General features: G+C 71.5%; 34 protein-coding genes (2 of these 34 cut by a window edge). 16 read left to right on the top strand and 18 right to left on the bottom strand.

All coding sequences use genetic code 11. The features are described from left to right. The 5 genes in view from AB0M08_RS27845 to AB0M08_RS27825 are tightly spaced (at most 50 nt apart) and all read right to left on the bottom strand, a layout consistent with a single transcriptional unit that may run on beyond the window. A protein-coding gene (locus AB0M08_RS27845) for a lysylphosphatidylglycerol synthase transmembrane domain-containing protein (RefSeq protein WP_364499177.1) crosses the window boundary here: on the bottom strand, positions 1-923 show its 5' portion. The gene continues 49 nt to the left of window position 1, outside the view; the window shows 923 of its 972 coding nt (coding positions 1-923); its start codon is at positions 921-923; its stop codon lies beyond the left edge, outside the window. Further along, positions 916-1,479, bottom strand: coding sequence for a hypothetical protein (locus AB0M08_RS27840; protein WP_364499175.1), 564 nt, complete (start codon positions 1,477-1,479; stop codon positions 916-918). Before AB0M08_RS27840 ends, AB0M08_RS27845 begins: the two co-directional genes overlap by 8 nt. After that, a complete protein-coding gene (locus AB0M08_RS27835; protein WP_364499172.1) occupies positions 1,476-2,444 on the bottom strand; it encodes a lysylphosphatidylglycerol synthase domain-containing protein in 969 nt (322 codons plus the stop codon). The genes AB0M08_RS27840 and AB0M08_RS27835 overlap by 4 nt, the downstream gene beginning before the upstream one ends. Positions 2,445-2,494: 50 nt before the next feature. Then, positions 2,495-5,020, bottom strand: a complete 2,526-nt coding sequence (locus tag AB0M08_RS27830; protein ID WP_364499170.1) for a PEP/pyruvate-binding domain-containing protein — start codon at positions 5,018-5,020, stop codon at positions 2,495-2,497. Further along, on the bottom strand, positions 5,013-6,062 hold the full coding sequence (locus tag AB0M08_RS27825) for a Rieske 2Fe-2S domain-containing protein (RefSeq protein WP_364499168.1): 1,050 nt from the start codon (positions 6,060-6,062) through the stop codon (positions 5,013-5,015). Before AB0M08_RS27825 ends, AB0M08_RS27830 begins: the two co-directional genes overlap by 8 nt. Before the next feature lie 131 nt (positions 6,063-6,193). Here AB0M08_RS27825 and AB0M08_RS27820 point away from each other — a divergent pair, with 131 nt between their 5' ends. Further along, on the top strand, positions 6,194-6,628 hold the full coding sequence (locus AB0M08_RS27820; protein WP_364499165.1) for a protein-tyrosine phosphatase family protein: 435 nt from the start codon (positions 6,194-6,196) through the stop codon (positions 6,626-6,628). Positions 6,629-6,644: 16 nt separating this feature from the next. Here AB0M08_RS27820 and AB0M08_RS27815 read toward each other — a convergent pair whose 3' ends face one another. The 3 genes from AB0M08_RS27815 to AB0M08_RS27805 are packed head-to-tail and all read right to left on the bottom strand — an operon-like array spanning position 6,645 to position 9,660. Further along, the gene (locus tag AB0M08_RS27815) at positions 6,645-7,661 is read right to left on the bottom strand and encodes a Rieske 2Fe-2S domain-containing protein (RefSeq protein ID WP_364499162.1); all 1,017 of its coding nucleotides are present in this window, start codon (positions 7,659-7,661) and stop codon (positions 6,645-6,647) included. Then, positions 7,658-8,755, bottom strand: coding sequence for a Rieske 2Fe-2S domain-containing protein (locus tag AB0M08_RS27810; RefSeq protein ID WP_364499159.1), 1,098 nt, complete (start codon positions 8,753-8,755; stop codon positions 7,658-7,660). Before AB0M08_RS27810 ends, AB0M08_RS27815 begins: the two co-directional genes overlap by 4 nt. A 14-nt stretch (positions 8,756-8,769) precedes the next feature. Beyond that, complete coding sequence (locus AB0M08_RS27805) at positions 8,770-9,660, bottom strand: polyprenyl synthetase family protein (protein ID WP_364499156.1); 891 nt, start codon at positions 9,658-9,660, stop codon at positions 8,770-8,772. A 221-nt stretch (positions 9,661-9,881) separates the two neighbouring features. Here AB0M08_RS27805 and ispG point away from each other — a divergent pair, with 221 nt between their 5' ends. From ispG to AB0M08_RS27780, 5 genes are read left to right on the top strand one after another with little or no spacing between them, the layout of a single operon-like run. Beyond that, positions 9,882-10,994 carry a flavodoxin-dependent (E)-4-hydroxy-3-methylbut-2-enyl-diphosphate synthase gene (ispG, locus tag AB0M08_RS27800; RefSeq protein ID WP_364499153.1) on the top strand — a complete coding sequence of 371 codons (1,113 nt, stop codon included), beginning with the start codon at positions 9,882-9,884 and terminating at the stop codon, positions 10,992-10,994. 14 nt (positions 10,995-11,008) lie between these two features. Next, positions 11,009-12,757, top strand: coding sequence for a 1-deoxy-D-xylulose-5-phosphate synthase (locus AB0M08_RS27795; protein WP_364499150.1), 1,749 nt, complete (start codon positions 11,009-11,011; stop codon positions 12,755-12,757). A 22-nt stretch (positions 12,758-12,779) separates the two neighbouring features. Then, positions 12,780-13,760, top strand: a complete 981-nt coding sequence (locus tag AB0M08_RS27790; RefSeq protein ID WP_364499148.1) for a 4-hydroxy-3-methylbut-2-enyl diphosphate reductase — start codon at positions 12,780-12,782, stop codon at positions 13,758-13,760. 56 nt (positions 13,761-13,816) lie between these two features. Continuing rightward, on the top strand, positions 13,817-14,137 hold the full coding sequence (locus tag AB0M08_RS27785; RefSeq protein ID WP_364499145.1) for a multidrug efflux SMR transporter: 321 nt from the start codon (positions 13,817-13,819) through the stop codon (positions 14,135-14,137). Then, positions 14,134-14,817, top strand: coding sequence for a phosphatase PAP2 family protein (locus AB0M08_RS27780; protein WP_364499142.1), 684 nt, complete (start codon positions 14,134-14,136; stop codon positions 14,815-14,817). The genes AB0M08_RS27785 and AB0M08_RS27780 overlap by 4 nt, the downstream gene beginning before the upstream one ends. 52 nt (positions 14,818-14,869) lie before the next feature. Here AB0M08_RS27780 and AB0M08_RS27775 read toward each other — a convergent pair whose 3' ends face one another. The 4 genes from AB0M08_RS27775 to AB0M08_RS27760 all read right to left on the bottom strand — a co-directional run bounded on the left by AB0M08_RS27775 (position 14,870) and on the right by AB0M08_RS27760 (position 19,648). Then, complete coding sequence (locus tag AB0M08_RS27775) at positions 14,870-15,136, bottom strand: LuxR C-terminal-related transcriptional regulator (RefSeq protein ID WP_364499140.1); 267 nt, start codon at positions 15,134-15,136, stop codon at positions 14,870-14,872. A 139-nt stretch (positions 15,137-15,275) separates the two neighbouring features. Continuing rightward, a complete protein-coding gene (locus AB0M08_RS27770; RefSeq protein ID WP_364499137.1) occupies positions 15,276-16,382 on the bottom strand; it encodes a Rieske 2Fe-2S domain-containing protein in 1,107 nt (368 codons plus the stop codon). A gap of 5 nt (positions 16,383-16,387) precedes the next feature. Next, positions 16,388-17,320, bottom strand: a complete 933-nt coding sequence (locus AB0M08_RS27765; protein WP_364499134.1) for a hypothetical protein — start codon at positions 17,318-17,320, stop codon at positions 16,388-16,390. 1,143 nt (positions 17,321-18,463) lie between these two features. Next, positions 18,464-19,648 carry a PEP/pyruvate-binding domain-containing protein gene (locus tag AB0M08_RS27760; protein ID WP_364499132.1) on the bottom strand — a complete coding sequence of 395 codons (1,185 nt, stop codon included), beginning with the start codon at positions 19,646-19,648 and terminating at the stop codon, positions 18,464-18,466. A 108-nt stretch (positions 19,649-19,756) separates the two neighbouring features. On the opposite strand from AB0M08_RS27760, the gene AB0M08_RS27755 reads away from it, so the two are divergent. The 5 genes from AB0M08_RS27755 to AB0M08_RS27735 all read left to right on the top strand — a co-directional run bounded on the left by AB0M08_RS27755 (position 19,757) and on the right by AB0M08_RS27735 (position 23,881). Further along, positions 19,757-20,401 (top strand): transcriptional regulator, encoded by a 645-nt coding sequence (locus AB0M08_RS27755; RefSeq protein WP_364499129.1) that lies wholly within the window; start codon positions 19,757-19,759, stop codon positions 20,399-20,401. A 9-nt stretch (positions 20,402-20,410) separates the two neighbouring features. Then, the gene (locus AB0M08_RS27750) at positions 20,411-21,013 is read left to right on the top strand and encodes a histidine phosphatase family protein (RefSeq protein WP_364499127.1); all 603 of its coding nucleotides are present in this window, start codon (positions 20,411-20,413) and stop codon (positions 21,011-21,013) included. A gap of 136 nt (positions 21,014-21,149) precedes the next feature. Next, positions 21,150-22,343 carry a cytochrome P450 gene (locus tag AB0M08_RS27745; protein WP_364499124.1) on the top strand — a complete coding sequence of 398 codons (1,194 nt, stop codon included), beginning with the start codon at positions 21,150-21,152 and terminating at the stop codon, positions 22,341-22,343. A 15-nt stretch (positions 22,344-22,358) separates the two neighbouring features. After that, positions 22,359-23,141 carry an FkbM family methyltransferase gene (locus AB0M08_RS27740; RefSeq protein WP_364499122.1) on the top strand — a complete coding sequence of 261 codons (783 nt, stop codon included), beginning with the start codon at positions 22,359-22,361 and terminating at the stop codon, positions 23,139-23,141. Further along, a complete protein-coding gene (locus AB0M08_RS27735) occupies positions 23,138-23,881 on the top strand; it encodes an alpha/beta fold hydrolase (RefSeq protein ID WP_364499119.1) in 744 nt (247 codons plus the stop codon). Before AB0M08_RS27740 ends, AB0M08_RS27735 begins: the two co-directional genes overlap by 4 nt. Before the next feature lie 18 nt (positions 23,882-23,899). Here AB0M08_RS27735 and AB0M08_RS27730 read toward each other — a convergent pair whose 3' ends face one another. After that, on the bottom strand, positions 23,900-24,979 hold the full coding sequence (locus tag AB0M08_RS27730; protein WP_364499116.1) for a cytochrome P450: 1,080 nt from the start codon (positions 24,977-24,979) through the stop codon (positions 23,900-23,902). A gap of 393 nt (positions 24,980-25,372) precedes the next feature. Between AB0M08_RS27730 and AB0M08_RS27725 the strand changes: the two genes are divergently transcribed. From AB0M08_RS27725 to AB0M08_RS27705, 5 genes are all read left to right on the top strand, one after another. Beyond that, positions 25,373-27,931: an AAA family ATPase gene (locus AB0M08_RS27725; protein ID WP_364499113.1), complete on the top strand. Its 2,559-nt coding sequence runs from the start codon at positions 25,373-25,375 to the stop codon at positions 27,929-27,931. Positions 27,932-28,185: 254 nt separating this feature from the next. Then, on the top strand, positions 28,186-28,980 hold the full coding sequence (locus tag AB0M08_RS27720; RefSeq protein ID WP_364499110.1) for a phytanoyl-CoA dioxygenase family protein: 795 nt from the start codon (positions 28,186-28,188) through the stop codon (positions 28,978-28,980). Between the two features lie 39 nt (positions 28,981-29,019). Beyond that, on the top strand, positions 29,020-52,527 hold the full coding sequence (locus AB0M08_RS27715) for a non-ribosomal peptide synthase/polyketide synthase (protein ID WP_364499108.1): 23,508 nt from the start codon (positions 29,020-29,022) through the stop codon (positions 52,525-52,527). Next, positions 52,524-52,727 (top strand): MbtH family protein, encoded by a 204-nt coding sequence (locus AB0M08_RS27710; protein WP_364499105.1) that lies wholly within the window; start codon positions 52,524-52,526, stop codon positions 52,725-52,727. Before AB0M08_RS27715 ends, AB0M08_RS27710 begins: the two co-directional genes overlap by 4 nt. A 121-nt stretch (positions 52,728-52,848) precedes the next feature. Next, positions 52,849-53,961: a tryptophan dimethylallyltransferase family protein gene (locus AB0M08_RS27705; RefSeq protein WP_364499102.1), complete on the top strand. Its 1,113-nt coding sequence runs from the start codon at positions 52,849-52,851 to the stop codon at positions 53,959-53,961. 167 nt (positions 53,962-54,128) lie between these two features. On the opposite strand, the gene AB0M08_RS27700 is transcribed toward AB0M08_RS27705, so the two are convergent. The 5 genes in view from AB0M08_RS27700 to AB0M08_RS27680 are tightly spaced (at most 8 nt apart) and all read right to left on the bottom strand, a layout consistent with a single transcriptional unit that may run on beyond the window. After that, the gene (locus AB0M08_RS27700) at positions 54,129-55,070 is read right to left on the bottom strand and encodes an LnmK family bifunctional acyltransferase/decarboxylase (RefSeq protein WP_364499100.1); all 942 of its coding nucleotides are present in this window, start codon (positions 55,068-55,070) and stop codon (positions 54,129-54,131) included. Between the two features lie 8 nt (positions 55,071-55,078). Further along, positions 55,079-56,146 (bottom strand): histidinol-phosphate transaminase, encoded by a 1,068-nt coding sequence (locus AB0M08_RS27695; protein WP_364499097.1) that lies wholly within the window; start codon positions 56,144-56,146, stop codon positions 55,079-55,081. After that, complete coding sequence (locus AB0M08_RS27690; RefSeq protein ID WP_364499094.1) at positions 56,143-56,373, bottom strand: acyl carrier protein; 231 nt, start codon at positions 56,371-56,373, stop codon at positions 56,143-56,145. Before AB0M08_RS27690 ends, AB0M08_RS27695 begins: the two co-directional genes overlap by 4 nt. Before the next feature lie 7 nt (positions 56,374-56,380). Then, on the bottom strand, positions 56,381-57,406 hold the full coding sequence (gene dmpG / locus AB0M08_RS27685; protein WP_364499091.1) for a 4-hydroxy-2-oxovalerate aldolase: 1,026 nt from the start codon (positions 57,404-57,406) through the stop codon (positions 56,381-56,383). Beyond that, a protein-coding gene (locus tag AB0M08_RS27680) for an acetaldehyde dehydrogenase (acetylating) (protein ID WP_364499088.1) crosses the window boundary here: on the bottom strand, positions 57,403-57,671 show its final stretch. The gene runs 661 nt beyond the window's last position; only the last 269 of its 930 coding nucleotides appear in the window; its start codon lies off the right edge, out of view; it ends in the stop codon at positions 57,403-57,405. Before AB0M08_RS27680 ends, dmpG begins: the two co-directional genes overlap by 4 nt.

Genomic DNA, 57,671 nt, shown 5'->3' with positions numbered 1-57,671 from the left:
TTTCGTCGGACGGCCAGATAGTGCAGCTGGAACGGCAGGCCGGCGACGATCTGCGGCATGGCCTGCTGAGCGTGGAAGACCAGGGTGAACGCCAAGGCGAGGTCGGGGGCGACACCGAGCAGGTTCAGCGAGTACAGCGCCCCGGCCTCGAAGGTGCCCAGCTGAGCGGGTGCGGAGGGCAGGGCGTTGGCGAAGTCGATGAAAAACAGAACCAGGATCGCCGCGGCGAACGACAGGTTCACGTGCAACGCGCGCAGCACCAGGAACGCGGCGGCCGCGTCGGCGACCTCACCCAGCAGGATCCATGCGAAGGCGGCCGTGAAGCCGCGGCGGTCGCGCAGGAAGTACATGCCGTCGACCAGTCCGCGCAGGAATTTTGGGAGCCGCTTGCCGGGCCTGCGATGTGCTACCCATACGAGCAGCAGCAGGTGAAGAATCATGACGGCGTTGATCGCCAGCACGACGCCCAGCACCCAGTCCGTGGTGCCCAGCAGCAGGGGGGTGGGCAGGGCCAGCAGCGCCACCCCCACCGCGCCGATCGACTTCTTCAGCACGATGAGGGCCGTGGTGACGGTCACTGGGACGTTCTCGCGCTTGAGCAGCCACAGCCGCATCACCTCACCGGCGCGGGCGGGGGTGAGCGACGACGCAGCCTGGGCGGCCAACTCGTAGCAGAGCAGCGTGCCGAACCGGATCGGGTGCCGGGCGCCCAGCATCGCCGTCCAGCCGGCCGCCCGGACGAACTGGGCACCGATGTTGAGCAGCACGGCCGCCGTCAGCAGCCGATAGTCGGCGTCGCGCAGGGCCGCGGTGAACCTGCCGACCTCGATCTCACGCAGAAAGCGCCAGACGACGAAGACGGTGGCCAGCACGAAGAGCAGCCGGACGGTGAAACCCAACCGGCTCCTGGTCCGTTCATTCATGCGGGTACGCCGCTGTGGGCAAGCGGCTCGACGCGACGCTGTCGGGCCACATCAGCCGTTCGGTCTCGTAGAACGTGAGCAGTGCCGACTCCCGGATGCCCAGGGACGACCGAATCTTCTGCAGCGGCTCGTCCCACAGCTCGTCCCACCGTACGGTGTTGAGCGGCTGGATTCCCTGGTGCTGGGAGAATTCGACGGCCATGTCGAACAGCAGCACGTCGCTGTCGGTCAGTCGCCACGGTCCGCGGTACACGTGCCGGGCCGCCAGCGTGAACAAATCCCGCTGCCAGCCGCCCGCCCGGCCGGTCGAGCCCATGGTGACACCGAGGACGAACGCCTCGTCGGCCGACGTGGTGCCCCGCCCGAGTGTGATGTGGACACAGTCGTGTCCTCGCAGGTCGATGGCCCCGGGCAGAGCGACGGGACTGGCCGGGTTCTCCAGCAGGCGGACGTACCAGGGCACCACCGAGGCGTCGTCACCGGGCATGGCCGCGTACGCCTCACCCAGCGTCTGCTCTCCGTTGAAGGCAGGCACCCACTCCGACAGTGTTGTCACGATCTTCTCCTTCGGTTGGCCACGGCAATCCGCAGCGGCAGGCCAGCGACCAGCTGAGGCAGGTTCTGCTGCGCGTGGAAGACCAGGGCGAACGCCGCTCCGGCCTCCAGGGGGACGTGCGCGAACTCCAGGGCGAGGAGGGCGCCGGCCTCGAAGGTGCCCAGGTTGACCGGCGACACCGGCAGACTGACCGACATGTCGACGAAGAACAGTACGAGCGCGGCGGCCCCCACCGACACGCGTACGTGCAGGGCGGACAGGACCACCGCCGCGGCGACGGCGTCGATCAGCACCTCCAGCATGCCCAGGACCAGCAGCAGCAGGAGCGCCCGGGCGTCACGGAGGCAGAACAGGCCGGCGGTGACCCGGCGGAGGATGCGTGGTACCCGGGTGGCGCCGTAGCGGCGGTGAGCCAGTAGCACCAGCCAGCCGACGACGGCGATCGTCACCACCGTCGACAGCCACAGGTAGGCGGTCACCCGGATCGGCAGTCCGGTCAGCACCAGGGGTGCGGCGACGGCGAGCACCCCGATCCCGGCGGCGCGCACGATCCGGCGCAGGCTCGTCAGGGCGGCGGTGACCTCGGGCGGGACGTCCGCCCGGGCGAGAAGCCGCGCCCGTAGTGGCGCCGTGCCACTCGCCACGTCGACGAAGGCGGTGGACTGGGCCGCGAACTCGTAGCGCAGCAGCAGGCGGAACGGCAACCGGCGCAGTGGGTGCAGCAGTGCCGACCAGCACCCGGCCTGCACGACGTGCACGGCGAGGTTCAGCGCGGCCGCGAGCAGCAGCAGTGGGATCACTACACCGCCGAACCGGTGACTCAACTCCCCCGGGTCGAGGTGGGGCATCAGGAAGAGCAGCGGTGTCGTGGTCACCACGAACCAGAGGAGCCGGAACAGGCGGCGCCACACCTGCCGTCTCGGGGTCACCGCGGGGCGGGGATACGTGGCTGCCATCTCGCTCATGCCTGTTCACCCGGGTACGACGTCGAGGCGGGCACGGTGGCGGGCGGACATCAGTACACCAGCCCACGGTCGCCGTCGACGGTGACGACCTGCCCGTCCCGGATCACTCTGGTGGCGTGGTTGGTGCCCATGACGGCGGGGATGCCGTACTCGCGTGCCACGATCGACCCGTGCGAGAGCGTGCCGCCGGTGTCGGTCACCACCGCTCCGGCGATGCTCAGCAACGGTGACCAGGCCGGCGTGATGAAGGAGGCCAGCAGCACCTCGCCGGCCTGCAGCTTGGGGAAGTCCTCGACCGACGTGATGTGCCGGGCGGGGGCCGTGACGCGTCCCGGGCTGACCGGGGAGCCCTTGATGCCGGACGTCTGGTCCGCCGGATCGCCGGACTTCCCCTCCTGGCCGAGGAAGGCGAGGGGGATCAGGTCGACACCGGCGAAGACCAGTTGCAGGTCCGGCGGGACGATCGGCGGTGGGATGAGCCTGCGCCGCTGCGCCCGCAGGTTCCGGCGCTCGGCGATCCGGCCGTCCCTGTCGGCGGGCGGTCCGTCGCCGCGCAGTTGCGCCGCCAGCTCGTCGCCGGTGAGGTAGAAGACGTCGTCCGGCTGGCTGAGGCGATCGTCGGCGACCAGACGCCGGCCCAGCTCGAGGTAACCGCGGCGCATGAGTGGCCAGCCCTGGGTGAAGTGGAACAGGGCCTCGTCGCGGACGGCCGCATAGCGCCGGTTCAGCCGAAGCAGCAGGTGCAGCAACCGCCGGCGTACGGGATGGGTGCGCAGCCGGGCGTCGATCCGGGCCAGCTCGGTGTCCCGCCGATCGGCCAGCGACTGCAGCCGCGCCGCCGGGTCCGGGGTGTCACCGGTGCGATAGCCGTCCAGGGCGGTACGGAGCGCGGTGCTCTCCTCGGCCGGCGTCGGCTCGACGAGGTCGAGCTGGTACACCTGATGCCCGTACTCGGCGAGCAGTGCCTCGAAGGCGTGGTCGTCGCCGGAGCGTGCGAGCCGCCACAGCGCCGCGTCCATGTCCGAGGTTCGGGTCCGATGCCCTTGCAACAGCTGTGCGAGGTCAGGGGGCGAAGGTACGGGCCGGACCAGAGTCGGGTACAGCTTTTCCAGCAGCAGTTCGCTGACGTTCCAGTACCACGCGAGGCCGCCCAGCATCGCCCAGTAGATCCCGCTGAGCTCTGCCACCTCGTCGATGACGGCCTGCACCTCGTGGGTCTCGAGGGTACGCAGGTCGCGCCGGCCGAGCTCGGCGATCCGGGTGAGGTGGTGGGGCAGCAGAACTCTGCGCCAGTGCGACTCCAGCCGGGACAGGTGGAAGCGATAGAAGCTGACGATGAGCATGATCGTGCGCATCGGATACCTGTTGAGCGGGAAGTCCAGGCGCAGATAGGCGTAACCGTTGATCGATCCCGCCATCGGTTCGGGCACCAGCGGACCGGCCAGCCAGTCGGAACCCGACCAGTTCCGCCGCCACCGGTCCACCAGACGGGGGAATAGGGTCGTCTCGAACAGCGGGGAGAGCGGCTCGGGCAGCCACGAGTCGCAGATGCTGATCCGGGCCCACGCGGCGTGATCGACGGGGCTGGTCCAATCGGCGGCCGGAGCCGGAGCAAGATCGCGGGTCAGGGGCCGGGCCTGCAGGATCGACAGCTGCCCGTCGTGAACGGCCCACTCGACGTCCTGCGGCGCGCCGAAGTGCCGGGCCACGCTGAGCCCCAGCCGGGCGAGCTCGATCACCTGCTCGGTGCCGAGGGAGGCGCTGGAGCGCTGGTCCGGGTCGGTGCCGACGAGTTCGGTGCCGGTTGCGGTGGAGGTCACCGTCTGCGCCTTGCTGCCGATCTCCGTGCGTTCCACCCGGTCGGCGGCGGGGGACACGAAGAAACGGTCGGGATCGACCTGACCGCTCACCACGGCCTCGCCCAGTCCCCAGCTCGACTCGATGACGATCGGTCCGGCGAGGTCGCCGGGACCGGAGGTGACGAACATGACGCCCGCCGCATCGGCCGGCACCATGACCTGCACGACGACCGCCATGGCGGCCTCCGCGTGAGGTATTCCGGCCCGCTCGCGGTACAGGATCGCCGGGACCTCCCAGAGCGAGGCCCAGCAGGTCCGGACCGCGTCGGCGAGGCGGTCGGCCGACCGTACGCCGAGCTCGGTGTGGTACTGCCCGGCGAAGCTCGTGCCGGCGGTGTCCTCGGAGGTCCCGGAGGAGCGCACCGCGACACTGCCGCCGGCCGGGCACAGATCGTGCCAGGACCGTTCCAGCTCGGCCTGCAGGCCGGCGGGCAGCTCGATGTCGCGTACGGCCGACCGTAGCATCTCGGACACTTGCCGCATCGGCTCCCAGGCCGCCGTCCCCGCCCCGGATTCCGGTGTGGAGAGAGTGGTGAGGCGGCCGAGCAGCGGGGCGAGGACAGGAGCGACGACGGCGTGGTAGGTCGAGACGGGCAGACAGAACCCGGCGGGCACCGGCAGGCCGGCATCGATCAGGTCGCCGAGGTTCGCCGCCTTGGCGCCGGCCGTGATGGCGTCGGCCGCGCGCAGCTCCGGTAGGGGAACGAGGTCAGGCATCGTCGGCCACCCGGTCCACCCACTGCTGGTAGTACTTCCGGAAGGCGAGCACCCCGTGGTCGCCTCCGACGTAGAGCCCGTGCCGGTCGCCACGCTCGATCGTGTTGAACAGCGGGATGTCCTGCTGCGACGTCATCGTTATCTCCGGCCGGTGCAGGACGTAGTTGCGCAGATCCCGCCAGCGGGCGCCGGTTCGGGGCATCGCCACCGCGATGTGCTGGATGGTCCGGTTGGGCCCCAGCGGTGCGGCGGCCAGCAGCATCCGGTACTGCAGTCGCCCGTCGGCGAAGTAGCTGATCCGCTGACCGCTGGGCCAGCCGTCCACCCGCAGGACGAACTCCTTGGCGTTGGTGCCGAGGACACGGGTGATCATGCCGAGCCGGCCGCTGTACGACGGCCAGGTCAGCTCAGCACCGAGCCAGGCCTCTGCCGCGATAGGGGGACCGTGGTCGGCGGTGGCGCCGGGATCGTCGAGCATGCGCAGCTTCGTCGATCCGTCGACCTCCAGTCCGTGTAGCGCGACCAGATGGTCGGGATCGTAGGTGTTCTCCAGGATCCGGCGTACCGTCGCACGGGTGTCGTCAGCCATCCGGAAACCCGTGGGGTAGCCGGTCGCCCCGTCCAGGACGGGGAAGGACGGCAGCGGGAACATCGGCTCGCGGCTGCCGTACCACACCCAGACGTAACCGTGCCGCTCGACCGCCGGATAGGTCCGCAGCCCGGGCCGGTCCGTGGTGTCCGGTGCCGGTGGCGCGGCGACACACCGGCCGGCGGCGTCGAAGCGCCACCGGTGAGAGACGCATTGCAGATCGTCGCCGGTCACCCGCCCGGCGCCGAGGCTCGCACCGAGGTGGGGGCAGTGCCCCTGGGCCACGACGGGTCGCCCGGTCCGGTCGCGCCAGGCCACCAGTTTGCGGCCGAAGAGCGGGAGCTGCTGCGGGCCCTTGCCGAGGTGAGGGGACGGAACGGCCACGTACCAGCTCGCGGGCAGGTCGAGACGCTGCGCAGTGGTGGAAGTCGCTGCGGAAACTCGCTGGTTCATAATGCTGTCCACCTGCCCTCGGAGTTTATTTGTGTGACATCGACATGACGCATTTGCTTCCTGGCGGGCCCCCGGGCCCTGTGGTAAGAATTGTTTCCATCGCGGTAGTCGTTCGCAGAAGGAGGATCCAGTTGACGACGACGCATTCCTGGGATCAGGGAACGGCCGGAATTCTGCGCCTCCCCTCCGGTGCGCTGATTCGGGGAAGGGGCCTGCGAAATCCCGTTCCGACTGGCCCGGAACCGCAATTCGGTGTATATCTGCTCGGTAAGAAACCGCCGGAGACGAAATGGGAGAGTACTTGGATCCGCTGGCGCGATTTCTGGCTTCCGTCCGACCGCGAAGAATTCCGCGAGACGCTGACCGCATTGCTGGAACGGGCCCGGACCGAGCGTGTGGAGATGGCCTGTTACGGGGGCCGGGGCCGTACCGGCACCGCGATGGCGTGCCTGGCCGTGCTGGACGGCCTGCCCGGCGATCAAGCGGTCGACTACGTTCGCACTCACTATTCCCACCGAGCTGTGGAGACGCCGTGGCAACGGCGCTTCGTCGAAAATTTCCGTTGAGCGGGCACCTGCCGGTTCACCGGGCGGCGTCGGCTTCGTCGTCGTGGCCGGCCCGCGGCACCCATCGGTCGTAGTGGTCGCGGAATCGGGCCAGCGGTGCGTCCGGTTCGATCGGTACGCCAGCGCGTTCCTGGCGGAAGTCCGCGTAGACGCGCAGTCCCTCCTGGACGTCACGTCGGCGGAACCTGCGATAGGCCCGCAGCCTCGACGCGTCCCGGAGGGGATCGCCCTGCCGGCGCACGAATGACCAGCCCCGCACGATGGTGTGACCGTCACGGATCGGGGTGACGGCGATCAGCTCCCGGACGGAGTCCTGGCCGGCGACGGAGAAGGTGAGCCGCTGTCCGCCCGGCCAGCCGTCCACCAGTAGGTCCACGGCGTACGGCGGTGCCGTGCCCCGCAGCACCTCCGGCAGCCGGTCCCCGCGGAATTCCAGCCGTGCCCCGGTCCACGCGTCGGCCGTGATCGCCGGGCCGTTCCGCAGGGCTGCCCCCTGATCGGGCAGCGCCGCGGAGCAGTCCTGGCCGATCGCCTCCAGATCGTGGAAGGCGGCGAAGCGGTGGTGATCGAATGCCTGTTCCAGCACCCGGCGGGGCGACGCCGGTGTGGCGAACGCGAACCGGTGACGCTGGTAGGCGCTCCGGGTCAGGACCTGTGGATCCAGCTCAGGCAGCGGGAACAGCGGTTCCTCGGAGCCGTACCAGACCCACAGGAAGCCGTAGCGTTCCAGGACCGGGTACGCCCGCCGCCGCGCCAGGTGGCTGGGCAGCCGGTCCATCCGCGGAATGTGGACGCAGGCGCCGGTGGCGTCGAAGCGCCAGTGGTGGAACACGCACCTCAGCTGCCCCTCGACGACCTTGCCCAGGGCCAGGCTGGCGCCCAGATGCGGGCAGTGCCGCGGGAGCACCGAAGCCCTGCCGGTGCCGTCGCGCCAGGCCACCAGCGGACGGCCGAACATGGTCAGGGACCGGGGTTTGGCGCCGACCGCGCCCGACGGCAGCGCCACGTACCACGATGCCGCCAGGTGGGTCACGGCCTTCCTCCGGCGGCAGCGGGGTCGACCCGGTCGACCCACGACTGGTAGTACTTGCGGAATCGCAGCAGCCCGTTGTCGTGCCACGCGCGCAGCGTCCCGGTCTCCGCCTCGGTGTTGTTGTAGACGGGCAGGTCCTGCGTGCTGCCGCCGCGATACTGGCCGAAGAGCATGAACAGGTTGAACAGGGTCCGCAGGCCGATGCCGCTGCTGCGCGGTGTCACCATCCAGCCGACCTGGGTGGTCCGCCGTTCCTCGATCGGCACGATGGCCAGGAGCACCTTGTAGAACACTTTCCCGTCGACGTAACCGGTGAAGCGCTGGCCGCCCGGCCATCCGTCCACCAGGACCTCGAAGCTGTCGCCCGCCGCGAACGTCGCCGACTTCGCCACCAGCCAGCGGTAGGGGTCGCGTACGGGATGTCCGGGTGTGGCCACCCCCTCGAACCAGGAGCCGAGCCAGGCGTCGGTCGCGATCGGTGATCCGTTGTCGGCCGCCTCCGACTGGTCCTTCAACATCCGGAACTCGGTGCTGTCCAGGGAGAGCCCGTGAAGCGCCTCGAAGTGGAAGTAGTCGAAGGCGTTCTCGAGCAACTGCCGGGCGGTGCCGATGGTCCGGTCGGCATAGCGGAATCCGATGTAGCGGTCGCGGTCGGCGTCGCGGGGCGGGAAGTCCGGGAGCGGGAACAACGGTTCGGGTGTGCCGTACCACACCCAGACGAAGCCGTAACGCTCCTGCACCGGGTAGGTGTCGAGCTGGGCCGTCGTCGGGATCCGGTCGCTTCCGGGGATGCGGACGCACTTTCCCGATCCCTCGAAGCGCCACCCGTGGAAAGGGCAGCGGAGCTCGCCGTCGACGACCTTGCCTAGGGCCAGGCTGGCGCCCTGGTGCGGGCAGAACCTCGGCGCGAGCACCGGCCGGCCGGTCGCGTCACGCCAGGCGACCAGGTCCCGGCCGAACAGCCGGACCGCTACCGGGCGCCGCCCCAGCTGCCCGGACGACATGCCGACGTACCAACTCGCCGCCAGGCCCACAGGGACGGCGTCGGGTCTCGCCGGCTGCGCGGAGATCTTGCGAGGCAACACACTCTTCATCCGCCTACCCCTCCTCAGTGGGACCGGTTACAGACGTAGTCGGCGATGGCGAACAACGGGATCGCACCCTTGCCGAGGACTTCCACGTCCTGCTTGGCCGACTCCACGAGTTCGGCGGCTCGCCGGCGTGACTCGTCGAGACCCAGCAGTCTCGGGAACGTCGCCTTGTTCGCCCGGTCGTCCTTGTGCGGGGTCTTGCCCAGTTCCTCGAGGGTGGCGGTGACGTCGAGGATGTCGTCGACGATCTGGAACGCCAGACCGATCTTCTCGCCGTAGCGGCAGAGCCGCTCGATGGTGTCCCCGCCCGCCTCGGCCAGGACCGCGCCGGTGGCCAGGGCCGCCACCAGCAGCGCGCCGGTCTTGCGGGCGTCCATCAGTTCCAGCGCCGGCAGGTCCACGTCGTTGCGGTCGGTGTTCTGGATGTCGATCACCTGTCCGCCGATCGCGCCGTGCACGCCGATCGCGTGCAGCAGGATGTTGAACACCCGCAACAGCCGTTCCGGGGGAGCCTCGGTGCGATCGAGGACGTACTCCAGCGAGTACGACAGGAGCGCGTCGCCGGTCAGCACCGCCACGCCTTCACCGAAGACCTTGTGATTCGTGAGTCTGCCGCGCCGGAAATCGTCGTTGTCCATGGCGGGAAGATCGTCGTGGATCAGGGTGGCGGTATGCAGCATCTCCAGCGCCACGGCGGTGGGAAGTGCGATTTCCGGTCGGCCGCCGTGCGCGGTGCACGCCGCCAGGCACAGGATGGGGCGCAGCCGTTTGCCGCCTGACATCAATGAGTACCGGATTGACGCACCCAGCGGTTCTGGAATGTCACCGTCGAGGGCTCGCTCAAGCTCCTGATCAATGAGGACCTGCTGTTCTCGCAGGTATGAGGACAACTCAAATTCCTGAAGCATGAAACCTCGCTTCGACCGGACTGACCTTAGCGAAGGCTAACGTGATCCGGTCATCGAAGCCTGTGCATTTGCACGGTGTTCATGGCGGCCGTGTCGGTTAAGGATTTGCAATGACGCCGTCGGCGGCTGGCGCGGTGAGCGCCGGCCGGCTCCACGGGCACCGGCACTCCCGGATCGCGGCGGGACAGGACATGCGCAACGACCACGGTGAGGGAGCAGCCATGACCGCTTTGCACATCGCCCGGCGTCCCACTCGTCAGCTGACAGTGGGGAAGGTGGGTGTCGGCAGCGACAGCCCGGTCTCGGTGCAGTCCATGACCACCACGCCGACCACCGACATCGACGCTACGCTGCAGCAGATCGCCGCGCTCACCGCGGCCGGCTGTGACATCGTCCGTGTCGCGGTTCCGTCCCAGGACGACGCCGACGCGCTTCCGGTGATCGCCAGGAAGTCGCAGATTCCGGTGATCGCCGACATCCACTTCCAGCCGCGCTACGTCTTCGCCGCGATCGAGGCCGGCTGCGCCGCGGTACGGGTGAACCCCGGCAATATCAAGAAGTTCGACGACCGGGTACGGGAGATCGCCCGCGCCGCCGCGGACCGGAACATCTCGATCCGTATCGGCGTCAACGCCGGTTCGCTCGACCCCCGGTTGCTCGCCAAGCACGGTGGGGTCACCCCGGAGGCACTCGTGGAGTCCGCGCTGTGGGAGGCCGGGCTCTTCGCCGAACACGGGTTCCGCGACCTCAAGATCTCGGTCAAGCATCACGACCCACAGGTCATGGTGCGCGCGTACGAGCTCCTCGCCGCGGCCTGCGACTATCCGTTGCACCTCGGGGTCACCGAGGCAGGCCCGCCGCCGCAGGGCATCGTCAAGTCCGCGACGGCGTTCGGCGCGCTGCTGCGCCAGGGAATCGGTGACACCCTGCGGGTGTCGTTGTCGGCGGACCCGGTCGAGGAGGTCAAGACCGGTATCGGCATTCTCGAGGCCCTGGGCCTGCGCGAGCGCACCGGCCTCGACATCGTGTCGTGCCCGTCCTGCGGCCGTGCTCAGGTCGACGTCTACGAACTGGTGGCGGAGGTGCAGGCCGCGCTGGACGGCCTCGACGTCCCGCTGCGGGTCGCGGTGATGGGGTGCGTCGTCAACGGACCGGGCGAGGCGAGAGAAGCGGACCTGGGGGTCGCCTCCGGCAACGGGAAAGGGCAGATCTTCGTACGGGGCCGGGTCGTGCGCACCGTGCCGGAATCGCGGATCGCCGAGGTGCTCATCGAGGAGGCGCTGCGGCTGTCATCCGGGTCCACCTCCGACGAGGTCACCGCGAGCAGCTGGTGATCGAGCAGCGGACGATGCTGTCCGGCCCTTCGTATGCGTACCTGCACGGCTTGTCGCCGGAGGTGGTGCGCGAGTGGACGTACGACCAGTGCGATCGTGGCGCCGGCGACATCCGTCGTTTCCTGATCGACCGGGTCACCCGTACCGGCGGTCACCTCGGTCCCAATCTGGGCATGGTGGAGCTGACCATCGCCCTGCACCGCGTCTTCGAGTCCCCGCGTGACGTCCTGCTCTTCGACACCGGCCACCAGTCCTACGTACACAAGATCCTGACCGGCCGGGCCGCCGAGTTCGACACCCTGCGCCAAGCCGGTGGCCTGTCCGGATACCCCTGCCCTGCGGAGTCCCCGCACGATGTCGTCGAGAACTCGCATGCCTCGACCGCGCTGTCCTACGCCGACGGCATCGCCAAGGCGTTCGCGTTGCTCGGTGAGCAACGCGGCATCGTGGCCGTGATCGGGGACGGCGCGCTGACCGGCGGCATGTCCTGGGAGGCGCTGAACAATCTAGGCGGCGGCTCGCTGCCGGTCGTCGTGGTGCTCAACGACAACGAACGTTCCTACGCGCCCACAGCGGGTGCTCTGGCTCACCACCTGGCCCGGCTGCGCGGCGGCGCACCCGGGGCGACGAGCCTCTTCGGCCAGCTGGGGCTCGCCTACGTGGGCCCGGTCGACGGCCATGACATCGTCGCGACCGAGCAGGCCCTACGCCGGGCCAGGAGGATGAACCGCGCGGTGGTGGTGCACTGTGTGACCCGCAAGGGCGCCGGTCACCGACCGGCCGAGGACGACGACGCTGACCGCATGCATGCCATCGGCCCGGCCGGCGGCGGCACAGCCCGTTCCTGGACCTCGGTCTTCGGCGAGGAGATCGACCGGATCAGCGCCGCGCGCCCGGACGTCGTCTGCGTCACGGCCGCCATGGCGCTGCCCACCGGGCTGGGATCGCTGCTGCGACGAGCACCCGAGCGGGTGTTCGACGTCGGGATCGCCGAGCAGCACGCGGTCACCTCGGCCGCGGGCCTCGCGGTCGGCGGCCTGCACCCTGTGGTGGCCATCTACTCGACGTTCCTGACCAGGGCCCTGGACCAGGTGCTCATGGATGTGGCCCTGCACCGCCTCCCCGTCACGTTCGTGCTCGACCGGGCGGGGATCACCGGACCCGACGGGCCGAGCCATCACGGCATGTGGGATGCGAGCATACTGGCCCTCGTACCGGGGCTGCGGCTCGCGGCACCGCGAGACTGCGCCGAGCTGCGGGGCCTGCTCCACGAGGCCGTGTCCCACGCGGACGGCCCCACCGCGGTCCGCTTCCCCAAGGGCACGGCCGGCGAGGACGTGCCGGCACAGCACCGTACCGCCGAGTACGACGTGCTGCATGCGGTGCCGGACGCCCGCGTTCTGATCATCTCCGTGGGACCCATGGCCGAGGCGTGCCTCGAAGCGGCCCGCGACCTGCAGGAGCAGGGCATCCCCGCGGCGGTGATCGATCCACGGTGGATCGCGCCCCTCACCTCGGAACTGGTCAAGCTCGCCGGTGCCCACCAACTGGTCGTGACGGTGGAGGACGCGACGTCCACCGGTTCCGTGGGCGGGCGTCTGGCGCAGGCGCTGGCGGCGTCCGGCTCGGTCGCCCGTACCGTGCCGCTCACCCTGCCGGCGGCCTTCGTGCCGCACGGCTCCCGGCAGCAGATTCTGCGAGCCCACGGCCTCGACGCGGCCGGGATCGCCGGGGCGGTCCGGAAACACCTGGATCAACCGTGACTGTCGGCGAAAGGGCATTCGTGTGACGGGGAGAGTTCTGCTCGCGGCACCGCGCGGGTTCTGCGCGGGCGTCGACCGGGCGGTGCAGGCCGTCCGGTCGGCCCTGTCCGAATACGGACCGCCGGTCTACGTACGGCACGCGATCGTGCACAACACCCACGTCATCGCCCAGCTCGAGGCGGCCGGCGCGGTCTTCACCGACGACCTGGACGAGGTTCCGCCGGGCTCGATCGTCGTGTTCTCCGCCCACGGGGTGTCCCCGCAGGTCCGGGAGCACGCGCACCGCCGTTCGCTCAGCGTTGTGGACGCCACCTGCCCCCTGGTGTCGAAGGTCCATGCCGAGGCGCGCCGTTACGCCCGCGACGATCACCAGATCGTCCTGATCGGGCATCATGACCACATCGAGGTGTCGGGTACCCGTGGTCATGCCCCGGAGCACATCCATGTCGTCGACCCGGACGACCCGGCCGCCGTCGGGAATCTGGTGCTGGACGAGGACCGGCCGGTGGTGTGGTTGTCACAGACCACCCTCGCCGTCGGCGACGTCGAAGCGACCGTGGAACGGCTGCGCACGCGGTTCCCGCATCTGAGGCAGCCTCCGAGCGACGACGTCTGCTATGCCTCCACCAACCGGCAGAATGCGATAGCCGCGATCGCCGCCCGGTGCGACCTCGTGCTCGTCGTGGGCTCGCCCACCTCGTCGAACTCGCTGCGGCTGGTCACCGTGGCCCAGCGCGCCGGCGCCCGCGCCGCTCACCTCGTCGACAGCGCCGATCAGCTCGATCCGCGCTGGCTGGAGGGTGTCGGCACCATCGGCGTGACCAGCGGGGCCTCCGCGCCGGAACACGTCGTGCACGAGTTGCTCGATCGTCTGGCCGGGCACGGATGGAGCGATGTCGAGCAGATCGGAAACGACTCCGAGGACGTCACCTTTGGCTCGCCGCCGATGGGGAAGGGGCGTCCGGGACCGCCCCGCGTACCACGTCACGACGACCGATCGTGACCCACGGCCCGCCGGCCGGGCCCGGTCGGCGACCGCCACTGACGGAAGGATGGGAAATGGCCTGGATACTGCTCGTCGTGGCGATCGCCGCCGAGGTCGCCGGCACCACGGCTCTCAAGATGAGCTCCGGTCTGACACGGCTGGTGCCGAGCCTGGTCGTCGGGGTGGCCTACGCGCTGTCGTTCACGTTGCTGGCCTTCGCTGTGCGATACCTGCAGGTCAGTGTCGCGTACGCGATCTGGTCGGGTACCGGCACGGCGGCGATCGCCCTCATCGGGTGGTACGCCTTCGGGGAGTCGCTGACCGTCGTGAAGGTGGGCGCGATGCTGCTGATCATCGCCGGCGTGGTCATCCTCAATCTGACGGAGACGCGGTGAGCTCCCGCTCCATCGCCCGGACCGCGCTGTGGCATCTGCTGACCGTGGTACTCGCGCTGGCGGCGGGTGGTGCGGCGGTGGCGTTGCTCGTGCCGGCCGGTCGCGGCGAGCAGGGCGTGACGCTGGTTCGTGACGGCCCGTCCGCGGTGCTCTACCGCGAGGTGATCACGACGGCCGCCGGCGCCCCGCCGTGGGTCACCGCGGTGGGCGGAGGTCTGCCCGAGGCCGGACTGCTGGTGCTCGTCATCCTGGTGTTCGTGGCGACCTGGATGCGGCGGGGTGACCGCTGGGCGCGGTGGCTCGGTGCGCCGGTCGTGCTGGCCGGGGCCCTGATCGCGGACGTGCTCAGTGGCGCGGTGAAGACGGCGGTCGAGGAGGAGCGTCCCTGCCGGGTGTTCGCCGGCACCGTCACGTGGCTCGCCTGTCCTGCGGAGGGCCACTGGTCGTACCCCAGTGATCACGCCGCTATCGCCGGGGCATTGGCCGCGGGCGTCGTGCTGCTTGCTCGACGACTGGCACCGGTGGCGGTGCCGGTCGCGCTCCTGGTGGCGATCGCGCGGGTGCTGGCCGGCGTGCACTATCCGCACGATGTCCTGGCGGGACTGCTGCTGGGCGTGGCGATCGCGGTGGCCTGTTGGGCGCCGGCGCCCTGGCTCACCGCGCCCGGTGCCTGCCGATGAGCGGGATCCCGCCGGTTACCGGATGACGACGTGACGCCGGAGGGGCAACGGCTCACGGCTCCTCGTTGAGGGCCGGGGGCCAGGAGTCCGGCTGGAGAACGCCCTGGTTGTAGGCGCGAGCGACGATCGATGCCCGGTTCGCCGCCTGAAGCGTGTCGCGAAGGGCGGCGATGTGGTAATCGAGTGCGGTGCGGGACAGGTAGAGCTCCTCGCAGATCATCTTCGAGCTGTAGCCCAGAGCGAGAAGCTCGAGGACTCGGCCGCGAACGGCCGAGGAGCGGCTGCGGTGGGACATGTCGTCGATCAGGCGTACTGACATTCTTTGAATCCAAACTCTTGACCGGCCCACCCAGGTCCCTCTGATGGGGACAGTGGTGGCGCACGGGTGTGCACGAGAATCGTCGCCACGTCGGTGCGGCGGCACCGCCCGGGATGTGAACGTTCGCGCCGGCCGGTGGTCACACCGGCGCGGATCCTTCTGCGCCCCGAGGACGTCTGCCATCAGTGCCGGACGCGCCCGCCTCCGCCCGGCGAGCGGGGGAGTTGTCGGCATCGACCACCCGATCCACCCATGACTGGTAATAGCGCTGGAACGCCCGGACGCCGTCGTCGCCCACGGCGTGGGCGCTCTCCGGGCCTGGTCGGCGTCGGCGGGCGGCCGCAGCCGCGGTGACCCGGCTCATCAAGAGCTGCGCCATTTCCGTACGGACCCGTCCGGTCCTCTCGACGGCCGTCGCTACGTGTTGAACAGTGCGGCCCGGCGCGACGGGCGTGGTCGCCAGGAGCATCCGGTACTGCGGGACGCCGTCGGCGAGGACGGAGACGCGCTGACCGGCCGGCCAGCCGTCGACCCGCAGCGTGACCTGACCGGCGCCGGTGCCCGTCAGCCCGGTGAGTGCCGTCAGGGTTCCGGGGTGGCGGGGCAGCCGCACCTCGGCGCCGAGCCAGGCGTCCGCCGGAATCGGCGACCCGTGGTCCCCGGCGAACTCCCCGGGAGTCAGTATGCGTAACCGGGGCCGCCCGGCCCGCGAGCCGCTCAGCCGGGCGAGATGGCCGGTGTCATACGTCTTCTCCAGGACGTGCCGGACCGATGTCATGACGGTGTCGGCGAACCTGAAGCGGCGGTACCAGGCCGGGCCGGCGTCGAAGGCGGTCATCCCCGGCAGGGGGAAGATCGGCTCGGCGCTGCCGTACCAGGCCCAGATGTAGCCGTAGCGTTCGACCACCGGCCACGGCTGCCGGTGCGCCGCGGCGGGAATGTGGTCGGAGCCCGGGATCTGGGCGCATGCTCCCGAACTGTCGAACCTCCAGCCGTGGAACGGGCACTCCAGAAGGCCGTCGACGATCTTGCCGTGGGCGAGGCTGGCGCCCATGTGCGGGCAGGCACGGGGCATCAGCACCGGCCGCCCGTCGCGGCCGCGCCAGGCCACCGCTTGCTGTCCAAAGAGAGTCAGCGACGCCGGTTTCCGCGTCAGGCTCCCCGATGGCAGGGCGACGTACCAGCTGGCCGCCAGATCGAGTGCGGCCTGCAGCTCTGCGTTCGCCCGAGTCGTATCGTGTCTCACCCGCCTCACCCGCTGCCTGTCTCGGCCCGGGCGGCGTGTTCGGCCCAGCCGGTGTAGAACTTGCGGAACTTGAGCACCCCGTGGTCGTACTTCACCGGGACGACGGGCCCGGACTCGGCCGCGTGCCGGTAGATGACGAGGTCCTGAAGTGTGCCCTGTCGATGCTGGGCCCGGTATCCGAGATAGGTCAGCACGTCCCGGAACGGTCGGCCGGTGCGGGCGACCAGCGTCCAGCCGCGCATGATGGTGCGGCCCGCTCTCACCGGCGTGACGCCGAGGAGTTCCTTGGCCACCACCTCTCCGTCCAGCAGGAAGGTGAGCCGCTGACCGGTCGGCCAGCTGTCCACCAGGACATCGGAGCGCTCGGTGCGGAAGCCGAACGTGCGGAACGGCTGCGGTATGTACAGGCCGCGGGCGGTCAGCTGGGCGCCGAACCAGGCGCCGTCGGCTATCGGTGGCCCGTTCTCGGCCGCTGCCCGTTGGTCCGGGAGCAGTGTCATGTCCATCGGGATCCGGGACTTCACCCCGTGCAGGAACATGAAGTGATAGAAGTCGAAGGCGTTCTCCAGGATTCGCCGGGGTGACGCCTCGGTGGTGTGCGAGAAGCGGTATGTCAGGTAGCGCTTCCGGTCGCCGTCGAGTGCCGGCACCCGGGGGAGCGGATACGCCGGTTCGGTTCCGCCGTACCAGGCCCATACGTAGCCGTACCGTTCCACCACCGGGTAGCTGCGCAGCCGGGGAGCGTCCGGCGGGCTGTCCGCCGGGCCCGGATTCGGACGCCGGCCACGTCGTTGCGTGATGACGGCGCAGCCGCTGCCGTCGCGCCAGGCCACCGAGTGCGTCCCGAACAACTGCAGCGTCTGCGGCTTCGCGGTCAGCGCGTTCGACCGCAGGGCGACGTACCAGCCGGCCGCCAGTTGCAGTCCGGCTGCGGCCACTGTGCGGTCACGGGGCGCCACCGTCACGGCCGGCCGCCGCCGGATCGGGCGATCTCGAGTCCGCTCGGTGGTGCGGTGGTGCGGGACCGGCGGCCGGTCACGTCCGGTGCCGCGTCTCCGGGTGCCGGTCTGCGCTGCTCTCCGCTGGTCACTGGTGCTCGCGCGGGAGGATAGCGCGGCGAATCGGTGAGGTGCCCACGACTGGCGGGCGGGACGGCGCGATGGAGAAGATTTGCTGGCGCTCGCGTATAAGCAGAAAGATCAAACTGCGCAGCGTAACGAATGTGCGGTTCCCCGAATGTACCCACGGTCGCCAAGGTAACACCCTGAAGATTGGTGGTCAACTAATGTTAACGTTGGGTACACCCGCCGTTATCGGGTCCGTGCGGCGTATTTTCGTGCATCGGCTTCCTTGAGCATAAGGTGATGATGTGATATCTATTCGCCCCGGGTTGTGGCGCCGGTCGTGCAACGGCGCCGGTCGATGGTGTGCGGGATTCGGCCCGGAGTCGCGCCGGGTGTGATGTACCTCACTGATGGTGTCCATGGATTGCTTCCCAGCGACGCGTGCGCCGTTCGAGTGGATCACGATCGACGGTATCCGTAGCCTCGCATCAGGCGCCGCGGCGGAGATTTCCGCTGGTAAGTGGCTTCTCGGTATGGCTCTGGGCCCCACCCGGACCATCTCATCGGGTGTCGCCGGTCCGTCGTCCGCGCCGAACGACTGCTCGGCCGGATCACCGGCGGCGACCGGCGATGCTGCTCCGGAGGCGAAGCCGGCAAGGGTGAACGCCTCCGCGACGGGGCGGTGATCGGACTGGGCGGCGAGCCGGGCCGGTGACCGGACCTCCGGCTCCGTCAGTGTGTGCACCGTGCTGTGGCGGCTGGCCTGCCATCGGGGAAACGGCGTCTCCCGGGCGAATAAAGGTTGGTCGAGGTGTCGGCCTCGTACGTGGGAAAGGGAATTTCGATCTTTTCCCACCGGCGTGTGAACGCCTCCGGCATGTGCGGTGCCCGCCGCGTCGGGCGGTGTCTTGTCGTGCCGAAAAGAGGATGCCGAATTCCGTACGTGAAATAGCGGAATGGTGACGGCAGGAATGGCGACCCGATGGTTTATGGTGCGGCGCCGTGCCCTGCTCGGCGTCAGAGCAGGGTGATGCGGCCGGTGCTGCCGTCCACTTCGACCGGGGCGTCGTCGGGAAGGGCGTTCGTCGCCCCGGCGACCGCGAGAACGGCGGGCAGACCCTGCTCGCGCGCCACGATTGCCGCGTGCGACAGGACGCCGCCGGTCTCGGTGATCACCGCGGCGACCGTGCCGAACAGGGGAGTCCATGCCGGGTCGGTGGTCCGGCAGACGAGGATGTCACCGGAGCGGACGCGGCCGAAGTCGCCGACGCCTCGCACCACCCGCACCGGGCCGCGGGCGATGCCGGCGCTGCCGGGTGTGCCGGTCAGCACCGTGGTGTCCGCCTCGGCCCCCGTGACCGGGCCGGGAAGCGGAGAGGTGATCGGCCGCGCCTGCAGGAGCCAGATCAGCCCCCGGGCGTACGCCCACTCGATGTCCTGCGGCTGTTGAAGAAGCTTCGCCACCTCCCGGCCGAGGCGCGCGAGCCGCAGCACGTCCTCGCCGGACAGGCAGGGGCGTTCGCGATCCGCGCCGTCCACCTCACGGGTGACGACCGTGTCACCCTGCCGGTCGACGCGAGTGGCTTTGCCGCCCAGCACGTGGTTCACGACCGCGTCACCGGAGACCGTCCACGAGTCGGGGGTGACCCGGCCGGCGACGACGCTCTCACCCAGCCCCCACGAGCCTTCGACCCGGATGTCGGTCCCGGTGAACAGCACCCCGGCGACTTCGGCGTCCACCAGTTCCTGCACCAGCACCGCCACACCGGGCGGCCCGGCGTCGGTCCGGCGGCGGTAGGCGACGGCGCGCTCCGACCACACGGAGGCCCAGCACCGGCGCACGGCGTCGGCCACCGCCGGGGCGCCGCTGACCCCGAGGAACGTGTCGTGCTGCCCGGCCGCCGTGGCGTCGGCCGTGTCCTCGCTGGTCGCCGACGAGCGTACGGCCACGGGCGGGTCACCCAGCCGGTCGAGCGCCTGCTCGATCCGGTCGGCCAGCCCGGACGGGAGTGCCGTCTCCGCGAGCAGACGCCGGGTGGCGCCGGCGTCGTCGGTGCCGAGCGCGGTGACGGCCTGTTCGTACGCCGTGGTCGGTACCACGAATCCCGGCGGGACCGGCAGCCCGGCGTGCAGTAGCCGGCCGAGGACGGCCGCCTTGCCGCCCGCGGTGGCGACATCGGCATCGGCAAGATCGATCAGCACCGTTACCTCCGGAAGCGATTGGCCGGAATTGACCGTTGGCAACTCTACGTGTCCGGATCGTGCGCGTCGGCGTTGACGTCCGGCGCGGCAGTCTGAATGCTCTCTGTCATGACGTACGCTTCCACGCCGGAACTCCTCGTTCTGCACGGGATCCGGGCCTCCGGGATGGCCCGCGCCACCGCGATCTCCCAGCGCACGGGTATCGCCGAGGACAAGGTCACCGAGCTGCTGGGGGACTTCGAAGCCTACGGCTGGGTCACGCACGTCGCGTTCGGTGACACCAGCGGCTGGACCCTCACCGAGCGCGGCCGTGACGAGGACGGCCGGCGGCTCGCCGCCGAACTCGACCGGGCCGGGGCGCGCCACGCCGTCGAACAGGGTCACGCGATCTTCGAGACGCTGAACGGCCGCCTGGTCAAGGCCTGCACCGATTGGCAGCTGCGGCCCACCGCCGGCGATCGGCTGGCGACCAACGATCACCGTGACACACAGTGGGACGAGGGCGTGCTGGATGAGTTGACCACCCTCGACGGCGAGCTGAAAGAGCTGATCGCCGCCCTCGCGGTGGTCCTGGCGCGCTTCGGCGACTACCACGAGCGGTTCTCGTCCGCCCTGGCCCGTGCCCGCGCGGGCGAGCAGCAGTGGGTGGCCGGCATCGGCGTCCCTTCGTGCCATGCGGTGTGGATGGAGCTGCACGAGGATCTTCTGTCGACACTGGGCATCCCGCGCGATGCGAACCGGGGCGACAGGTAGGTTCGGCCCATGGCAACCCGACACCTTTACGTTGCACGACACGGCGCGGCAGACGCTTTCGGCGAGATCAAGGACACCGGGCGGCGACAGGCGAGCCTGTTGGGAGAGCGGCTCGCCGGCCTGCCGATCGACCACATCCGGCACTCACCGCTACCGCGTGCCGCGGCGAGCGCCCAGGAATTGGCCCGGCACCTGTCCGGCGTTCCCGTGTCGGAGTCGGCCGAACTCGTCGACCACGTCCCGTACGTGCCGGACGCCGCGGAGATGCCCCGATCGTGGGCCGGGTTCTTCGACGGCTACGACGAGGCGGAGGCCGCCGCGGGCCGCAGACTCGCCGGCGCGCTGGTGGCCCGGTTCGGTCAGGTGCCGGCGGCCGGCGAGCCCGACACGTACGAGGTGCTGGTCACCCACGCCTATCCGATCGCGTGGCTGGTCCGCGACGCCCTCGACGCCCCGCCGGTGCGCTGGCTGAGCCTGGACAGCGCGAACACCGGGCTCACCGTCATCGAGTACCGCACCGGCCTGGCGCCCACGCTGGTGATGTTCAACGACATGAGTCACCTGCCCGCGGAGCTGCGCTGGACCGGAATCCGGGCGGACGGCCGTCCCTGAACCAGAGCCCACCCACCGGCGCGAAGGGTCACCCCTGGGCTCTGCGGTGCCGCGGAACGGGTAACTCTGGGGCTGTGCCACGGTCGTGCGGCGAGCATCATCGGGTGGCCGCCGACCGCACGGGAGATCAGTCCGTATGCCGCTCACCAGCGCCGAGCACCTCTACGATCCGGACCTCTACCTCGACGGCGAGCCCGAGCAACTGTGGCGGCGCTTGCACGCCGAAGGGCCGGTCCACGAGGGTGAGTGGGAGGGCCGCCGCTTCCGGGTGGTGCTCTCCCACGAGCTGATCTCGCAGGTGTTGAAGAACCCCAGGACCTTCACCTCCGAACGAGGGATGCGCCTGGACCAGAATCCGGCCGCGACGTCGAGTGCGGCGGGCAAGCTGCTCATCGTCACCGACCCGCCGCGGCATACGAAGATCAAGAAGATCGTCAGCTCGGCGTTCACCCCGCGGATGGTGAGCCGCCTCGAACGCACCATGCGGGACACCTTCGCCGCGACGCTCGACGAGGCGCTCGAGGCCGGCGTTTGCGATTTCACCCGGGTCGCCGCCCGGCTGCCGCTGGCGGTCATCTGTGACCTGCTCGGCGTGCCGCCGTCCGACTGGGACTTCATGCTGGACCGGACCATGACGGCCTTCGGCTCCGACGGCGCGCCGGCTGACGCCATGGCCATGGCCGAGGCGCACGCCGACATCCTGTCGTACTACGAGGAGCTGATCGGCCTTCGTCGCCGTGATCCGCGGGAGGACGTCGTCACCGCGCTGGTCAACGGGGTGGTCGACGGCGTTCCCCTGACCGACGAGGAGATCTTCCTCAACTGCGACGGGTTGATCTCCGGTGGCAACGAGACGACCCGGCACGCCACCGTCGGCGGACTGCTGTCTCTCATCGCGAACCCGGACCAGTGGGCGCGACTGCGCGCCGATCCGGGTCTGCTGACGAGCGCGGTGCCGGAGATCCTCCGCTTCACCAGCCCGGCGATGCACGTCCTGCGCACCGCGGTCGCGTCGGTGGAACTGGGTGGGCAGAACCTGGAGCCGGGGGATCAGGTCGCCCTCTGGCTGGCCGCGGGGAACCGTGACCCCGCGGTGTTCGCCGAGCCCGACCGCTTCCTGGCCGACCGGCGGCCCAACCCGCACCTGGCCTTCTCCGCCGGCCCGCACTACTGCCTGGGCTCGGCGCTGGCCACGACGGAGCTCACGGTGATCTTCGAGGAGTTGCTGCGCCGGGTGCGTACGGCCGAGACGGTGCAGCCACCGCGCCGGACCCGATCGATCCTCATCTGGGGATACGAGTCGGCGCCCGTACGGCTCACCCCGGCATGAGAGAACGGAGCAAGCATGACTGGCACGCACCGTGAGCTGCGGCTGCCCGACGGCCGAGCAGTGTGGTGCACCAGCCCGGGGGAGGCGTCGCTGATGTGGCGAGAGGCCACCGGCGACGGTTTCTACCGCCACGCCGCTCAGCTGCTGCGCCCGGGAGACACCGTGCTCGACGTCGGAGCCAACGTGGGACTGGTGTCGATGGCGTTCGCCGACGCTCAACCGCGGCTGCGGGTGATCGCCGTCGAGCCCGTGCCGGACACGTTCGCCTGCCTGGAGGCCAACCTCGCACGCTGGGTTCCCGGCGCCGTCGCGATCAGGACCGCCGTCGCCGCCGTCCCGGGGCAGCGGAGCCTGACCTACTATCCGGCGGCCCCGGGCAACTCCGGCCTGTACGCCGACCGTCTTGCCGACGACGCGATGACCAGGACGTATATGCGAAACAGCGGTATGGACGACGAGTTCATCGAACTACTGGTCGAGGGGCTGCACGAAGGCCGTGAACTGCCGGTGCCGGTCACGACCGTGTCCGAGCTGATGCGGGCGTACGACGTCGGCACCGTAGCCCTGCTCAAGGTCGACGTCGAGCGCGCCGAGATGGACGTGCTGCGCGGTGTCGCCGGCGCGGACTGGGCGCGCATCGACGCGGTCGTCGCCGAGGTGCACGACGAGGACGGCAGGCTGGCCGACTTCTGCGCGCTGCTGCGCGAGGCCGGATTGCCGGCTCAGGTCCGTCAGGATCCGGGCTTGGTGGGGACGGGCCTGTTCGAGATCCTCGCGCACCGCGAGGCTGGACGATGAGCGCGGCCCTCGTCGCCCTGGGCGGCGCCGACGGCGGCCGCGCCCTGGTCTGTGTGCCGCACGCCGGTGGCAGCGTCGTCGCGTTCCGGGGATGGGCGGCGTCCGCGCGGGCGTCCGGGATGGCCGCGTCGGCCGTGCACTGGGAGGAGGAGGACGCGGGTTCGCGCGGCATCGAGGAACGGGCCGGCGCCCTGGCCGGTGAGCTGGGCGCGCTCCCGGGCCCGTATGTGCTGCTGGGGCACAGCCTGGGCGCGCTCACGGCGGCCGAGACAGTCCGCCGGCTCGAGCGCGATCCTGCCGCGCGGCTGCCGGAGCATCTGGTGCTCTGCGCGGCCGCGCCACCGGGCTACCCTCGCGGTTTCCCTCCGGGCGTGCGCACCGCCTCCGACACCAGCATGCGCGAGTACGCCCGGGAACTCGGCGGGACGCCGGAGAGCATCCTGAGCGATCCCGAGTTCGGGCCGGAGGTGCTGACCCGGCTGCGGGACGACCTCGACCTGATCGAGCGGTATCGGCCGGTCTTCGATCCGCCGCTGCGGACACCGGTCTCGATCTACGGCGGCATCGACGACACGGTGGTGACCCGTGACTTCCTGTCCGGGTGGCGACGGCTGGCCTCCCGTACCCGGATCCGGATGTTCGCCGGCGGCCATTTCTTCCTGCATGACAGGCCGGACGAGGTCTGCCGCAGCGTGATCATCGACTGTGGGGACTCCGGCTGGGCGCCCTCCGGGGCATAGGCGCGGCAGGTGGGGACATCACCACCGCACGGGAAGCTGGACGAGCTTGCGCATCCCGGAGACCGCGTGCCACTGCAGTTGCCGTCCGGTCAGGGTGAGCCCGGGGAAACGGGCCAGCAGTCGGCTCAACGCCGTTTCGGCCTCCTGACGGGCCAGCGCGGCTCCGAGACAGTAGTGCGGCCCGGCGCCGAAGGATAGGTGTGCCTCGCCGCGGCCGGCGTTCTGCCGGGTGATGTCCAGCTTCTGCGGTTCGGGGAACGTACGCGGGTCGTGGTTGGCGCCACTGAGCGCGGCGGTGACGGCGTCGCCCGCCTGGAACTGCGCCCAACCGACGTCGACGTCGTCGGTGACATAGCGCATACGCGAGACCAGGACGGGGCCGCACCAGCGCAGCAGCTCCTGCACGGCCTGGGGCATGAGGGTGGGGTCCGAGCGCAGCAGGGCCAGCTGGTCAGGGTGGGTGAGCAGTGCCCAGACGCTGTTGGCGATGAAGTTCGCGGTGGTGTCGTGGCCCGCGATGACCAGGCTGAGGGTCATCGTGACCAGCTCGCGGTCGCTGAGCCGGTCGCCGTCACTGTCCCGGATGCGGATCAGATCGCTGATCACGTCGTCGCCCGGGTCGGTGCGCCGCCGCCGGACCAGGTGGTGGGTGTAGTCGACGAGCGGCCCGAGCGTCTTGCCGAGGGCCTGCTGGTCGAAGGAGAGGTCATGGGTCCAGCGCAGCCAGGCCGGCAGGTCCGCGGCCGGCACGCCGACGAGCTCGCCGATGACATTGATGGGCAGTGGATAGGCGAAGTGTTCGAGCAGATCAGTCGTTCCGCCGACGGCGTGGCTGGGCAGTGCGTCGAGCAGGTCGTCGGTGAGCTGCTCGATTCGCGGGCGCAGGGCGGTGACCCGCCGGACCGAGAACGCGGGCGTCACGAGCCGGCGCAACCGGGTGTGTTCGCCGCCGTCGGCGTCCAGGATCGTCTCGGCCAGATAGGGGATGAGTTCCTCGGCCAGGCCCAGTTTGCGCATGGCGTCGGCCTGCAGCGCCGGAGCCTTGCCGTGTGGCACCGTCGCGGGATTGTTGGCGAAGCGCGGGTCGCTCAGGACCACGCGGACACCTTCGTTGCGGCCGGCGATCCACATCAGCGATCCGTCGACGGCGCGTAGGGGACAGGCCGCGGCCTGTTCGCGCAACTGATTGTAGGCGGCAGCCGGATCGGTTTCCGGCGGCGGCGAAATCAGGTGCGGAGAATGGTGGTTAACGGCTCCGGGATCGCTCATTATGACAATTCCATTCGACAATAATTACTGCACATGCGTCAATGTACTGAGAGTGGTGATAGTTGCCGGGAGTGAGCGGCAAATGGTAGCCGGAATCGGGAGGGCGGGCAACGGTATAAATCGCCTTGAAGGTTCCCATGAGCGGAGGTTGTGGACGCTCGACCGGTCCACTGTGTACTGTGACGGTCGTGCTGTGTAGTACTGCGTTCGGGGGAGTTTCGCATGGCTGGCACTTCGCGTGACGACTTTCCTGCTGTCCTCCTCGGGCGGACGGCGGAATTGCAGAGAATCGACCACGTATTTCGTGAGCTCAACGGTGGTCGCGGCGGCCTCTTGGTGGTCGAGGGATCCGCGGGCCTTGGCAAGTCCACCATATTGCAAAGGATGCGGCAACGCGCAACCGCGGGCGGAAACTGCGTACTTTCCGCCCGCGGTGACGAGTTCCAGGCCGGGGTGCCGTTCGGTGTGCTGGCCCAGCTGATGGAGTCGGCGGGCGAGGGTTCGCGCGCCGCCCGCGAGCCGGGGGGCACCCTGTCCGCGGCGGAGCTGCGCAGGCTGCGACGCGGGCTGCTCGAGATCGCCGGTCGCCGTCGCCTGGTCGTCGTGGTCGACGACGTGCGCTGGGCCGACGTGCCGTCCCTGCGGTTGCTCAGCTATCTCGCATCGCGCGCCGCCCGGACGCCGATGGTCCTGGCCGTCGCCGCTGATCGTGCCGACCGCGGACCGGCGGCAGCGTGGCTGAGCGTCGTCGGCCTCGCCCGGGACACGACCCTGCTACGACTCGCCCCGCTGACCGAGGAGGCCACTGAACGCCTGGTGGTGCAGCACTTGGGGGACCGGACTCCGGACGGGTTCGCCAAGGCGTGCTTCGACGACACCGGTGGCAATCCCCTGCTGCTGCACGAGCTGCTGACCGAGCTCACCGATCGGGGACCCGCGGCGCCGGAGGCCGCGCTGGACGCGATCTCGCGCCGCCCGCCGGCACGGGTGGTGCACGAGGTGGCCCGGCGGCTGCGCAGCCTGCCGGAGCTGGCCCTGGGCATCGCCCGCGCGGTCGCGGTGCTCGGCGCGGCCGCCGATCCGGGAATCGTCGCGCGGACCGCGGACTGCGCCGAGGCAGACGTCGTCGAGGCCGTGACGGCCCTGGTCGGCGCGGAAGTGATGAACGACGGGCCGACCCTGCACTTCGCCCAGCCGATGCTGCGTGCCGCGGTGGACGCCGCCACCCCCGCCTTCGTGCGCCGTCACCTGCAGGCCCGGGCTGCCCGTGCCGTGGCCGAGGCCGCCTCCGATGGCCGGCGCGGTCTGCCGTCCGTCGCGAGTGCACCGGGTGACAGCGAGCCGGCCGGCTCGGGCGCCGCCGCGATGGACCCCGCGACTGCCGTGGCGGAACCCGCTCTGCGGCTGGTCCTCGAGTGCCGGTTCGGTGAGGCGATCACCGCGCTGGAGAGGGAGTCGGGCGAGACGGAGGACGCGCAGGATCGACTCCGGCTGAAGGCGCTGTCGGACGGTGTCGCCCAGCTCGTCCCGGGGACCCGCGGGTCCGGCCGGCTGTCCCGGGACGGCGGCTCGCGGGATGCCGGCGAAGCCCCGTGGCAGCAGATGTGGCAGGGCGTACCCGCCGATCACATCACCCAACTCGTGGCGGACCTACTGCGTGATCCCGCGCCGTCCGGAGCGGAGACCGTGGTGCGAGCCGCCGTGCTGCTCGCCACCGTGATGCTCGGACCGGACAGCCGGATCCGCGAGTCCCGGCACGCGATCCTGCGGCTGCGCGACGCGGCGAGCCGGATCGGGACCGAGTTGGCGGGCCTCGATCTGTGCATGCGGGCGGCGGTGGACTACCAGCTCGGTGACATCGACGGCGCCTCGGACCTGGCTCTGCAGGTGCTCTCCGGTCGCGAGGGCTGGAATCCCCCCGCCTTGACCCGGGCGTTCGCCGTGGCGATCCGGGCCGAGGCCCTCATCGATCAAGGCGACCTGGAAGCGGCGGACGGGGTGCTGGCACAGCCGGACCTGTTCGCCGGCGGAGGCCCCGATACCATCGCTCAGCTACCGTTGCTGCGTGCGCGCGGGCGGCTGCGCATCGAGCAGGGCGACGCCGAAGCGGGCTGGGACGATTTGGTACGCGGACGCCGGCTCGCCGCGGCGCTGGGCCTGGCGTCGGGCGTCCGGCTCTCCTGGCCGGCTGCTCCGGTGGCGCTACACCGGGCGGGCCGGACCGAGGAGGCGCTCTCCCTCGCCCGCCAGGAGCTCGCCGAGGCACGCTCCTCGGGCGCCGCCCGGCCGCTCGCCGCCGCTCTGCGCACGTTGGGGACGCTGACCCCCGGCGCAGGGGGTCTGCCCCTGGTGGAGGAGGCGGCCGGGCTGATGGACAGCTTCCCCGATCCGCTGGAACGAGCCCGGAGCCTGCTCGCCTACGGTGTGGTGCTGCGCCGCGCCGGCAAGCGTGGTGAAGCGCGGAGGCAACTGCGGCTCGCCGCCGATCTGGCGGCCAACTGCGGCGCTCGGGCGGTGCGGGACCGGGCGGACGAGGAGCTGTATGCGATCGAGGCCGGTGCGACGAACCGGAGGTCGCGCCCGCTACTGACCCCTCGGCAACACCGCGTGGCCGAGCTCGCCGCGGCGGGCCTGCAGAACGAGGAGATCGCGCAGACGCTCTTCGTCACGGTCAAGACCGTGGAGTGGCACCTCACCCAGGCATATCGCAAACTCGGCATCGACTCGCGCAGCGCGCTCCCGCCGGCGCTGACCACCGCAACCCCAGGCTACTCAGCGTAGTTGCGAGAGGACCCTGGGGTGGTCCTGGGGGTCATCCCTGGTGCGGCGAGCGGCCCAAGGTCGCAAGTATTGCCAACGACATGCAGACGGCGATCAGGCGGCCACGCCCGGCACCGGGACCACCGCCCTGAACCACACCCGCACTGTGGCGGATGCGCCGATCGCGACCACCAGGACTCGCCCGGCCTCGTCGGCTCGCGCCCGTTGCGCGCCTGCTGCCGGGACCGGCCGACATCCCACCATCGGGAGCGCCCATGAGACTCACCGAGGAGCAGTACGCCGCTTATCGGACCGACGGCTTCGTGACGTTGGAGAACGTCTTCTCCGGCGACGAGGTGGAGACCCTGCTGGCCGCCTTGGCACAGGACCAGCGCATGCCCGGCCCGCACCTCATCACCGAATCCGATGGCACCACCCTGCGCGCCATCTACGCCTCGCACCGGCGTCACCCGCTCTTCGCCCGGTTGGTGCGCTCGGATCGGCTGCTCGGCCCGGCGCGGCAGATCGCCGGTCCGGATCTGTACGTCCACCAGATGAAGATCAATGCGAAACAGGCGTTCGGCGGGGAGCGGTGGGCCTGGCACCAGGACTACATCGTCTGGCGTGACGCCGACGGCATGCCCAGCGCCAACCAGGTGAACGTCGCGCTCTTCCTCGACGACGTCACCGAGTTCAACGGCCCCGTCACCTTCCTGCGCGGCTCCCATCGGCTCGGCACGCTGGAGCGCCCCAACGTCACGGTGGGCGACGGTGCCGGCCACATCGACCCGGACGACTACGCACTCACTCCCGCCGAACTGGCCGACCTCGTGAAGCAGCACGGGATGGCCAGCCCCAAGGGAGCCCGCGGTGGCGTGCTGCTGTTCAGCCCGCAGATCGTGCACGGCTCCGGGACCAACATCTCGCCGTTCGCCCGGCGCCTGTTGATCCTGACCTACAACCCCGTGCACGAGGCGCCGCGCCCGGCCGGCGAACCGCGTCCGGAGTATCTCGTCGGGAGGAGCCGCACCCCGCTCGTACCCACAGCGGAGCCCCTCGACCAACCCTGACCCACGCAGAGCCGCCCATCCGACGGGGGAACCGAGTATATGAGCACGATCGTCGCGCTGTTCGAGGCCGTTGCCGCCGGACGTTCCGAGTCGCCGGCCGTCTCGGACGGCATCCGGACCTGGTCGTACGGGCAGCTCAACGCCGAGGCCAACCGGGTGGCCCGGTGGCTGATCAGCGAGGGCGCCGGTCCGGAGCAGCTCGTGGGCGCCGCCCTGCCGCGTGGTATCGAGCAGGTGGCCGTACTGCTCGGCATCCTGAAGGCCGGTGCGGCCTATCTCCCGCTCGACCCGGACCTGCCCGCCGAGCGCATCGGTCACCTCGTCGCCGATGCGCGGCCGGCCCTGGTGCTGGCCGAGGACGCGCGGACCGTACCGGCGATCGACGGTGTCCGGACGATCATCGCGCCCGGCGGGATCGTCGCCGTCCGGGCCGCACAGCCGGACGCGAACCCGCGCGACGAGGACCGCGTCTCACCGCTGACCCCCCAGGACCTGGCGTACGTCATCTACACCTCCGGCTCCACCGGTATGCCGAAGGGTGTCGCGGTCTCCCACGCCAGCACGGTCAATCTGGCTCACACCGTGGTTCGTGACCATGCGTCCGGCACCGGCCACCGGGTCCTGCAACTGGCCTCGCCCGGGTTCGACGTCGCCGTGTGGGAACTGCTGACCGCCGTGTCCACCGGCGGCACGCTGGTCGTCGCCCGTGCGGAGCGCCCCGCCGGTGACGACCTCCTGCGTCTGCTGCGCGAGCACCGCATCACGCACGTCACCCTGCCGGTCCCGGTGCTGGCGTCGCTGCCCGGCGGCGCCGAGTCCGAGCTGTCCGACCTCACCACCGTGCACATCGGTGGCGAGACCTGCCCGCCCGAGCTGATCCGACGGTGGTCGGTGGGGCGGCGGCTGATCAACGGGTACGGCGCTACCGAGACCACCGTCGCCGCCACTCTGACGGCGCCGCTCACCGGGGACGAGGCACCCATCGGTGTGCCCCTGGACGGCGTACGCGTCCACATCCTCGACGACCGGCTGGCCCCGGTGGAGCGCGGCGAGCCCGGCGAGCTCTATGTCGCGGGCGCCAACGTGGCCCGGGGCTATCTGCACCGTCCGGGCCTGACCTCGACCCGGTTCCTCGCCGACCCGTACGGGCCACCGGGGTCCCGCATGTACCGCACCGGAGACATCGGGCGGCAACGTGCCGACGGCCAACTGGAATTCCTGCGCCGCGCCGACGACCAGGTCAAGATTCGTGGCGCGCGGGTGGAGCCCGGCGAACTCGAGGCGGTACTGCGGCGCCGGCCCGGCATCGTGGCAGCGGCCGTCACCGTCCACCAGGACACCCGAGGCGATCGGCAACTCGCGGCCTACGTCGTGCCGGCCCCCGAGCCCCGGCTCACCGTCGCCGCACTCCGCGAGCAGTTGCGCGCCCTGCTGCCCTCCTACCTCGTCCCGGCCCTGATCGTCCTGCTCGACCAGCTGCCGCTCACCCCGAACGGCAAGATCGACCGCGCTGCCCTGCCGGACCCCGAGGTCGCCCCGGCCGAGCTGACGCGTACCGCACGCAACTCGCTCGAGGACATGCTGCGCGGTCTCTTCGCCGAACTGCTCGACCTTCCCGGCATCGGTTTCGACGACGACTTCTTCGACGTCGGCGGGCACTCCCTGCTGGCCGGCCGGCTGATCGGGCGGATCCGTACCGTGCTCGGCCTCGACCTCGCCCTGCGGGACTTCTTCGAGGCGGCCACCCCGGCACGGCTCGCCCAGCGGTTGCAGCGCGCGGCCGCCGGACGGGCCCGCCCGGCCCTGGTCCCGCACCCGCGCCCGGAGCGGATCCCGCTCTCCTCCGCCCAGCAGCGGCTCTGGTTCCTGCACCGGCTCGAGGGCGGCTCCGCCACCTACAACATGCCGCTCGCGCTGCGGATGACCGGCTCGATCGATCACGCCGCGCTCGCCGCTGCTCTGGCCGACGTGATCCGCCGGCACGAGCCGTTGCGTACCCTGTTCCCCGCGGCCGACGGCCAGCCGTACCAGCGGATCCTCGACCCGGACGACGTACACGCGGACCTGCCCGTACGCCGGACGGACGCAGCCGCCCTCGACGAGGAGCTGCGTCGCCTGGCCCGGCACGAGTTCGACCTGGCCCATGAGATCCCGGTACGGGCCCACCTGCTCACCACCGGCCCGCAGGATGCCGTCCTCATGCTCGTCATCCACCACATCGCCGGTGACGGCTGGTCCGGGGCGCCCCTGGCCCGTGATCTCGTCACCGCCTACTCGGCACGGCGCCTGGGCAGGACGCCGGAGTGGACACCCCTGCCCGTCCAGTACGCCGACTACGCCCTGTGGCAACGCGAGCTGCTGGGCAACGACGACGACCCGGACAGCGAGGCCGGCACTCAGCTGGGCTATTGGGCGGGGCGGCTCGCCGATCTGCCCGACGAGGTCACGATTCCCGGCGACCGGTCCCGTCCAGCGATGCCGACCTACGCCGGGTCCGTCGTGCCGATCACCTTCGATGCCGAACTGCATGCCGGAATGGCGGTGCTCGCTCGCCGGCACGGCGCTACCGTCTACATGGTGCTGCAGGCGAGCCTGGCAGCACTGCTCAACCGCCTCGGCGCCGGCACCGACATCGCCATCGGAGCCGGGGTCGCCGGCCGCTCGGAGCCGGCCCTCGACGACCTGGTCGGCCTCTTCGTCAACATGCTGGTGCTGCGCACCGACACCAGCGGACGACCCCGCTTCGCCGACCTGCTGCGCCAGGTGCGCGACAGCAGCCTCACCGCATACGGCCACCAGGACGTCCCGTTCGAGCACGTGGTCGAGCGGCTCAACCCGCCGCGCACCGCCGGCCGCCAGCCGCTCTTCCAGGTCGCGCTGGTACTGCAGAACAACGCCTCGGCACCCTTCGCGCTGTCGGGCCTGCAGGTGCGTGCCGAGGTAGTGCCGACCGGTACCGCGCGTTTCGACCTGTCCCTGAGCGTCACCGAGCAGACCGCTTCCGGTGGGTCGCCGGCCGGCATCACAGGTGTCGCCGAGTACGCCACCGACCTCTACGACCGGGACACGGCCGAGGCCGTCGTCGCCCGCTGGACCGCCCTGCTCCGGCAGGTGATCGCGGACGAGGATCAGCGCCTCGACGACCTCGACATCACGACCGAAGCGGACCGGGCATCGCTGCGACGGTGGCGCCGCGCGGAGCATGAGCTGCCGCCGCGCACCTTCGCCGAGATCGTCGAGCGCCAGGTCGCGGAGACGCCGGACGCGATCGCTGTCAGCGCTCCCGGCGCCGAGTGGACCTATCGCGACCTGAATCGCCACGCCAACCACATCGCGGGCATCCTCGCCGGCCGCGGCATCGGCCCGGAGGACCTGGTCGCCGTCGCAGCGCCCCGGTCCGCCGTCCAGCTCGCCGCCATCCTGGGCGTGCTCAAGGCCGGGGCCGCGTACGTGCCGATCGATCTGGTCTTTCCCGCCCGCCGCAACCGGCACGTGCTGCAGGACTCCGCGCCGCGGCTCCTGCTCAGCACCCGTGCGGGTGCCGAACGTCTCCCCGCCGACCTGCCCTGCGAGCTCCTGCTGGTGGACGAGGCCGCGGAGGCGGGCCGCGACGACGACCTCTCGGACACCGACCGGGTACGCCCGGCGCACGTCGACCATCCCGCCTACGTCATCTACACCTCCGGCTCGACCGGGAAGCCCAAGGGCGTGGTGGTCACCCACCGTGGTCTGGCCAGCTTCGCCGCCACCCTGCGGCAGCGGTGCGCGACCGGCCCGGACAGCCGGGTCCTGCAACTCTCGTCCCCCAGCGTGGACGCGTCGGTGCTGGAGATACTGTGGGCATTGAGCTCCGGCGCACGCCTGGTCATCGCCGCCCAGTACCGGCTGGCGGGCGAGGAACTCGCTGATGCCCTCGCCGGACACGGCATCACTCACGCTCACATCCCGCCGTCCGCGCTCGGCACGCTGCCCCCGCAGACGGCGCGCGAGCTGCCTGCCTTCCGGATGCTGAGCGTCGGCGCCGAGGCGTGCCCGCCCGAGCTGGTGCGGCTGTGGCTGCCCGGCAGGGAGATGGTGAACGCGTACGGGCCGACCGAGAGCACCGTCGCCGCGTCGCACACCCGGCCCCTCACCGGCGCGCGGGCGCCGATCGGCACACCGGTGCTGAACTCGCGGCTGTACGTGCTCGACGAAGCGTTGCGGGAGACACCGCCGGGAGTCCCGGGCGAGTTGTACATCGCCGGCGAGGGACTGGCCCGTGGCTATCTGCACCAGGCCGGCCTGACGTCGTCGCGATTCGTGGCGGATCCGTACGGCCCGCCCGGCGCACGCATGTACCGGACCGGGGACGTCGTCCGCTGGAATCCCGTGGGCGAGCTGGAGTATCTCGGCCGCTCGGACGAGCAGGTGAAGATCCGCGGTTTCCGCGTGGAGCCGGCCGAGGTGGAACGGGTCCTGTCCACGCATCCCACGGTGGAGCAGGCGGTGGTCACGCCGCGCCGGGACCGCTCCGGTGCGATGTCTCTCGCCGCCTACGTCGTGTTCGCCGCGGGAGCCGCGCCCGCGGGCTTCGACGACCAGCTGGCCGAGTGGCACGACATCTACGAGCAGGTGTACAGCGGCTTCTCCGGTGTACCCGGAGACGACTTCGTCGGCTGGAACAGCTCGTTCACCGGCGGGCCGATCCCCGTCGAACAGATGCGGGAGTGGCAGAGCTCCGCCGTGGGGCAGATCGCCCGCTTCACGCCGGGCCGGGTGCTGGAGATCGGCGTGGGCTCCGGTCTGCTGCTGGCGCCCCTGGCCGCGGACGTGCGGGAGTACTGGGGCACCGATCTGTCGCCGGCCTCGATCGAACGGCTCCAGGCACATGCCGCGACCCGCGGCTGGGAGCACGTGCGGCTGTCCTGCCGTCCCGCGCACGACGTCTCCGGCCTGCCCCGGCACTACTTCGACACCATCGTCGTCAACTCGGTGGCCCAATACTTCCCGAGCGCCGCCTACCTGCGCGACGTCCTGACGAGCCTGCTGGACCTGCTGGCGGCCGGTGGCAGGCTGATCGTCGGCGATGTGCGGCACTACGGTCTGCTCCGGCCTCTCCAGGCGGCCGTGCACAGCGTTCGCGAGGCCCCCGACCTGCGCGCCGCGGTCGAACACGCTGTCGCGGTCGAGAAGGAGCTGCTGCTGGCTCCGGAGTTCTTCACCTCGCTCGGCCACCCGTCGCTCACCGGCGTGGAGCTGTCCCTGAAGAGGGGAAGGGCCGTCAACGAGCTGACCGGATACCGCTACGAGGTCGTCCTCCACACTGCCCCGCCGCGCTCGGTGGCCGGGCTACCGGTGCTGGTCTGGGGCCGCGACATCACCGGCCTGGACGAGGTGACCGGCCCGGTGCGCGTGGCACAGATCCCGAATCCGCGGCTGGCAGCGAGCGTGCGGGCGATGCGGGCACTCGACGGCCCCGACGCGGTGCCGGAGACGGTGAAAGCCGGACCGGAGCCCGACGCGGTGCTCGACTGGGCGTCGGCGCGGGGCTGGCGGGCCGTGCCGACCTGGTCGTCGCATCGCTGGAACCTGTACGACGTCGTGCTGCTCCCGGACGTGCCCGCCGACGAACCGCTCGCCGGCCTCCACCGCCCGGACGACTCCGCCGTGCCGGCCAACATCCCCGCGGTGACCCGGGCCGCGGGCGAGCTGGTCTCCGAGCTGCGCGGCACGCTCAAGGATCTGCTGCCGCACTATCTGGTACCGGCGACGATCACCGCCGTCGAGCGGATCCCGGTCACGCCGAACGGCAAGGTGGACCGCCGGGCGCTGCCCGACCCGGAGGTCATGGTCTCCGGCGGGCGCCGGCCCGCGACCCCGTACGAACAGATCCTCTGTGACCTGTTCGCCGACATCCTCGGCCTGTCCCGCGCGGGTGTCGACGACAGCTTCTTCGATCTCGGTGGACACTCGCTGCTGGCCACCCGGTTGACCAGCCGCATCCGTACCGTTCTGGGCGTCGAGGTGCTGCTGCAGCAGGTCTTCGATGCGCCTACCCCGGCCCGGCTCGCGGCGCTGCTGCAGAGCGCGGCGCGCCGCGAACGCACCGCTCTGCGCCCCGCCCGGCGTCCCGATCCCGTTCCGTTGTCGTTCGCGCAGCAACGCCTGTGGTTCCTGCACACCCTGGAGGGCCCTTCGGCGACCTACAACTCGCCGCTGGTGCTGCACCTCTCCGGTGAGCTCGACGTGTCGGCGCTGCGAGCCGGCCTGAGCGATGTGGTGGCTCGCCACGAGGCGCTGCGGACGGTCTTCGCCGAGCGCGACGGCATCCCGTACCAGCGGATCCTGACTGTGCCCGAGATCGACGTCGCAGTGCGTCGAGCCCACCCGGACGAGCTGCCGGCAATGCTGCGCGAGGCGGCACGCCACGAATTCGACCTGGCACGAGAGATCTCGGTCCGGGTCTCGCTGTTCACCGCCCGCCCCGGCGAATGGGACCTGGTGCTGGTGCTGCACCACATCGCGGCGGACGGCTGGTCGATGGGCCCTCTGGCGCGCGACGTGGCGGCCGCCTACGCCGACCGGTGTGCCGGTCGGGCGCCGGTCTGGTCCCCGTTGCCGGTGCAGTACGCCGACTACACGCTGTGGCAGCGGCGTCTGCTGGGTGACGAGGCAGATCCGCAGAGCCTGCTCGCCCGCCAGATGGCGTACTGGCGTGAGCAACTGGCCGAACTGCCGGAGGAGGTGACGCTCCCGCCGGACCGGCCGCGCCCGGCGGAGGCCGGCTACGCCGGTGACGTGTGCCTGTTCACCGTCGACAACGCCCTGCACGCCGACCTGCTCCGGCTGGCGCGTTCGCGGGGTGCGACGTTGTTCATGGTGCTGCAGGCGGCGCTCGCGGCGGTGCTGTGGCGGCTGGGCGCCGGCGGCGACGTGCCGATCGGTACGCCGGTGGCCGGCCGCACCGATGACGCGCTCGACGACCTCGTCGGCTTCTTCGTGAACACCCTGGTGCTGCGCACCGACGTGTCAGGTGACCCGAGCTTCGGGACGCTGCTGGAGCAGGTGCGTGACACGAGCCTGGCGGCGTACGCGCACCAGGACGTACCGTTCGAGTTCCTGGTCGAGAAGCTCAACCCGCAGCGCAGCACGGCGCACGCACCGCTGTTCCAGGTGATGCTGGCCGTACAGAACAACCCCGCCGGCACCTTCGCCCTGCCCGGCCTGCGCGCTCGCGCCGACGAGATCGTCACCGGCGTCTCCCGCGTCGACCTCACCCTCAACATCACCGAGACGGTCGACGACTCCGGCGCCCCCACCGGCATCCGCGGCGCCGTCGAGTACGCCACGGACCTGTACGACCCGGCCACCGTCGCGTCGTTCACGACCCGGCTCGTCCAGCTGATGCGTGCGGCGGTCGCGGATCCGGATCGGCGGATCAGCGGCCTCGACCTGCTCACCGGCCGCGAGACCGCCGAGCTGGTGGGCCGGGCGGGAGGTGGCGACGTGCCGGCGCCCGAGCCCCGGGTGTGGCCGGCACTCGTCGAGGCCTCGGCCGCCGCCTCCCCGGCGTCGACCGCGGTCGTCCAGGGTGAGCTCGGCTGGACGTACGCGCAACTGAACGCCGACGCGAACCGCCTGGCGCGGAACCTGACCGGCCGGGGGATCGGGGCCGGGGACGTCGTCGGTGTGCTGATGACCCGCAGCCCCGTACAGGTGGCAGCGATGCTGGCCGTCGGGAAGGCCGGCGCCGCGTTCCTGCCGATCGACCCGGAGTATCCCGCGGAACGCGTGACCTATCTGCTCACCGACGCCCGTCCGAAGCTGCTCCTCACCGATCGGGCCCACGCCGCCGTGACGAACCACGCCGGACTGCTCGTCGTCGACGATCCCGACGAGTGGCGCCGCCGGCAGGACTTGCCCGCCGGCGACCCGGAGACCCGGGCCCGGGTCGACGACCCGGCGTACGTGATCTACACGTCGGGCTCGACCGGCGCGCCGAAAGGCGTCGTCGTCACCCATCGGGGGCTGGTGGCGCTGGCGGCCGACGGTGGCGCGCGTGCCGACGTCGACCGGGACAGCCGGGTCCTGCAGCTGACCTCGCTCAGCTTCGACGTCTCGGTCTACGAGCTGCTCGTCGCCCTGCACGCGGGAGCCACCCTGGTGCTGCCCGCGCCCGGCCGGCTGGCCGGCCGGGAACTGGCGCGGCTGCTGGCGGAGACCGAGGTGACCCACGCGTTCCTCCCGCCGTCGGTGCTGGCGACGCTGCCGGCCGAGGCGGCGGCCGGGTTGCCACGGCTGCGCAGTCTCGTGGTCGGCGGTGAGGCCTGCTCCCCGGAGCTGGTGGAACGGTGGTCCTCCGGCCGGCGGATGACGAATCTGTACGGGCCGACGGAGACGACCGTGGCGGCGACAATCAGCCGCCCGCTGTCGGGGCGCGCCGTGCCGATCGGGGCGCCGCTGGCGGGCACCACCGTGTACGTGCTGGACCAGGCTCTGCGGCTGGTACCGCCCGGCGCGCGGGGTGAGCTGTACATCGGCGGAGCCGGCGTCGCGCGGGGCTATCTCGGCCGCGCCGGGCTGACGGCGTCACGCTTCGTCGCCGACCCGTTCGGGCTCGCGGGGGCGCGGATGTACCGCACGGGCGACGTGGTGCGCTGGAACTCCGCCGGCGAGCTCGAGTACTTCGGCCGTACCGATCATCAGGTGAAGATCCGGGGCTTCCGGGTGGAGCCCGGCGAGATCGAGGCGGCCCTGCTGGACCGGACCGGCGTGACCCAGGCCGTCGTGATCGCCCACCGGGATCCGTACGGCTTCCAGTCGCTGCACGCCTACGTCACGGCCCAGGACGAGGCCGACGGCGCCGGGTTGCGTCAGGAGCTGCGCCGGCTGCTGCCCGACCACATGGTCCCCGCCGCGGTCGTCGTCCTCGACCGCTTCCCGGTCACCGCCAACGGCAAGCTCGACCGTGACGCGCTGCCCGCCCCGGATCTGCGGCCTTCCGTGCACCGGGCGGCGGACACCCCGTACGAGGAGATCGTCGGTTCCCTCTTCGCCGACGTCCTGAGGGTTCCCCGGGTGGGCGCGGACGACAACTTCTTCGACCTCGGTGGCCATTCGCTGCTCGCCACCCGGCTGCTGGCCCGCGTGCGGACCGTTCTGAACGCCGATGTCGCGATGCGCACGTTCTTCAACGCGCCCACGCCCCGCCGGCTGGCCGAGCAGCTCGCCGTCGACGACACGCCCCCGGTCCCGCTGCGCCCGATGCCGCGGCCCGAGGTGGTGCCGCTGTCGTTCGCGCAGCAGCGATTGTGGTTCCTGCACCGGTTGGAGGGCCCGTCGGCGACGTACAACTCTCCGCTGGCGTTGCGGTTGTCGGGCGAGTTGGACGTCGAGGCGTTGCGAGCCGCCCTGGCCGACGTGGCGGGTCGGCACGAGGCGTTGCGCACGGTCTTCGGTGAGCGGCAGGGAAATCCGTACCAGCGGGTCCTGGACGGGGCCGAGCCGGCTCTGACGGTGGTGCGGGACGCCGGGGACCGGTTGCCGGCGCTGATGCGCGAAGCGGCCCGGCACGAGTTCGACCTGGCGGGCGAGATCCCCCTGCGCGGGTGGTTGCTCGGGGCCGGGGCGGGCGAGTGGGTGCTGGTGCTGGTGCTGCATCACATCGCCGCCGACGGCTGGTCCCTGCAGGTGCTCCTCGCCGATCTGGCCACCGCCTACGCCGGCCGCATCGCCGGGCGAGCGCCGACGTGGTCGCCGCTGCCGGTCCAGTACGCCGATTACACCCTGTGGCAGCGGGAGAACCTCGGCGCGGGCGACGATCCCGCCAGCCTGTTCAGCCGTGAGTCCGCCTACTGGCTCGACGCGCTGGCCGGACTGCCCGACCAGGTGACGCTGCCTCCCGACCGGCCGCGGCCCGCCGTCGCCGGCTACGGCGGTGAGACCGTCACCTTCGACCTCGACGCCGAGCGGCATGCCGCCCTCGTGGCCCTCGGGCGGACCACCGGCACCACCCTGTTCATGATCCTGCAGGCGACCCTGGCCGGTCTGCTCACCCGGCTCGGCGCCGGAACCGACATCGCGGTCGGCTCGCCCATCGCCGGGCGCGACGACGACCGCCTCGAGAACCTGGTCGGGCTCTTCGTCAACATGCTGGTGCTGCGTACCGACACGGCGGCCGACCCGACGCTGGGTGACCTGTTGGCCCAAGTCCGCCGTACCTGTCTGGCGGCCTACTCCCACCAGCACATGCCCTTCGAACACCTCGTCGAACGGCTCAACCCGCAGCGTTCCGCAGCTCATCACCCCCTCGTGCAGATCCTGTTCGGACTGCAGAACAGCGACGGCCGGACGATCGAGCTACCCGGTCTCACCGTGACCGGCGCCGCCCTCGACACCGGAGTGTCCCGCGTCGACCTGTCCATCAACTTCCTCGAGACCGCCGCGGCGGACGGCAGCCCCGCCGGGCTGACCGGCGTGGTCGAGTACTCCACCGACCTGTACGACCGGGCCACCGTCGAGGCGTTCACCGCCCGCTGGGCCCGGCTGCTGCAGGCGGTGGTGACCGCGCCGGGCCGGCGCCTGAGCGAGGTCGACCTGCTCGCCGGCGACGAGCGCCTACGCGTGCTGGACTGGGGCCGGGCGCAGTCGCCCGGAACGCCGCTGACCACCCCGGACCTGATCCGTTCCGGCGCCGAGGACGCCGTCGTCGACGGCAGCACCAGGTGGTCGTACGCCGAGCTCGCCGAGCGGGCGAACGGGGTGGCCTGGTCACTCGTCGAGCGTGGCGTCCGCCCGGGTGACGTGGTGGCCGTGCTGCTGCCCCGCGGCGCGTCCCAGATCGCCGCCCTGCTCGGTGTCGCCCGCGCCGGGGCCGCGTTCTTGCCGGTGGACCCGGCCTACCCGCAGGAACGGATCGACTTCCTGCTGCGCGACGCCCGGCCGGTGGTCGTGCTGCGGGACACGGAGACCGGCCGGCGACGCCCGGACGCCCCGGCGGTCGAGGTGCGGCACGACGATCCCGCCTACGTCATCTACACCTCCGGGTCGGCGGGTACGCCGAAGGGCGTCGTCGTCACCCATCGCGGCCTGGCCGGCGTGGCGGCGGCGCACCAGCGACTCGCCGTGACCGGCGCATCGCGGGTGCTGCAGTTCGCCGCGCTCGGCTTCGACGCGGTCGTGTGGGAACTGCTGATGGCCTTCCGCGCCGGCGCCACCCTGGTGCTGCCCGGTCCCGGGCAGCTTGCCGGCGCCGACCTCGAGACGGTGCTGCGGGAGCAGCGCATCACCCACGTGACGTTGCCGCCGGCCGTCCTGGCGACCCTGCCCGCGGGCGCCGCGACGCGGTTGCCCGACCTCGCCGTGCTGGTCGTGGCGGGGGAGGCGTGCCCGGCCGAGCTGAGCGCACAGTGGGCTCCGGGCCGTCGCATGATCAACGCGTACGGACCCACCGAGTCCACGGTCTGCGCCTCCATGAGCGTGGATCTGCGGCCGGGACACACGCCGATCGGGCACCCGGTGCCGGGCACCCGGCTGTACGTGCTCGACGCGAGCCTGCACCCGGTCGCCCCGGGTGTGCCGGGCGAGCTGCACATCGCGGGGCAGGGCCTGGCCCGGGAGTACGCGGGCCGGCCGGGCCTGACCGCGAGCCGGTTCGTCGCCGACCCGTACGGTCCCGCCGGCTCCCGGATGTATCGCACCGGTGACCTCGCCCGGTGGAACGCCGACGGCGAGCTGGAGTACCTGGGCCGGTCCGACGACCAGGTCAAGATCCGTGGCTTCCGGGTCGAACCGGGTGAGGTCGCGTCCGTCCTGCTCCAGCACCCCGCCGTCGCCCGGGCAGCGGTCGTCGCGCGCCCCGGCAGGGACGGCGATCTGCGGTTGCTGGCCTATGCCGTGGCCGCCCCCGGGCAGGCGGCTGGCGGCGACGAGCTGCGCAACGACCTCCGCCGCCGCCTGCCGGAGCATCTGGTGCCGGCCGTCGTCACGCTGGTGGACGACCTTCCCCGGACCGCGCACGGCAAACTCGACCACCGTGCGCTGCCGGACCCGGAGCAGCATGCCGCCGCGGGGCGCGTGCCGCGCACCCCGCAGGAGGAGCTGCTCTGCCAGCTCTTCGCCCAGGTCCTGGACCGGGAACACGTCGGGGTCGACGACAGCTTCTTCGACCTGGGCGGTCATTCGTTGCTCGCGACCCGGCTGATCCTCCGGATTCGCAAGGCGTTCCGCTGCGAGCTGCCGCCTCGGGCGTTGTTCGAGGCGCCCACCCCGGCGGAGCTCGCCGTGGTGCTCAAGCAGACCACCGGGGACGTACAGGCCGCGCTGCAGCCGATGCCGCGGCCCGCGGTGGTGCCGTTGTCCTTCGCCCAGCAGCGGTTGTGGCTGCTGCACCGGTTGGAGGGCCCGTCGGCGACGTACAACTCACCCTTGGCGTTGCGGCTCACCGGGTCGCTCGACGTGGAGGCGTTGCGGGCGGCCCTGGGCGATGTGGTGGATCGGCACGAGGCGCTGCGAACCGTGTTCGGTGAGCGGGAGGGGCGCCCGTTCCAACGGGTGCTCGACGGGGTGGCGCCGGTTCTGACGGTGGTGGCGGGCGCCGGCGAACGGCTGCCGCAGGCGATGCGGGAAGCGGCGCGCCACGAGTTCGACCTGGCGGCCGAGATCCCGGTGCGCGCCTGGCTGTTCGAGGTGGGTCCGGACGAGTGGGCGCTCGTGCTGGTGCTGCATCACATCGCCGCCGACGGCTGGTCCATCGGCCCGTTCACCCGGGACCTGGCGGCCTCCTACACCGACCGGCTCGCCGGGCGGGCGCCGGCGTGGCCGTCGCTGCCGGTCCAGTACGCCGACTACACCCTCTGGCAGCGCGAGCTGCTCGGCGACGAGTCCGCCCCGCGCAGCGTCCTCGGCCGGCAGCTGGTGTACTGGCGTGAACAGCTGGCCGGGCTGCCCGAGCAGGCCAGCCTGCCCGGGGACCGGCCCCGCCCCCCGTCGGCCGGTTACGCCGGCGACGTGCACATGTTCTCCATCGAGGCCGGTCTGCACGCGGCGCTGCACGCGCTGGCGCGCTCCACCGGAACGACGTTGTTCATGGTGCTCCAGGCGGCGCTCGCGACGGTGCTGTGGCGGCTGGGCGCCGGAGCCGACGTGCCGATCGGCACGCCGATCGCGAGCCGCACCGACGACGCGCTCGACGATCTCGTCGGCTTCTTCGTCAACACCCTGGTGCTGCGGACCGACCTCTCCGGCGATCCGAGCTTCGCGGAGCTGCTGGACCGGGTCCGCGACACGAACCTGGCGGCCTACGCGCACCAGGACGTGCCGTTCGAACTGCTGGTCGAGAAGCTGAACCCGCATCGCAGCACCGCGCACGCCCCGCTGTTCCAGGTGCTGCTGGCACTGCAGACCGACACGGGCGGCAGCTTCAGCCTGCCCGGGGTGCACGCTCGCATGGAGGGTGTCAGCACCGGGCTTTCCCGCGTCGATCTGTTCCTCAGCCTCGCCGAACACCGCGACGGCGGCGTGACCGGCGCCGTCGAGTACGCCACCGAGCTCTACGACGCCGCGACCGTCGGCACCTTCGTGGCCCGGTGGTTGCGCCTGCTCCACGCTGTCACACACGATGCGCACCAGGCCGTGAGTGCGGTCGACCTGCTTCTGGACGGCGAGCGTGAGCTGTTGCTCGGGTGGGCGGCGGGTGCTGGCACACCGGCCCCGCCCGCGACGATGACCGAGATCTTCGAGCGGCAGGCCACGGCGACCCCCGAGGCGGTCGCCGTGGTGGACGGCGACACCCGCTGGTCGTACGCCGAGCTCGACGCCTATGCGAACGGGGTGGCCCGGTCGCTGATCGAGCGTGGCGTGCGTGCCACGGACGTGGTCGCTGTCGTGCTGCCACGCGGCGCCGCCCAGATCGCCGTGCTCCTCGGGACCGGCAAGGCCGGGGCGGCATACCTTCCGGTGGACCCGGCATACCCGGCCGCCCGGGTGGACCACGTGCTGCGCGACGCCGACCCGGCGCTGGTGATCCGGGACGCGGGCATCGTGGGTGAACGGGCCGCGAGCCCCGGCGTCCGGGTCCGGGCCGACGACCCCGCGTACGTGATCTACACGTCCGGGTCGACGGGGACGCCGAAGGGCGTCGTGGTCACCCACCGAGGGCTGGCCGGTCTCGCCGCCGGCGCCGGGGAGAGGACCGCCGTCGACGGCGACAGTCGCGTCCTGCTGCTCGCCTCACCCAGCTTCGACGCCTCCGTCCTGGAGCTGATGATGGCGTTCGGCTCGGGCGCCTGCCTGGTCGTGGCGCGGGAGACCCGCCTCGCCGGGGAGGAACTGGAGCGGGTGCTGGCGGACGGACGGGTGACCCACGCCTTCATCCCGCCGTCGGTGCTGGCGACCCTGCCAGCCACGGCGGCGACCACGCTGACCGAGCTGCGCAGCCTGGTGGTGGGCGGTGAGGCCTGCTGGCCTGAGCTGGTGCAGCAGTGGTCGCCCGGTCGCCGGATGACCAACCTGTACGGCCCGACCGAGACCACCGTCGCCACGACGATCAGCCGCCCGCTCTCGGGCCGGCGGGTGCCGATCGGCACGCCGCTGGCCGGGATCACCACGTACGTGCTGGACGAGTCGCTGCGTCCGGCACCGCCCGGATCGCGCGGCGAACTCTACATCGGTGGCGCCGGCGTCGCGCGCGGCTATCTCGGCCACCCGGGGCTGACCGCTGGGCGGTTCGTCGCCGACCCGTACGGCCCGCCCGGGGCCCGGATGTACCGCACGGGCGACGTGGTCCGCTGGAACGCCGACGGGGAACTGGACTACGTCGGGCGCAGCGACGACCAGGTGCAGATCCGCGGTATCCGGGTGGAACCGGGGGAGAGCGCGGCAGCCCTGGCGGGTCATCCGGACGTCGCCCGGGCGGTCGTGGTCGTGCGCGCCGATCGGCAGGGCGCCGAGACCCTCGTCGGCTACGCGGTCGCGTCCCGCGCCGGAACCGACATGGCGGTCGTGCGCGACGATCTGCGCGCCCTGCTGCCCGAGCACCTGATCCCCGCCGTGATCGTCGCCCTGCCCGAGATCCCGCTCACCCCGAACGGCAAGGTGGACCGCGCCGCGCTGCCCGCGCCCGAGTTCGCGACGACCAGGGGCCGCGACCCGCGCACTCCGCAGGAGGAGATCCTCTGCAGCCTCTTCACCGAGGTGCTGGGCCTGGAGCACGTCGGGGTCGACGACGACTTCTTCGCCCTCGGCGGCCACTCGCTGCTCGGCACCCGGTTGATCAGCCGGGTGCGTGCCGCGCTCGGCGTGGAGGTGCGCCTGCTCACCCTCTTCGAGGCGCCGACGCCCGCGGCCCTGCACCGGGCCATCCGCGACAACGGCGAGCAGGCCCGCGCCGTGCTGCGTCCGTGGCCCCGCTCCGCCCTGCTCCCGCTGTCGTTCGCACAGCAGCGGTTGTGGTTCCTGCACAAGCTGGAGGGCCCGTCCCCGACCTACAACATGCCGCTGACCCTGCGGCTGTCGGGCGATCTCGACGAGGTGGCTCTGCACGCGGCGCTGATCGACGTGATCGGCCGGCACGAGGCGCTGCGGACGGTCTTCGCCGAGCGGGACGGGCAGGCGTACCAGCATGTCCTGGAGCCTGCCGAGGTGAGCGTCGACCTGCCGTTCCGGCAGGCGGCCGGTGCCGGCCTGGCCGCGGCTCTGCGTGACGCCGCCCGCCACGAGTTCGATCTTGCCCGGGAGATCCCGGTACGGGCGTCGGTGTTCACCGACGGTCCCGGGGAGTGGGTGCTGATGCTGGTGCTGCACCACATCGCCGCCGACGGCTGGTCGCTGCGCCCGCTGGCCCAGGACCTCGCCCGGGCCTATACGGCCCGCAGCGCCGGCAGCGCCCCGACCTGGTCCCCGTTGCCCGTCCAGTATGCCGACTACACGCTCTGGCACCGGGACCTGCTGGGTGATGCCGACGACCCGGACAGCGCCTTCAGCCGGCAACTCGCTTACTGGCGGCAGCGCCTGGCCGGAGTCCCGGAGGAGGTGACGCTGCCCACCGACCGCCCCCGTCCCCGGGTGGCCGAATACCAGGGCGACGTGACGAGCTTCCCCGTCGACGCCGACCTGCACGGTCGGCTGCTGGCGCTGGCCGGGGCGACGGGTTCGACGCTGTTCATGGTCCTGCAGGCCGCGCTGGCGGCCCTGCTCACCCGATCCGGCGCCGGTACCGACGTGGTCGTCGGCGCCGGTGTGGCGGGCCGCACCGACGATCAGCTCGACGACCTGGTCGGCTTCTTCGTCAACATGGTCGTGCTGCGCGCCGACACCTCGGACGATCCGGCCTTCAGTGAGCTGCTGCGGCGGGTGCGAGCCGACAGCCTGGCCGCCTACTCGCACCAGGACATCCCGTTCGAGCAGCTGGTGGAGCGGATCAACCCGCAGCGCTCGGCCTCGCACCAGTCGCTGTTCCAGGTCGCCATGGTGTTGCAGAACAACGCCGAGGCCGGCTTCGACCTGCCCGGTCTGCGCGTGCGCCAGCAGGGCCTGGGCACCGGCACGTCGCGGTTCGACCTGTCGCTGAGCATCACCGAGACCTCGGCCCCGGACGGTGCGCCCGGCGGGATGACCTGCGTCGTCGAATACTCCACCGGGCTCTACGACGGGTCCACCGTGGAGGGCTTCACCGAACGGTGGGTGCGCCTGCTGCGTGCCGCGGTGGCCGATCCGCAGCAGCGTCTGAGCGGGATGGACCTGCTCGCGGACGACGAACGTGAGCTGCTGCGCGAATGGGGTCACGGCGGGCCGGCCCCGGAGCCGGTGACGCTTCCCGGTCTGCTGGCGCGGCGACTGGCGGACAGCCCGGCGGCGCCGGCGGTCGTCGACGGCGAGCTGACCTGGACGTACGCGGAACTGGACGCGCGAGCGAACGCGGTGGCCCAGGAGCTGATCGGCCGGGGCGTAGGCGCCGGCGATGTGGTGGCCGTGCTATTTCCGCGGAGCGCCGCGCAGGTCGCGACGGCCCTCGGCGTCGCCAAGGCCGGCGCGGTCTTCCTCCCGGTGGACCCGGCCTATCCTCAGGCCAGGATCGATTTCCTGCTCCGCGACGCGCGGCCGGCGCTGGTCGTGCGAGAGGGCGACCTGACCGGTGAGAGCCCGGACGATCCCGGCGTCCGGGTGCGCCTCGACGATCCCGCCTACGTCATCTACACATCCGGTTCGACGGGTACGCCGAAGGGCGTGGTCGTGACCCATCGTGGCATCGCCGGGCTCGCCGCCACCCTGCGCCGGCGCAGCCCCGCCGCCCCGGGCAGCCGCGTCCTGCAGCTCTCGTCGCCCAGCTTCGACGCCGCGATCCTGGAGCTGGTGTGGTCCGTGGACGCCGGTGCCGCCCTCGTGATCCCGTCACCGCACCGGCTCGCCGGTGACGAACTGGCGCACGTGCTGGCGGGCGACGGGATCACCCACGCGCTGATCCCGCCGTCCGTGCTGGCCACGCTCTCCGCCGAGGCACCGCGGACCCTGACCGGCTTGCGCACCCTCGTCGTCGGCGCCGAAGCGTGCCCGCCGGAGCTGCTGCGTGCCTGGTCACCGGGCCGGCTCATGACCAACGCGTACGGGCCGACGGAGTCCACCGTCGTCGCCACCCAGAGTGGCCCGCTCGACGACGTGCCGGTGCCGATCGGCCGCCCGGTGCCCGGCACCCGGGTGTACGTTCTGGACGACGCGCTGCAGCCGGCCGCGCCGGGCGTACCGGGGGAGCTGTATCTCGCCGGCGAGGGCCTGGCCCGCGGCTACCTGCACCGGGCGGGTCTGACCGCCGCGCGCTTCGTGGCCGACCCGTTCGGGCCGGCCGGGACGCTGATGTACCGCACCGGCGACGTAGTCCGCTGGACCCCGGCAGGCGAGTTACTCTATCTCGGCCGCTCCGACGACCAGGTCAAGGTACGCGGCTTCCGCGTCGAGCCCGGCGAGATCGAGCGCGTCCTTACCACGCAGCCCTCCGTCGAGCGGGCCGTCGTGGTGCCCCGGTGGGACAGCGCGGGAGGTAGCTCCCTCGCCGCCTACGTGGTCCTGGCCGGCGCCGACCCGGCGAGCGGTTTCGCCGACCAGTTGGCCGAGTGGCAGGACATCTACCACCAGGTCTACAGCCGCCCGGTCGGCGGCCCGGGCGACGACTTCTCCGGCTGGAACAGCTCGCTCACCGGCGCGCCCATCCCGCTCGAGCAGATGCGCGAGTGGCAGCGGTCCGCCGTCGCCCAGGTGGCGCGCTTCGCGCCCCGCCGGGTGCTCGAGATCGGTGCGGGCTCCGGGCTGCTCCTGGCGCCGCTGGCCGGCGCCGTCGAGGAGTACTGGGCGACGGACTTCTCCGAGGCGGCGATCCACCGGCTGCGCGAGCACGCCCGGGACCGGGAGTGGGAGCATGTGCATCTGCGCTGTCAGCCCGCGCACGACACGTCCGGGCTGCCCTCCGGCCACTTCGACACCGTTGTGATCAACTCGGTGGTGCAGTACTTCCCCGGCGCCGACTATCTGCGGGACGTGCTCGGCCAGGCGCTCGGGCTGCTGGCCGACGGTGGCCGCCTGATCGTCGGCGACGTGCGCCACCACGGCCTGCTGCGCATGCTGCACGCCGAGGCCCACTACGCCCGTCACACCTCGCCGGGCGCGGCGCCGGTGGACCACGCGGTGGCGGTGGAGAAGGAGTTGTTGCTCGCCCCCGAGTTCTTCACCGGCCTGAGCCACCCGCGGCTCTCCGGTGTGGAGATCCTCCTCAAGGAGGGTCTGGCCACGAACGAGCTGACCGGGTACCGCTACGAGGTCGTGCTGCATACCGCCCCGGCGCGCGCGGTCGACGACCTGCCGGTGCTGAGATGGGGGCACGACCTCACCGACCCGGCCGAGGCCCCGGCATGCGCTCGCATCACCGGCATTCCGAACACCCGGCTCGCAGCCGGCGCCGAGGCGCTGCGGGCGATCGGCGAACCCGGCACCACCGTGGCAGGGCCCGCGCTGGATCCCGGCATGCTGCGCCGGTTCGCGGCCGAGAAGGGCCTGCGTGCGGCGTTCACCTGGTCGTCGTCCTGGCCGGACTGCTACGACCTGGTGCTGCTGGCAGACTCGGACGAGCACGAGCCGCTGACCGGCGTGTACCGGCCCGGCCGCCCGGAGCGTGTGGCGAACGTGCCCGCCGTAGCCCGGACCGCCGGGGAGGTCGTCTCCGCGCTGCGCGCCACGGTCAAGTCGATGCTGCCCGACCACATGGTGCCGGCGACGATCACCCCGATCGAACGGATCCCACTGACCGCGAGCGGGAAGGTCGACCGGCAGGCGCTGCCGGCTCCCGAGGTCGTCACGGCCGAGGGCCGCGAGGCGCGCAGCCCGTACGAAGAGATCCTCTGCGAGCTCTACGCCGACCTGCTGGGCCTGCCCCGGGTGGGCGTCGACGACAGCTTCTTCGACCTGGGCGGGCATTCCCTGCTGGCCACCCGTCTCACCAGCCGCATCCGGGCGACCCTGGGCATCGAGGTGCCGTTGCACCAGGTCTTCGCAGCACCCTCGCCCACCGGGCTCGGTGCGGTCCTGGCGGCCTCCTCGGGGCCCGTCCGCCCGCCGGTGGAGTCGATGCCGCGGCCGGACGTCCTGCCGCTGTCGTTCGCTCAGCAGCGGCTGTGGTTCCTGCACAAGCTGCACGGCGGTTCGGCGACCTACAACTCCCCGCTGGCGGTACGGCTCACCGGGCCGCTCGACATCGGCGCGTTGCGGGCCGCCCTGGGCGACGTGGTGAGCCGGCACGAAGCGCTGCGCACGGTCTTCACCGAGGTACGCGGAGTACCCCAGCAGCGGATCCTCGACCCGGACGGGGTGGACCTGCCGGTACGCGAGGTGTCCGGGCACGAGCTGGCGCCGGCCCTGAGCGAGGCCGCGCGCGGCACCTTCGACCTCGCCCGGGACCTTCCGTTGCGAGCTTGGCTGTTCCGGGTGGCCACCGACGAGGCGGTGCTGCTGCTGGTCGTCCACCACATCGTCGCCGACGGCTGGTCGTTGCGTCCGCTCAGCCGGGATCTGGCCGCCGCCTATGCCGCCCGCTGCGACGGCCGGCCGCCCGTGCTGCCGCCCTTGACGGTCCAGTACGCCGACTTCACCCTGTGGCAGCGCCGGCTGCTCGGTTCCGGCACCGACCCGGACAGCCTGCTCAACCGGCAGGTCGGATACTGGCGGGACCGGCTTGCCGGGATGGCGCGGGAGGTGACGCTGCCGGCGGACCGGCCGCGGCCGGAGCAGCCCAGCGGGCAGGGCCGGACCCTGCTGCGTGAGCTCGGCGCGGACCTTCACCGGGAGCTGCGGGCGCTGGCACGCAGCTCCGGAGTGACCCTCTACATGGTTTTGCAGGCCGCGTTCGGCGCTCAGCTGGCGCGCAGTGGCGCGGGGTCCGACATCCCGGTCGGCGCACCCGTCGCCGGGCGGGCCGACGCCGCGATCGAGGACCTGGTGGGCTTCTTCGTCAACACCCTGGTCCTGCGGATCGACACCTCCGGCGCGCCCACCTTCCTCGAACTGCTGGGCCGGGTGCGTGCGGAGAGCCTGGCGGCCTTCGCCCATCAGGACGTCCCCTTCGATCATCTGGTCGAGAAGCTCAACCCGGACCGCCGGCCGTCGTACCACCCCTTCTTCCAGGTTCAGCTGGTGCTGCAGAACACCCCGGACGCGGACTTCGAGCTGGCCGGGCTCCGCGCCCGCCCGCAGAACGACGGCGTCGACACCGGGGTGGCGCGGGTGGACCTGACCCTCAACGTGCTCGAGAGCTTCGACGACACGGGCGTTCCCGGCGGGCTGGTGCTGGCCGCGGAGTACGCCACCGACCTCTACGACGACGCCACCATCGACCACTTCCTCGACCAGTTCGGCCAGTTGCTGCGCGATGCCGCCGCTGTGCCGGACGAACCCATCGGAGGGCTGGAATTGGCCATCGAACAGCAGCACCCGGGTAGCGGGACGACGACCGGAACGCTGGCCGGGCTCTTCGAGGCGACGGCGGCGGCGACACCGGATGCCGTCGCCGTGACGGACAGGCAGGCGAGCCTGACCTACGCGGAGCTGAACAGCCAGGCGAACCGGATGGCACGGGCGCTGATCGAACGCGGCGTGGGCCCCGAGGACTTCGTCGGGGTGCTGCTGCCTCGCAGCACCCGGCAGGTGGCCACGATCCTGGCGGTGGCCAAGTCGGGCGCGGCCTACCTGCCGATCGATCCGTCCTACCCCGACGCGCGGGTCTCCTACCTGTGCACGGACGCGCGGCCGAAGCTCGTGGTGACCGACGGCGCCGGCCGCGCCCGGCTCGGCGCGGACCAGACCGTCGTCGACATCGACGACCCCGCCGCCGTACAGCGATGGCGTGAGCTGCCGGACTCCGATCCGGCGGACCTCGACCGCACGGCCGCGCCGAGCCCGCACCACCCCGCCTACGTGATCTACACCTCGGGCTCGACCGGCCGGCCCAAGGGCGCGGTGATCACCCATGCCGGCCTCGCCGGTGCCGTCGCGGTGTGGCGCGAGCGCTGGTGCTCCGGGCCGGACGTACGGGTGCTGCAGCTCTCGTCGCCGAGCTTCGATCCGTCGGTCATGGAGCTGCTCGCGGCGTTCGCCTCGGGCGGTGAGCTGGTGCTGCCCGAGGCGGGCCTGATCGCTGGGGAAGCATTGGCCCGCCTCCTGGAGCGGGAGCGCATCACCCATCTGGTGACTCTGCCGTCGGTGCTGGCGAGCATGCCGGCGGACGCGCCCGGGCGGCTGCCCGAACTGCGTGGTCTGCTCGTCGGCGGAGAGGTGTGCACACCGGATCTGGCCGCCCGCTGGGCACCGGGGCGCCGGATGTCCAACATCTACGGGCAGACGGAGACCACGATCGCCTGCACGATCACCGAGCCGTTGGGTGCCGGGCCGGTGACCGCGGGCCGGCCCCACCCCGAGATGCGCGTCTACGTGCTCGACGAGGCGCTGAGCCTGCTGCCGCCGGGCGCCGACGGCGAGCTCTACGTCGCCGGGCCGCAGGTGGGCCGGGGCTACCTGCATCGGCCCGCTCTGACAGCGAGCCGCTTCGTCGCCGACCCGTACGGGCCTCCCGGCTCGCGCATGTACCGCACCGGCGACCGGGGCCACTGGACTTTCGGGCTGGAGCTGGAGTTCGCCGGCCGTACCGACGACCAGGTGAAGATCCGCGGGATGCGGGTGGAGCCCGGCGAGGCGGAGGCGGCGCTGGCGGCCCATCCGGCCGTCGCCCGGGCCGTCGTGACCGTCCGTTCCGATCACCGGGGCGATCCGGCACTGGTGGGTTACGTCATCCCGGTGGCGCCCGGCGCCGACCTGGCCGACATCCGCGACGACCTGCGCAGGATCCTTCCCGAGCATCTCGTGCCCAGCGCGGTGGTGCGAGTGACGGACATTCCGCTGACCACGAACGGCAAGGTCGATCGCGAGGCGCTTCCGGTGCCCGAGCCGGCGGCGCCGTCCGGCCGGGGCCCGCGTACGCCCCAGGAGGAGATCCTCTGCGGCCTGTTCGCCGAGGTGCTGGACCGGGGCCAGATCGGGGTCGACGACAATTTCTTCGATCTCGGGGGCCATTCGCTGCTGGCGAACAGGCTCATCGCCCGGATCGCCGAGGTACTCGGTACGGAGGTGCCGATCCGGACCTTCTTCGCGGGGCCGAGCGTCGCGCAGCTCGCCGGGCATCTCGGTGGCGACGCGCCGGACCGGGCGTTCGAGGTGCTCCTGCCCCTGCGTACCGAGGGCGGACTCCCGCCACTGTTCTGCATCCACCCGGGGGCGGCGATCTGCTGGTCCTACTCGGATCTCCTGCTGCACCTGAGCCCGGACTTCCCGGTCTATGGGCTGCAATCGCGGGCGCTGACTCATCCCGAGGAACTGCCGGAGACCCTGACCCAGGTCGCCGACGACTGCATCGAGGAGATGCGCCGGGTGCAGAAGAACGGACCGTACTATCTTCTGGGGCAGTCGTTCGGCGGCGTGGTGGCGCACGCGATGGCCGCCCGGCTGCAGGAGGCCGGAGAGACGGTCGGCCTCGTCGTGGCCCTCGACTCGGAGCCCTCCCGGCCGCTGACCGAGCAGGAGCAGCGGAAGGTCGGCGAGGCCACGGCACGGGTCTACACCGGGATCCTGGAGGTCCTCGGCGTGGACATCACCGGCCTGGCGAGCGGGAAGCTCAGCTTCGCCGAGTTCTCCGAGCTGGCCCGCACCACCAACACCGTGCTCGGCAACGTCGCCGAGGACGAGTTCCAGCTCCTGATGCGCATCCTGCATCACAACATCAGCATCGCCACGCGGCACACGTCGCCGGTGATCGCCGCCGACATGCTGGTCTTCGGTGCGACCGAGGAACGCGAACGCGTGCTCGATCCCGCGGCGTGGGACCAGCACGTCACCGGCGCCATCACCTACCACCCGGTTCCGGCCAGCCACAGCACGATCCTGACGTCGCCGGCGCTGGCCGTGATCGGGCCCGTTCTCGAGGCGCACCTTCGCGCCGCCGTCGCCCGTGACCGGGCGGACAGAAACGAGGAGATCCGATGACCAACCCCTTCGACGACACCGAGCGGACCTTCCTGGTGCTGGTGAACGACGAGAACCAGCACTCGCTGTGGCCGGCCACCATCGACGTGCCCGCGGGCTGGACGATCGCCCATCCCGAGGACACCCAGCAGGCGTGCCTGGACTTCGTGGAGCAGAACTGGACCGACATGCGCCCGCGCAGCCTCGCCCCGCAGCCCTGAGGCCCACCGGCACCGACGTACGTGATCGGGCACGCCGCCGACGTGCGGTGTGCCCCACCCATCGGTCGGCGTGGCTGCCCGCCGCAGTTGCGCGCGACGCCCGGCGACGAAGGAGGAACGAGTGACCGAGGATCCGTCAGCGGTCCGGCTTGCCTGCGCCACGACGATGGAGAGGACGGCTCGATCGGTGGCGCTGGGCGCCGCGGGCGCGCAGCTCACCGGCGTGTTCCGGGCCATGACCGGACACTGGGGCGCCGCTCGCCTGGACGAGCTGCCCCTGTCGGACGTGTCACCGGACGGCTCACCCCTCGAAGTGGCGGTGGAACTCGCCGGGCGTGAGCCCGCCGTGCAGTTCGCCATGGAGCCGCTGCTGCCCGGCCGGGCGGCGAACGATCCCACGGCCGCCCGCATGCTGATGCGCATCCTCGCCGCCGAGCACGGCGCCGGCGCCCGGCGCTGGTTGACCGTCGCGGACCTGCTGCTACCCGCCGACGCGCAGGGCCCCCACGTCGCCATGTACGGCGCGGAGGTACGCCCGGACGGCGCCACCCGCTTCAAGGTCTGGTTCTACCTCGACGTCGCCGGCCCGGAGCAGGCCTTCGACGTGCTGCACGCCGCGCTGGAGCGGATGGGGGAGGGGCACCTGTGGCCGACGGTGCAGGCACACGCCCACCGCAGCGGGCACGACGTGCCGCTCCTGCTCTCGTTGGACCTGACGGACGACGCCGCGGCGCGGGTGAAGGTCTACTTCCGGCACTTCGCCGCGGACGTGGAGGAGGTCGTGGCGGTGCTCAAGGCCTATCCGGGCTTTGAGCCGGGGGAGGTGAGCGCCTTCTGCCGGTGCCTGCTGGACGGCCGCCTGAAGTTCTCGGACCAGCCCGCGGTGACCTGCCTGTCGCTGCTCGACGCCCAGACGCACGAGCGGCCGGCGGCCACGTTGTACGTACCGCTGTGGACCTACGCCGACGACGACGAGCAGGTGCGGCTGCGGGTACACCGCGCACTCGCCGGGGATTCCCGGGCCCGGCGCCGTTACGACAGCGTGCTCGCCGGCGTGGCGACCCGTGACCTGCGGTCGGGCACGGGGATCCACAACTATCTCTCCTGGCAGCCGGGCCGGGTCCGGCCGCGGGTGAAGGTGTACCTCTCACCCGAGATGCACGGCATGAACCCGCCGCCGCTGGGTGTGAGCCAGCAGGAGCATCTGGCGGCCGGCAGTCAGGCGCCCGACTGACGGCAACCCTTCCCGGCTGCTACCGGCGCGAGGCTCGGCCACCCGCGAGCCCCGCGCCGCCGGCCGCCGGTCACCAGCGGGTGGCGGGCGGCAATTCGGCCGGATCCGCCGCCGGCCAGCCGTCGAGATTCCATTCCCCGTGGTGGCCGTGGACTCCGGCGCCGGTGTCACGCCGGCGCGAGCTCGATGCTGGCGACCGCGACGAGCCGTTCGCTGCCCGCCTCCCGCAGCTGCAGGTCGGCGATCTCGCCGCGCCCCGGCGTACCCGGCAGCCAGCGTCGCCCGTTGATCGTGAACACCGTGCCGACGTCGGCGTTGCCGAAGAATCCGATGCGCTGGTCGGCGATGCGGCGGCGCACGAAGGCGGCATCGCCGCGTCCCGCCGCTCGCCACAGTGCCAGGAGCCCGGTGTCGAAGATGGAGAAGAAGCTGGCGAAGTAGACGAGACCGGCGCCGTTCAGGTCGCGTACCGGGTCCAGGGCGTACGTGAGGGTCGCCGGGGATCCGCCGGGCAGGTAGCCGGTGGGGCCGCCCGGATGGAACGTTCCCGCCTGCCGGGCCCGGCCCACGAGGGTGCGCGGCGAGTGCTCGTTGGCGAGGCGGGGCAGGTGCTCATGCGCGAAGTCGGGCGGGGAGACCTCGGCCAGGCCCCTATTGCTGCCCGAGCGGGTTCGCGAGACCCAGCGGTTGAATGTCTCGGCGTACAGGCAGGCGGGATGCGGACGCTCGTGGAACTCCGCCGCTTCCAGGGGCAGATCCGGCAGGTCCAGGCCTGCCGGGGCCAGCCGGTGCAAGGTCAGCGCCGAGCGGCTGCCGAAGTCGAAGACTCGTGAGCTGGCCTGCAGCCGGTCGCCGAACTCCAGGCCGTGCGGCTGCACGGCGGTTCCGCCCCGGATCCGGTAATAGTAGAACGACAGATACGCGGGCTCGCCCTCCTGGTTGCGCGCGGCGTGCACGTCGGTGCCGCAGGCGGCGCTCACCGCGTCCCAGGTCCAGTCGCCGATGCGGCCGAAGAGCAGGGAGCCGCCGCCGGACATGCCGGGCGTCACCACCACGCGCCGCGACAACGAGCTGGCGTCGGGCATCCAGACGGCCTCGCCGTAGGTCATCGGGGATCTCATCGCACCGCCTGTCGCCAGTGCGCCGCTGCCGACAGCAACGCGTCGTTGTCATGCGGCCGCCCGATGGTGACGCGGACCCCTTCGCCGGGGAAGACGCGCACCGCGATCGACCGGCTCCGGCACCACTCGCCGAAGTCCGCGGCCCGCCTGCTCAGCGGCAGCCACAGGAAGTTGGCCTGGCTGTCGGGCACCGAATAGCCTGCCGCCAGCAACCCGTCGCGGGTACGCCGGCGCTCGCCGACGGTCTGCGCGACCCGCTCCAGCAGCTCGTCCTGCAGGCTCAGCGCGGCGACCGCGGCTGCCTGGGCGACCGCACTGACCTCGTAGACGGTGAGCGCCTTGCGCAGTAGCGACACCACACCCGGCGCGCCGAGCAGGTAGCCGACCCGGAGCCCTGCCAGCCCGTACGCCTTGGAGAAGGTGCGCAGCACGACGAGCTGGGGTCGGGACACGAACTCCACGCCGTTGCAGGCCGCGGGGTCCCGTACGTATTCGTGGTAGGCCTCGTCCAGGACGACCAGGCAGCGCGGCGGCACCCGGGCCAGAAAGCCGCGCAGGGCATCCGCGCTGATCACACCACCGGTCGGATTGTTGGGACTGCACAACAGCACCATCCGGGTACGAGTGGAGATGCGACCGCCGATCGCGGGTAGGTCGAACGCCCCATCGCGCAGCGGCACGGGAACGGAGGCGACGCCGGCGAGGGCCGCCAGACTCGGATAGAGCTCGAACGACGGCCACCCGTGGACCACTTCCGCGCCGGGCTCGGCGATCGCGTGGAACAGTGCCTGTAGCAGTGCGACCGACCCGGCACCGACCAGGACGGCGCCGGGATCCACGCCCCGGGCCCGGGCAAGCGCCCGCGTCAGCCGGTGGCAGCCCGGGTCCGGATAACGGTTGACGGCACCGGCGGCCTCGGTGATCGCGCGGCTGATACCGGGGAGCGGCTCGTGTGGGGACTCGTTGGCGGACAACGGCGTGGGCACCGCGCCGGAATAGAGCCCCGGGGCCGGGGCGTACTGCGGCAGCTCGGTGAGAACGGGCCGCAGCCAGGGCTCGGTCATCCAGTACTCCGCGCCGTGATCAGCTCGGCGAGACCGGCGAGATCCGCGCTGTCCAGGATCTCGTAGTCGGCGACCCGCACGCCGTACCTGCTCTGCAGCGACTCGGCCAGCTCGACGGCGGCCAGCGAGTCCAGGCCGACGTCCGCGAGGCTGGCCGTCGGTACCAGGGCGTCGTGCTGCAACTGCAGGTCGTGCACGAGAGCGTGCTTGAGAAGGTCCCAGTTCATCGAGTCCTCACAGGGAAGCGGTGCGCAGAGACATGGCGACGTCCACGATGAGGTCTTCCTGACCGGCGACAGCCTGCCGACGGCCCAGCTCGAAGAAGATGTCACGAGGGTCGACCTGTTCCCGCGCGGCCACGTCGAGGACCCGGTTGCGGAAACCGGAGAAGACCCCCGCCAGGCCGCTGACGATGCTCTCCGAGCTGATCGTCGGCGGCGCCGGCATCAGTTCCCGCTCCGCCAGATCAGCCGCGTCGAGCAACCGGTAGAGGTCGATGCCGGTCGGGTACCCGAGCCGTTCGAGGACCGGTACCAGAACCTCGAGCTGAGTGTTCCCGGCGCCGGCACCGAATCCCCGGGCGCAGCCGTCGATGATCGTGGCGCCGGCCCGCACCGCCGCGATGGAGTTGGCCACCGCCGAGCCGAGGTTGTTGTGGCCGTGGAAGATGACCGGAACGTCGACCGCTCCGCGGATGGCCGAGATCCGCTCGGTGACGTCCTCCGGCAGGAAATGACCGGCCGAGTCGAAGATGCCCACCGCCTGGGCGCCGAAGCCGGCCATCTGCTCGCAGGCCCGGCCGAGCTGAGCGGGCGTACACATGTGGCTCATCAGCAGTGTGGCGTGTGCTTCGACGCCGGCGTCGCGCAGGAAGCCGAGGTGTCGTTCCGTCACGTCGCTCTCGGTGCAGTGCGCCCCGATCCGGACGACGTCGACGCCGTGGTCGATGGCCATCCGCAGATCGTCGGCGGTGCCCCAGCCCGGCAGCATGAAGGCGCCCATCCTGCTGTGCCGCAGCTCGGCGCGGACCGCGCTGAGCATGACGTCGTCGGTCAGCCGGGCGCGGCCCACCTGCAGCGACGACGCGCCCAAGCCGTTGCCGTGGCCGACCTCGACCACCGGCACGCGCGCGCGGTCCGCCGCTGCCGCGTAGGCGCGCAGCTGCGCCTCGCCGAGATCGTGCCGTACCGCGTGATGGCCGTCGCGCAGTGTCGGGTCGTAGATCCGCACCGCGGGCCGGTCGCCGGCTGCCTCGTTCATCGCCGTGTCACCTCCGTACCCGGAAGGGAAGCCTGCTGACGTGCGTACTGCTCGGCCACGAGGACCGCCGCCGAGTTGATGATGTCGAGATTGCCGGCGTACGACGGGATGCGGTCCCCGGACGCCTCCACCTCGACCGCGACGAACGCGACCCCGTCGGTGACGGTGCACGCGCGGACGCGGAAGCCGGGCACGAACGCGCGGACCCGGTCCGCCGCGTCGTGGACCAGGTCGCCGACCACACGCTGATCCATATCCTCCGACT

It is taken from the genome of Actinoplanes sp. NPDC051851, assembly GCF_040681165.1.
Taxonomy (GTDB): domain Bacteria; phylum Actinomycetota; class Actinomycetes; order Mycobacteriales; family Micromonosporaceae; genus Actinoplanes.
The sequence above is the reverse complement of the archived record's forward strand: the minus strand, read 5'-3'. Positions and strand labels throughout refer to the sequence as shown.

What these genes read in the sequence shown, in the direction of transcription:
- AB0M08_RS27835 (WP_364499172.1), bottom strand. Translation starts at nt 2,444, where the DNA reads ATGAGCGAGATGGCAGCCACGTATCCCCGCCCCGCGGTGACCCCGAGA.
- AB0M08_RS27830 (WP_364499170.1), bottom strand. Translation starts at nt 5,020, where the DNA reads ATGCCTGACCTCGTTCCCCTACCGGAGCTGCGCGCGGCCGACGCCATC.
- AB0M08_RS27825 (WP_364499168.1), bottom strand. Translation starts at nt 6,062, where the DNA reads ATGAACCAGCGAGTTTCCGCAGCGACTTCCACCACTGCGCAGCGTCTC.
- AB0M08_RS27810 (WP_364499159.1), bottom strand. Translation starts at nt 8,755, where the DNA reads ATGAAGAGTGTGTTGCCTCGCAAGATCTCCGCGCAGCCGGCGAGACCC.
- AB0M08_RS27805 (WP_364499156.1), bottom strand. Translation starts at nt 9,660, where the DNA reads ATGCTTCAGGAATTTGAGTTGTCCTCATACCTGCGAGAACAGCAGGTC.
- ispG (WP_364499153.1), top strand. Translation starts at nt 9,882, where the DNA reads ATGACCGCTTTGCACATCGCCCGGCGTCCCACTCGTCAGCTGACAGTG.
- AB0M08_RS27795 (WP_364499150.1), top strand. Translation starts at nt 11,009, where the DNA reads ATGCTGTCCGGCCCTTCGTATGCGTACCTGCACGGCTTGTCGCCGGAG.
- AB0M08_RS27785 (WP_364499145.1), top strand. Translation starts at nt 13,817, where the DNA reads ATGGCCTGGATACTGCTCGTCGTGGCGATCGCCGCCGAGGTCGCCGGC.
- AB0M08_RS27775 (WP_364499140.1), bottom strand. Translation starts at nt 15,136, where the DNA reads ATGTCAGTACGCCTGATCGACGACATGTCCCACCGCAGCCGCTCCTCG.
- AB0M08_RS27755 (WP_364499129.1), top strand. Translation starts at nt 19,757, where the DNA reads ATGACGTACGCTTCCACGCCGGAACTCCTCGTTCTGCACGGGATCCGG.
- AB0M08_RS27750 (WP_364499127.1), top strand. Translation starts at nt 20,411, where the DNA reads ATGGCAACCCGACACCTTTACGTTGCACGACACGGCGCGGCAGACGCT.
- AB0M08_RS27745 (WP_364499124.1), top strand. Translation starts at nt 21,150, where the DNA reads ATGCCGCTCACCAGCGCCGAGCACCTCTACGATCCGGACCTCTACCTC.
- AB0M08_RS27740 (WP_364499122.1), top strand. Translation starts at nt 22,359, where the DNA reads ATGACTGGCACGCACCGTGAGCTGCGGCTGCCCGACGGCCGAGCAGTG.
- AB0M08_RS27735 (WP_364499119.1), top strand. Translation starts at nt 23,138, where the DNA reads ATGAGCGCGGCCCTCGTCGCCCTGGGCGGCGCCGACGGCGGCCGCGCC.
- AB0M08_RS27725 (WP_364499113.1), top strand. Translation starts at nt 25,373, where the DNA reads ATGGCTGGCACTTCGCGTGACGACTTTCCTGCTGTCCTCCTCGGGCGG.
- AB0M08_RS27720 (WP_364499110.1), top strand. Translation starts at nt 28,186, where the DNA reads ATGAGACTCACCGAGGAGCAGTACGCCGCTTATCGGACCGACGGCTTC.
- AB0M08_RS27715 (WP_364499108.1), top strand. Translation starts at nt 29,020, where the DNA reads ATGAGCACGATCGTCGCGCTGTTCGAGGCCGTTGCCGCCGGACGTTCC.
- AB0M08_RS27710 (WP_364499105.1), top strand. Translation starts at nt 52,524, where the DNA reads ATGACCAACCCCTTCGACGACACCGAGCGGACCTTCCTGGTGCTGGTG.
- AB0M08_RS27700 (WP_364499100.1), bottom strand. Translation starts at nt 55,070, where the DNA reads ATGACCTACGGCGAGGCCGTCTGGATGCCCGACGCCAGCTCGTTGTCG.
- AB0M08_RS27695 (WP_364499097.1), bottom strand. Translation starts at nt 56,146, where the DNA reads ATGACCGAGCCCTGGCTGCGGCCCGTTCTCACCGAGCTGCCGCAGTAC.
- AB0M08_RS27690 (WP_364499094.1), bottom strand. Translation starts at nt 56,373, where the DNA reads ATGAACTGGGACCTTCTCAAGCACGCTCTCGTGCACGACCTGCAGTTG.
- dmpG (WP_364499091.1), bottom strand. Translation starts at nt 57,406, where the DNA reads ATGAACGAGGCAGCCGGCGACCGGCCCGCGGTGCGGATCTACGACCCG.